Origin of the sequence: Vibrio sp. SCSIO 43135 (assembly GCF_023716665.1) — a bacterium.
Lineage (GTDB): Bacteria > Pseudomonadota > Gammaproteobacteria > Enterobacterales > Vibrionaceae > Vibrio > Vibrio paucivorans.
This window is the reverse complement of record NZ_CP071860.1, coordinates 1,210,942-1,268,612: the sequence shown is the minus strand read 5'-3', so window position 1 is coordinate 1,268,612 and position 57,671 is coordinate 1,210,942. Positions and strand designations below refer to the sequence as shown.

Sequence of the window (57,671 nt, the reverse complement as noted above, 5' to 3'; positions counted from 1 at the left end):
GGTGTGGTTTCGGCATTGAAAATAGCCAATCGATTGGTGGACCAAGAGTTGGCTGGGTGTGTGACCATAGTGCCGACTCTGAACCCAACAGGAATTTTGCATCATAGCCGAAACTTTTACCCTGTTGATCCAGATACATCACCATCAAACATGAACCGTTTTTTCCCTGGTAAAGCTGAAGGGAACGAAGTAGAGCGATACATTCATACTCTCTGGTCGAAACTGCTGCTGCCGAATGCGGATTTAGCCATAGACCTTCACACTCAAACTACAGGCACCACTTACCCGCTGTATGTCTTCGCTGATTACCGAGTCAGTGAGGCGAAAGAGATGGCTCGCTTACTTAACCCGGATGCAATTTTAGACGATCCAGGTGAAACTGGGGTGTTAGAAACCACTTGGAACGAACATGGTGTGCCGAGTATTACTGTTGAAGTGGGGGCCGGTCGTTACACAGATGCCGCTTTGATAGCTCGTACAGTTGATGGTGTGATGAATATTCTCACCGCGCACCATGTCATTAGCGGAGAACCGAGCAATTTAAAACCTTGTGTAGAAGGTCGAGATATTGTCAGTGTTAAAGCGACTCAAGGTGGGTTTGTGGAAGCGCATGTCGAGTTGCTGCAAACCGTTCGTCAGGGCGATCTCTTAGCAACTCAGTTAGACAGTTTCGGCGATAGGGTAGAAGAGTACTTTGCGCCTTGTGATGCCACGGTCCTTAGCCACAATGTTGAAGCGCTTCGAGCGCCGGGCTCTTTGATCGTGAGACTAATTAAGTAGCCATTCGCGTCATAGCCAACAAAAAGCCGAGACATAGTCTCGGCTTTTTGTTGGTAGGTGCTTGCTGAGGCTCTTAGCTATGGGCGCTCACCAGCGAGTAGGCGTTTTTCGATGTCCTTAAGAACTTGCGGTAAATCGGCAATGGTGTCGATAAGGTAATGTGGTGTCGACTTCGACAACTTAGCGTGCGCTTTTTCACGAGCAGCGTCGAGAGTGGCTTTGTCTGCTGCTTGGTACTGTTCAAAAGTAAGACCTGCTTCATTGCCTGAAAGCAGTAGACCAACTGTCCACATTCCTGCGTTGTGTCCTTCGTCGATACCAGGAGCAGCATCGTCGACCTTAATACAAGCATTAACATCGGTGACGGCTAAGTCGATAACATTTTTCAGCGCCATATAAGGAGCTGGGCGACCGCCTTGAGGTAGGTCGTCTGTAGCGACCACACAATCTGGGCGATAGCCGTAATCTGCTGCAACCGGCATTAAAACATCCATCACTTCACGTGGATAACCTGAGCACGAACCGATCTTAATGCCTTGCTGCTTAAGGTCGTTAACAACTTCAATGGCATTTAGGATTGGTTCTGCGTGGTCGGCAACCTTAGCTTTTTGTAACGGCATGAATGCCGCGTAAATGGTGTCGATGTCTTCACTGGTCATCGAACGGCCAAATTGGTTGTTCCATCGCGCATCGACGCTAGGTAGACGGCCAACCGCCTGAATGTGATCCCATTTACCCAGCCCCATTGGTTCACGCGCTTCATCTAGCGTGATGCTGAAGTCAAAACCCTGCTTAAACGCTTCAACGAAGATGCTGGTTGGCGCAAATGAACCAAAGTCGACAATAGTGCCGGCCCAATCAAAGATAACAGCTTGAATAGGTGTAGTAGTCGTTTGAGTCATGATGTTGTCCTAGTAATTAAATGCTTGAGATACGTGGGCGATTGCTTGCTCAAAAATCGTGAGCGCGCGAGTCAATTCTTCGCGTGTAATGATCAGTGGTGGGCTAAGCTGAATGACGTTTCCTTGAGAAACTTTAAAGCTCAATCCGTTGTTTAGACATTGGTAGAGCACGGCTTCCGCTTCTTCAAATGCGCGAGTCTTGCTAATCGGGTCGGTGACGAGTTCTACTCCCCATAGCAAACCGATGCCACGTACATCCCCAATTAACGGGTACTTTTCCTTCATAGCGAGCAAACTTGTGCGTACAAACTCGCTGTCTTGCCGCACTTTATCGAGCAAGTTATCGCGTTCGATTACTTCCATAGTTGCCAGTGCTGCAGCGCAGCCAATCGGGCTTTTTTCATGGGTGTAGTGTCCCAGAGATACGTTGGCCGCCGTGTTGTACTTATCTTTTGTGACCATGGCAGCCAGTGGTACTAAGCCACCACCAAAGCCTTTGCCGATACAAAGAATATCTGGCTCAATGTCGTAAGCTTGATGAGTGAACCATTCGCCGCTGCGGCCCATTCCATTTGGAATGTCATCAATAATCAGCATGACATTGTGTTTGTCGCAGATTTCTCGGATTCGTTTCCAGTACGCCTTACTTGGTACTTGAACATCGGTGTTGCGTACGGCTTCAGCGATAAAGGCTCCGACCCCACCTTCTTTCTCAATCACATACTCTAGGTAATCGGCGTAATGAACATCGCTGGCACCTTCAGACGCTTGGTTATGTAATGGGAAAGCACCGCGATAGCTGACCGCGGGTGGAATACGTTCAACGCCAGCCATCAAAGGCCCCATCCCTTCACGGAAACAGGCTTCTCCGCCAACCGAAATAGCATCAAGGGATGCCCCATGGAAAGAGTCCCATAAAGAGACGACCTTAAAGTTGCCAGTGACGTGACGAGCCAGTTTCAGTGCCATACCAACGACGGACGTGCCGCCGGGAGCAAACAACACTCGGTTTAACTCACCGCCGCAGATATCAGTCAGTTTCTCAGCACATTTCACCGCGGTTTCATTGGTGAATCGGCGAGGGGAGAAGGGTAAAGATGCCATCTGCTCCGCGACTTTTGCCACAACATCTGGATGCCCATAACCGAGCTGATGGACGTTATTACCATGAAAGTCCATGTAGCGTTTACCGGTGCTGTCTTGAATGAAAATCCCTTCAGCATGCTCCAGCGTATCCAAACAAGGTGTCGACATGGCTTGATGCAAGAACACGTCGCTGTCGCGCTTAAGTAGAGCCTGAGTTCGTTGGTCTTGCAGTGATTCATTCCATTTCTGGCGTGCGGGCGTAGTGTTAATGTCGCCTTCGCTGCGGAAATGGGTCGGATTTAAAGTATCAGTCATGATTCCGGCCTTATTGAACGTTCCAGTACATGGCCTTTTCGACCGCTACGATTAACAACGCGATATCTTCAGGATAAACGTCGCCGATGTTACCAATACGGAAGCAATCAGCATTAGAGACTTTACCCGGATAAATCACAAAACCTTGTTGCTTCAGGCGCTCATAGAACTCTTTAAACTGGTAGTCGCTGTGAGTAGGAGAATAAAACGAAGTGATGATTGGGGAGTGCAATTCATCGCTTAACAGTGGTTCAAACCCAAGTGAGCGCATTCCCTGTACAAGGGTCGTTTGATTGGTGCGATAGCGTTGGTGTCGCGCTTCGATGCCTCCTTCCTGCTCCAGTTCAATTAAGGCTTGGTAAAAAGCGCGCACAGTATGGGTTGGTGAGGTGAAGCGCCATTTGCCCTGATTGACTTCCATGCAGTGCCATTGGTCGTAGAGGTCTAGGCTAAGAGAGCGAGCCTGTCCTTGGCATTTTTCCAGCTCACTTCGTTTCGCGATAACAAAACCAAAGCCTGGTACACCTTGAATACATTTGTTCGCAGAGCTGATCATGAAGTCGATCCCTAAGTCCGCGATATCCATTGGGATGCCACCAAAGCTCGACATAGCATCTAGGATTACGGTCTTATTGTATTGCTTGGCAAGAGTAGCAACCGGTTCGATTGGGTTTAGCATACCCGTCGTTGTCTCGCAGTGCACAATGGCGACATGGCTTATCGCAGGATCCGATGCCAATGCGGCTTCAACTTCGTTCAAGTTAGGCTGTGATGTTTCTCCTGGTGAAACCACATGGCACGGAATGTTGAGGTATTGTGCTGTTTGGGCGATGCGTGCCCCGTAAGCGCCATTATCTACTACCAGCAACTTACCTTCTTGACCGATAGCGCTGCCAATCGTCGCTTCAACAGATGCGGTGCCACTGCCTTGCATTAGCACACAAGAGTATTGTGACGAAGTTGTCGCTAAAGCAACCAGCTTAGCTCTTATGACTTCAACAATCTCTTTGTTGTAGTCATCGTCCCAAGTACACCAGTCTTTCAACATAGCTTCACGTACAGTTTCAGTGGTAGATAGTGGGCCAGGTGTCAGTAGTAGATATTCGTTTTTCATCTCAGTTCTCGATAATTGGACTATACCAAAAGTTGAGGTTACCTTAGCAAGCGGATTTAGAGCCCGTAAATAGCAAGATTACCAATTTCATAAAACTTTAATATGGCTCTGATGAATCGATCTTAACCGAACATTTTGCGGTTTATATTTCTCAAAACTGCCATTTTTTGTTCATTTAAACGTCATAAACAAAAATTAGGGTGTATATCGTCAACTGGTACAGACCAATTGATAGCGCAAAAGCGAATTAGATTGAATTTGAACAGACTGTTTTATACCCAAACAACGCCATAATTGGAGAAAATGATGAAAAACCGTTTGATGAAAGGATCACTGGCTGCACTTGTATCACTGTTGGCCACAAATGCATATGCAGCGCAGGAAGTGACGGTTTACACTGCTTTTGAAACCGATATTCTTGCGAAATATAAATCGGCATTCGAAAAAGAAAACCCAGACGTTAAGATCAAATGGGTGCGTGATTCAACGGGAATCATGACGGCTAAATTGCTGGCAGAGAAAAATAACCCTCGTGCTGAAGTCGTATGGGGTCTAGCGGGATCGTCAATGGCGTTGCTAAAAGAAGAAGGCATTTTGCAACCATACACACCGCAAGGTCTAGATATGCTGAAGAGTGACCTAAACGATCCTCAATCAGCTCAAGCTTGGTTTGGTAACGATGCTTTCTTCAACGCGGTTTGTTTCAACGAAGCGGTTGCGAAACAGCTAGATTTACCAAAACCAACGTCGTGGGAAGACTTAACGAAACCTGTCTATAAAGGCCACATTGCGATGCCTAACCCTGCGTCTTCTGGTACAGGTTATATGCAAGTATCGGCTTGGTTGCAAAACATGGGCGAAGATCAAGCCTGGAACTACATGAAGAAACTTGATAACAACATTGCTCACTACACACACTCTGGTTCCAAGCCTTGTGTTCAGGCTGGCATGGGTGAAGTTGCTATCGGTATTTCCATGGCAAGCCGTGGTGCGAAGCTGAAAACTCAAGGCGCTCCACTTGCTGTGATTACACCAAAAGGGATTGGCTGGGAATCAGAAGCGGTTGGCTTAGTCAAAGAGTCAGAAGCAGCGAAACGCGTTGTGGATTGGTCGATTTCAAAAGCCGCTAACGAATTGTACGTTGAAATGTACCCAGTCGTTGCTCATAAAGAAGTGACGGCAACGGTTTCTAACTTCCCTGATGTTGAAGCATCAATGGCGAAAATGGACTTCGCGAAAATGGGTAGTGACCGCTCGAAAGTGCTAGCAAAGTGGTCTGAGAAATTCGACGGAAAGTCAGAGCCAAAATCTTAGCCTAAAACTAAGGCGGTATTGGGAGAGCTTCGGCTCTCCTTTGTTGTTTCTAAAATGCGTTTTTCGAGCTAGCTTCAATCTATATTGAAACTGCAATACAAGTGTCATCTTCTCTCTATAAATTCGTCATTGAATTGAAATAAACCAGAACTAAGGTTGGTGTATACCAATTGGAGAGTATCTGATGATGACCAACCAACCTTACTTAACCATTGAAAATGTTGTGAAGCAATTCGGTCAGTTCACAGCATTAAAACAGATTTCACTTGCGATAGAGCAGGGTGAGTTTGTGTGCTTTCTTGGACCATCAGGCTGCGGTAAAACGACATTATTGCGCGCGATTGCAGGCCTAGATTTGCCGACTTCTGGATCTATTTATCAAAACGGTCAAGACACCACTTTTCTTCCTCCAGAGAAACGCGACTTCGGCATTGTGTTTCAATCTTACGCTTTATTCCCAAACCTTACTGTGCAAGAGAACATTGCCATTGGCCTTAAAAACCAAGGTATGTCGACCAAAGATGCATTGGAAAAAGTCGATGGTTGGCTAGAGACCATCGGACTGCCGACATCGGCTCAAAAATACCCGAACCAACTTTCCGGAGGTCAGCAGCAGCGTGTCGCGCTTGCTCGTGCTCTGGCGCTGTCGCCGGGGTTACTGTTGCTGGACGAACCTTTATCGGCACTGGACGCGAAAGTTCGTACTCACCTGCGTGACGAGATTTGTCAGTTACAGCGAAAGTTAGGCATTACCACCATTATGGTCACGCACGACCAAGATGAAGCGTTGACAATGGCCGATCGTATCGTGGTTATGAACCACGGGGTGATTGAACAGGTAGGGACGCCTCAAGAGATTTACCAACAGCCGGCAACTCGATTTGTGGCGGAATTTGTTGGCAGTATGAACTTCATTCAATCCTCGGTGGCGACAGACACCAAACTGCGCATTGCAGAATCGCTGATCCCACTCCCTGTGATAGAAAATATGCCGATTGCCCGTGGTGACAGCTTCGAGCTTGCGGTGCGCCCTGAAAGTATCAAGTTTACGTCGAGCTTTAATGATGGCTTACCTGTACGAGTGACGGATGTTGAGTTCCTAGGGGCTTTCTATCGAGCGGAGTGCCAGTTGCAGCATGACAGCCAAGCTAAGCCAATTTTGGTGGACATCCCAGTAGAGTGGGTAACAGAAAACAAGCTACGCCGAGGCGACATTCGCTACATTACGTTTGCACAAAGTGGGTTAAGAGCGTATTCAAAGCGCTCAGTCACTTCTCACAAGTCACTGGCTGCTTAAGGGTAAATAAATGGATTTTGATACCATGACGACCAACTCTTCGAACAGCCGTAAGCCGTCGATGTTGGACTCGATGGCTGCTCGTGTGAGCAAAGATAACATCGTGCTGTTCGCCATTTTACTGACTCTATCAACCTTGATGGTATTGTTCATCGTGATGCCGCTGTGGGCGATGTTGACCAAAAGCGTGCAAAACAGTGATGGGGAATATGTTGGCTTTGAGAACTTTGCGACCTATTTCGCTTCATCAAGTCTTTGGCACTCTCTGGGCAATACGTTCACTGTTGGCCTCATTGTGACTTCAGTGGTTGGGGTTCTCGCTTTTGGTTACGCTTATGCTTTAACACGCTCATGTATGCCAATGAAAGGGCTGTTCCAAATATTAGGTACGGCACCCATTCTTGCTCCTTCTTTGCTACCTGCGATCAGTTTGATCTTCTTGTTTGGTAATCAAGGAATCGCGAAAGAAGTATTAGCCGGAAATTCCGTTTACGGCCTGATTGGTATTTCTTTGGGCCTGATTTTTTGGACGTTTCCTCATGCTTTAATGATACTGACGACTTCTTTACGTACTTCCGATGCGCGCTTGTATGAAGCTGCGCGAGCCCTAAAAACGTCTCCAATCAAAACCTTTTTTGTCGTTACTTTACCTGCGGCGAAGTTCGGCTTGATAAGTACATTGATAGTGGTGTTTACCCTAGTGATTACCGACTTCGGTGTACCAAAAGTCATCGGGGGGAGTTATAACGTTCTGGCAACCGATATCTTTAAGCAAGTTGTAGGGCAACAGAATTTTTCGATGGGTGCAGTAACCAGTTTGATTCTGTTATTGCCTGCTTTACTTGCGTTCGTTGCTGACAGATGGGTGCAGAAAAAACAGAAAAGTATGTTCGACACTCGTTCGGTACCGTATCAGCCAGAACCTAATAGGCTTAGAGATGGATTGTGTTTGGTTTACTGTTCGCTTATTTCGATTGCCGTACTGGTTGTATTGGGCATGGCTGTGTATGGGTCTTTGGTGACATTCTGGCCTTGGAATAAAGCACTAACGCTGAACAACTATAATTTTGCTGAAATGAGCACCTATGGCTGGAGCCCGTATTTTAACTCACTCACTCTTGCAGGTTGGACAGCGGTAATTGGTACAGCGGTGATCTTTGTGGGTGCCTACTGTATTGAGAAAGGTCGCTCATTTGCCCCGATTCGCCAAGTGATGCAAATGCTGAGTGTGGTACCAATGGCGGTTCCTGGTATGGTGCTGGGCTTGGGGTATATATTCTACTTTAATGATGCCAATAACCCGCTAAGCATCCTCTACGGAACGATGGCATTTCTGGTCATTAATACCGTAGTGCATTACTACACTGTTGGTCATATGACAGCGTTAACTGCTTTAAAGCAACTACCCGATGAAATCGAAGCCACGGCGGCATCGGTTAAGCTACCGCAGTACAAATTGTTCTTTAAAGTAACCTTGCCAGTTTGTTTGCCGGCTATTTTGGATATTGCTACCTATCTGTTTATTAATGCATTAACCACCACTTCTGCGGTAGTATTCTTATATTCGACCGACACTATTCCAGCTTCTGTATCTGTATTGAATATGGATGATGCAGGACAAACTGGTGCAGCCGCCGCGATGGCTGTGATGATAATGATTTCAGCCGCACTCGCCAAACTCGTTCACATGACAGTTGGTAAAGCGTTAGAAAATAAAACCCAAGCTTGGCGTAAGAGATAAGGACAATTTGTGCAGTACGTAAAAATTAAGGATGCCATCGTAGAGCAGATCGATTCGGGCATGTTAGCACCTCGTCAAAAGCTCCCAGCAGAGCGTAAGCTAGCCGAATCGTTTGATACCACGAGAGTCACACTGCGCGAAGCGCTTTCGCTGCTAGAAGCTGAGGGGAAAATCTACCGAGAAGACCGTCGAGGTTGGTTTATTTCACCTGCACCGCTGCGCTACGATCCTACTCAAACGTTGAACTTCACCAACATGGCGCTAGGGCAAAACAGACAGCCAAGAACAGAGTTGGTGGCGGCAAAAGGCATTCTTGCTAATAAACAAGCGGCCAGCTTACTCGATCTTCAGCCTTTCTCGGATGTGTACCGAGTCGATAGAGTTCGTTATTTAGAAGACCGACCGGTGGTGTATGTCACTAACTATATTCGCCCGGAGCTATTCCCTAACTTGCTGGACTTCGACTTGTCTAACTCGCTGACGGATATCTACCGTGAGCACTTTGGCGTTGTATATCAAAAAATACGCTACCGTATCAGCACCAGCTCTTTACTTGGAGAAACCGCTCAGGCTTTAAGAGCGACGTCGGGCACTCCAGCGATGGTGGTTGAGCGAATCAATTACAACCAAAGCGGTGAGTTGATTGATTGCGATATTGAGTATTGGCGCCACGATGCGATCAGCATAGAGTCATTGGCTCAGCTCGAACGTTAACTCATCCTATAATTAGCTCCTACGGCATCCGCTGCAGGAGCTTTTCTTTAAATGGCTTTATTCAAGGAACTAGTATGACTCTTTTCGCGGTTGCGTTAGTCGTCTTTTCTGCGCTTCTTCATGCCGGTTGGAATATTCTAGGGAAAAGTAATCAGGTCTCTGGTGCTGCGTTTTTTTTAGCAACCAGTAGCGCCGCAGCTACTTTGCTCACCCCCTATTTGATTTGGTATTTGAACACCATCGGCCTTGAGTCGTTACCGCCAGTTTTCTGGAAACTTTTGTTAGTGAGCGGAATAAGCCAAATGGTATATCTGCTGGGTTTAGGCCTAGCCTATAAGCATGCGGATATAGGCGTAGTTTACCCAATGGCAAGAGCCTTACCTGTGCTCATGGTTGGTGTGGGCACTGTGGTGCTTGGGCATCAACTGGAGCCACTGCACTGGTTTGGTTTTGCTCTCATTACATTGGGTTGTTTAGTTGTTCCTCTCGACAGTTTTAAGCAGCTCAACTTTTCCTCTTACCTCAACCTCGGGGTACTTTGGGCATTGGTTGCTGCGGTGGGTACAACTGGGTATTCCATCATTGACAAAGAAGCGTTGCTTTTGATTAATCAATCGGTGGGTGAGCTTATTGCCGATCAATACTCCTCTGTGTTTTACCTCGGTATTCAGTTCTGGGCGATTGCAATGCCAATCAGTGTGTATTTGCTGGCGACCAAGCAAAGAGAGCAATTCGGTGTAGCATGGAAAATTCGCAGTTCAGCGCTTGTTGCGGGGAGTATGATGGCAGCAACGTACGGACTGGTTCTGTTTGCGATGACAATGACAGAAAACGTCAGCTTTGTGGTCGCGTTGCGTCAAATCAGCATTGTATTCGGACTTATCATGGGGGTAATTTTCTTGAAAGAAAAATGGTACCTCACCCGTGGAGTAGGGGTTCTGCTGATTTTAATCGGGCTGGTTTTATCCCTTAGCTAGAGCGCCTTTATGACCTTTTCGTGCGGCATATTGCCAAACATTCTAAAAAATGGCGTGTTAATTTGAGCCTTATTTTAAGTGTTGAAGCAATAACTGCCTGTATTCATTGAAACTAATTGAATTAGCATTTTTAGCGCCAATTATTAACTGCGAGCTTTCGTGGAAAATAATTATGAATGGGTGAAATTTTTAATGAAATATATCTGATCTGCTGTGGGTCTTTATCGGTACTTAACAAGAACTCGAGAGCAAACATCGAGTTCACTTTTAGGTAAGAAAAGGAGTCAGTTATGATCAAGGTAATCGGTTTAACAACAATTCTAATGTTCAGCGTAAGTGCTATGGCGGGTTTGAGTGGTGCTTACAATTCTAAAGTGAGTTCAGAGCGCATCAACGGTGATGCCGTCGCGTCTAAAGAAGCGGCGATTGAGCAAGGCAAAACAATGCTTATGGATCTCAGCAACATGTCATCAACAGAGTTGCACCAAACTCTTCGCCACTCAGGTAATGAGTTAGTCGACGTGAAATCATTTTCGGTCACCAACTCAAACGTTACTGTGCATGAGTTGATCACCGAGCAAGGTATGGCGTATCAACCTATTGTGAATGTCAGCTACGAGTATCGTGCACGTGATCGTGATTAATTAGGTTAAGCATTAATCTAAAGTGTGATTATTAAGTTTTTGCTAGCACTAAAACTTAAAATAACAATGAGCCCCGCGTTATGCGGGGCTTTTCTTTTTAAGAGAGAGTAAATGATGGGCGACAACGTACTGCTGGCGTCACCATTCCTAACGGTTGACGTTAGATAATCTAGCTCGTGCACTTTGCTTTGACCACATAGAGTAATGACAACGGAAATCATTAAAAAGGTCAGCTATGAACCATCCTTCATTTTGGTTTAAACAAGCGTTAGAACGCGAACAAGATACACAGCCCCAAACACTCGAACAGCACATCGACGCTGATGTGGTCATTGTTGGTGGGGGCTATACTGGGCTTTGGACTGGAATTATGCTCAAACAGCAGCAACCGAACCACAAAGTCGTCATTATCGAGAAAGGGTTGTGTGGAAGTGGCGCTTCAGGTGCTAACGGCGGTTGTATGCTGACGTGGTCGACCAAGTTCCCTACACTACAACGTTTGTTTGGACAAGAACAAGCAAAATGGTTGGTTGCTCAGTCTGAGCAAGCGGTTTATGACATCGAAGCGTTCTGTAATCAGCACAATATTGATGCAGAGTTATACCGAAAGGGGACTTACTACACCGCGACGAATAGCGCCCAGCAAGGAAGCATGGAGCCAGTGGTGGATGCGCTGGATTCGCTGGGGATCAACAGTTGGCAAAAATGTGACGACCAATTGGCCAAAAAAGCAGGCTCCCATCGACATATTGATGGATTCTACTCTCCTGCTGCGGCCAGTGTTCAACCTGCGTTATTGGTGAGAGGGCTACGCCGAGTAGCGTTAGAGCTGGGCATCGAGATTTATGAAAACAGCCCAATGAATACGCTCGATTTTGGTCAGCCTGCACGTGTCAACACGCCTAATGGCAGCGTGACTGCGAATAAAGTGGTGTTGGCTCTTAATGCATGGATGGTGAAGCACTTTCGCCAGTTTAAGCGCAGCATCGTCGTGGTGTCGTCGGATATGGTGGTGACCCACCCGATTAGCGACAAGTTGCGCCAGCATGGCCCAGAACAAGGAGCCACAGTGGTCGACTCAAGAATCTTCGTCCACTACTACCGAGATACCAAGGACGGCAGGTTAATGCTGGGTAAAGGAGGCAACCAATTCTCCTTTGCAAATAGAGTCGATGAAATGTTTAACCGCCCGACCAAGTATCAACCGCTGTTGAAACGCTCATTCCAGAATTTGTTTCCTCAATTAGAGCAGTCGGATTTTGCGTATAGTTGGACTGGCGGATCAGATCGCTCAGTGACAGGGTTACCGTTTTTCGGCAGCTTAGAGGGACAAAGCAATATTTATTATGGCTTTGGCTACTCCGGCAGTGGTGTGGTGCAAACTCATCTTGGCGGTAAAATCTTATCGTCTTTGGTGCTAGGACTAGACAATGATTGGAGTCGATGTGGTTTGGCAAAGGGGCCTCTCGGTCAGTTTCCACCGGAACCAGTGCGCTGGCTTGGTGCGATGATGGTTCGCAATGCGGTGAGGCGCAAGGAAGACGCGGAAGACAATGAGTTGAAACCAAAGCCTTGGGATGTCTGGCTATCCAAGCTGGCGGGGGCTGCGGGTAAAACAGATAAAGTCTAACGTCATCGAACTGTCATTTTAGCTGGTCAAAATGACAGTTTTGCTATTGATGATCGATTGTTATGCGTTATTTGCCGCCGCTGAATGGGCTAAGAGCATTTGAAGCAGCCGCGCGCCATCAAAGCCTCACTAAGGCGGCGGAAGAGCTGAATGTCACACGAGCGGCTGTGAGCCAACAAGTTAAGCAGCTAGAGCTTTATTTAGATGCACAGCTATTTGAGCGTCATGGTGCCAAATTAACCCTAACCGAAGATGCTGAGTATTACTTACCGGTACTCAGCGAAATGTTTGAATCACTGTCGGTGTCGACACATCACCTGTTCGAACGTAAAAAGTCCCATCAACTTACGTTACACGTCGCACAAAGTTTTTGTTATCAATGGTTAATGCCTCGTTTAGCCGACTTTAAGCGTCGTTTCCCAAAGGTGAAAATCAAGGTGTCGACGACGTCGAATGCCTATCCGAATGGCAGTAAGGTAGCCGACCTTGAGATTATTAATGGCTATGGAAACTGGCTAGACAAATCGGCAGTGCCACTCACTCAAGAAAATTGGATAGTAGTCGCCAGCCCTGAGTTGACGAAAAGCTACTCACTACACGAGATTGAAGGGATTTCATCAGCTCCGAAAATTGCGACGTTTGGTTATCGAGAAGGATGGGGCGACTGGTTCAAGTCGGCTGCGCCTAATTGCGATGGACACGTTAATGCGCAAGCAGAATGGCAATTTGAACATTCACTCCTATCGATTGAAGCGGCCGAGAATGGGTTAGGGGTGTTGCTGGTCAGGGATTTGCTGGTGGAGGAGCAATTAACACAAGGGACGTTAGTAAAAGTCTCCGATCATGAAATGCCGAGCCAAAGTGGGCACTACTTGATTTCAAACAACCAAAGCAATCTGTACTCGAAACATTTTACTCACTGGCTAAAGGAGTCGCTCCGTTAGCCAGTGTGTTGGGTGTTACTTGATTTGTGACTATTCGCAAGGCGGAGCAAGGTGAATGGTTGCTAGGCCACCGAGTGACGTCTCACGGTATTTCTTGTTCATGTCTTTACCCGTTTGGTACATGGTTTCGATAACCTTATCTAACGAGATCAAACACTTACTGGTACGTTTTAGTGCCATACGAGAGGCGTTAATGGCTTTCATTGCGCCCATTGCATTTCGCTCGATACAAGGAACTTGAACCAATCCGCCGATTGGGTCACAGGTCATTCCAAGAGAGTGCTCCATTGCAATTTCAGCGGCCATACAAATTTGTTCGTTGCTACCACCACGAAGCGCTGTTAACCCAGCCGCAGCCATAGAAGACGATACACCGACTTCGCCTTGGCAACCCACTTCTGCGCCGCTTATCGAGGCGTTAGTCTTGTACAAAATGCCAATGGCACCGGAGACAGCCAAAAAGTCTTTTAACTGGCGAGTATCGAGCTCTTTGATGAATTTGTGGTAATACATCAACACAGCAGGAATGACCCCAGCAGCGCCGTTTGTCGGAGAGGTAACAACTTGGCCACCTGCCGCATTTTCTTCACTGACAGCAAAGGCGAACAAGTTGATCCAATCCATGATTTCCATTGGATCGTTTTCAACGGCTGCATTCGCTTCCAGTTTCTTTAAAAGGTTGGGTGCACGGCGGGTAACATTTAAGCCACCCTCTAAGATGCCTTCTGTTTCGAAGCCGCGCTCCATGCACAAAGACATCACTTTCCAAATCTGTTCAGCCTTTTGGTCGATAGCGTCACTTGATTGGAAAGCCAGTTCATTACGAAGAATCATGCCACCTAGGCTGTAGCCATGTTTCTCTGCTTGTAGCAGCATTTCGTCGGCTGAAGTGAATGGGTACTCAACTTGGGTTTCCGCTTCATCACTGCCATTTTCTAGCTCTTTGGCTGTCGCAATAAAGCCACCACCGATTGAATAATAGGTTTCAAAAGCCAGTTGAGACCCTAGAGAATCGTACGCAGTGATGGTCATGCCATTTTCATGCAATGGCAGATTATCGCTATGGAAAAGAATGTCTGATTCGTAACTAAAGCTAACCGTGTGAGCGTCGGCTAATTGCAGCTTGCCTTCATCAATAGCGGTTTTCATTGCTTGATTGGCGCTGCTTACTTTAATCGTGTCGGGCTTGTTACCGAGCAACCCCAGAATTACGGCTCTGTCGGTATGGTGGCCTTTACCTGTTAGCGATAGTGAGCCGTATAAATCGACTTGAACGCGGCTGACTTTACTAATATGCGACGCAACTAAGCGAGTAAAATGGTGGCCAGCGATCATTGGGCCATTGGTATGTGAGCTAGAAGGCCCGACCCCGATTTTGTAGATATCAAAGATAGATAGCATAAGTACTTCCTGTGATACTTGAGGTTTGATAAAACAAACTCTTATATAAATATAGTTGAGTTGCCCTAGGCTGCTTAAAGGGCATTAACTTAATGTTAACAACTGCAAAGTAACGGCTTAGCACAGAGTTGTACAGATCTTCGTCCTCATAGGCGAATAAAATGAGACATGAGCAAAAGATGAGCATTCGTAAGGTAGTTATCTTACTAGGCAAAAGATTGGTCGGTGACCGATTGACTGAGGAAGGGCACTCTCGGGTCGTTGGGTTGGTGAAGGCGCTGCCAAACCTGAAGCAACGAGAAACTGTGCTACTGTTTTGCGGTGGGGTTACTGCTGGGAATACATGCTCGGAAGCGGAGGCGATGTTCCAAGCGTTTATCTCCATGATGAAGCAGAGCAATCTTACCTTTCCTACAGATCAAATATTGCTGGAAAACCGCTCGGTAAGCACAGTCGAGAACATTCAAAACGCTTCGCAAGAGCTGCTTAATAGTGGCTTGATTAGCAAAGGAGATGAACTTGAGGTGGCGTTTGTATCTAACGACTACCACCTACAGCGCATTTTCGAAATCCAGCAGTTAATGGATGAGCAGGGGCTACTCAAAGTGCTGCGTGACAAAACGGTGCAGCAAGGTATCAAGCTTGCGATTAGCTATCAGATCGATGACCACATAGCTGTGCCATATCCGCATACTTCGTTGCGGAGCCAGTTGTTCCTATTGATGGATGTTCTCACCACGTATCGCGTATTCTTGGAAGGAGTGGTGAGCGGGGCTTTCAAGCGGGACATAGAATCTGTCCAATGTTTGCCACTGCGTTTGGCAGAGCAGGCCATTCACGATGCGAAGTTGTTGTCAGAAAAGGCACTGGTTAGTGGACAGGTTTTCACCATGCTTGATGAGCGATTACCTCAACTCGAGAAAGTAGTCAGAGAAACAAAGGATCTCTCAAGCGTCGCGAATATTGAAAGCGGGTTGGAAGAGTTTCACCGTCATTTAACTGCGCTTAATCGCCATCTCGACCCTGAATCCTTATCTCCTAAACCATTGTAGTGGCGAGAAACAGAAACTAAAAAAGGAGCGGTATTCGCTCCTTTTTCGATATCACTGATTCAAAGTTGAATCTTCGCAATTAGCTCTCTTTGTTTTTCTCTTGAGAGTTACGGTAATACTCCCACTGCTCAACGCGTTCTTCTTCAGAAAGTACACAGTAGGTAACACGCTTGTTGTTTTCAGTGACAGTTTCTAGCTCACCGTCTTGCTGCACACAGTAAACAGCCGCTGGGTTAGCCACTGAAGTGTATTCTTTTACTTCGTATTCATCCGGCTCACTTGCACAGCCAGCTAGTACCGTTACCGCGGCTACGCTTGCAAATAGATAGGACTTTTTCATTACTTTCTCCAATAAACTCAATGAGTAGCATAAAAGCGATTATAGAAGATGTTCGAAAAAACATTGTCTTAAGTTTGTTAAAAGATCGATGATGTCTAAAATTATAACAAAAGTTAATTTATTGATAGTATCGATAATAACAACACATACCGAACAAGATGCTTAAAATCATAAGGAATTGGATATGTCACACAGTAAATACCGCCTTGTTACCCGCAGCGATTTTGATGGACTTGTTTGTGCGGTATTGTTGAAGCACCTAGATTTAATCGATGAAATAAAGTTCGTTCACCCTAAAGATATGCAAGATGGCATTGTGACGATTACCGAGAACGATATTGTCACCAACTTACCTTATGTTGCCGAAGCGCATTTGGTATTCGACCATCATTTATCTGAAAAGCTGCGAAATCCTGGCCATCACCCGAATCACATTATCGAGCCTGATACCCCTTCTGCTGCGCGCGTAGTATGGGACTATTATGGAGGGCTAGACAAATTCCCAGCGTCTTGGACCGATATGATGGACGCCGTAGACAAAGGCGACTCAGCGCAATTTAATCGTGATGAGGTATTGGATTCTACTGGTTGGAACTTGCTCAATTTCTTAATGGATGCAAGGACTGGGCTAGGGCGCTTTAGAGAGTTTCGAATTTCCAACTACAACTTGATGATGGATTTGATTGATTACTGTGAAAATCACACCATCGAAGAAATTTTGGCATTGCCTGACGTGCAAGAACGTGTTGCACTATACCGAGAGCATGAGAATATGTTCAAAGAGCAGATCCAGCGCTGTGCGAGCATTCATGACAACCTTGTGCTGTTAGATCTTACCGGTGAAGACGTCATCTATGCAGGTAATCGCTTCATTATTTATGCCTTGTTTCCGCAGTGCAATATCTCGATCCACAAAATGTGGGGCTTTCAAAAGCAAAACATCGTGTTTGCTACCGGGAAGTCTATTTTTGACCGAAGCTCAAAAACCAATGTCGGTGAGTTGATGCTAAAGCATGGCGGTGGCGGGCACAAAGCCGCAGGTACTTGCCAGATAGCAATAGAAAAAGCGGATGCGGTGCAGCAAGAGCTGATCAATGAAATTGTCGCTGATGGTTAGGCAGATAACCGAGGTTAAATCAGACCCTAGAATCGTATTCAAAGAAAAGGCCAGTACAAATGTATTGGCCTTTTCTGTTTAGTATGCAATTTGAGTTTCGTGTATCGCTACTGCATTCGCTTAAATAGGCATCACACGGTTACGGCCTAATTGTTTGGCTTCGTATAGCAACTTGTCGGCTTTCTCTATCAGAGCTTCGGGTGTATCACCTTCTATAAACTCTGCTACACCGAATGAGGCGGTAATGTTGCCCACTTGCTTGCCAGAGCGTCGGTCTTTAATGGACAGCTTTTCAATCGCTCTGCGTACCGTTTCCGCAAACTGACGGGCAATACGGAGCTGCTTATTAGGTACAATCAAAGCGAACTCTTCACCACCGAAACGATAGGCCGTAATGCCTTCACGGCAGCTCGTTTGTAGCCTTTTCGCTAGGCCACGGATGACGGTATCGCCAAATAAGTGGCCATAGTTATCGTTAAATGATTTGAAATGGTCGATATCCAGCAGGATAAGCGACATTGGTTGAGAAGCGGCGCACAGCGCTTGTAAATCTCTGTCGAACGACTTGCGGTTATACAGGCTTGATAAGCTGTCAAATAGAGCGTCTTGTTGCACTTCTGCCAACTGGCTTTTTAGGCGAGAGATTTCTTCACTTGCGGTGCTGAGCTGACTATTTAGAAACTGAGTCGAATGACGGATTTCACGTGATTCTGTGACGAGTTGGCGAATCACTCCCATGACTTCTTCAATCGACAGGCCTTCATCTTCAACGCGAGCTAAGTCACTAAAACTTTTATCGATTAACTTGGAAAAGTCACTGGTATCAGAAAGGGTGTCAGTCATTGAGCTGGCAACCTCAGTCACCAACACTTCCATGCTGGTTCTTAGCTCATTGACATTGGTCTCCGCTTTCGAGGCGACGTAGCTGTTATACAGCTGCTCTGCAGAAGCGGGTGGGCATAGACCAAAGTTTTCCAGCACCATATCCATTTCTTGGTTGAGCTGAGGGATGGCGTTATCGACGTAGGTGTACCACAAAGCGTAATTCGCGGGCGTCGCGGCAACATGATTTTTCATCATGAGTGGTACAGCTTTCTTTAGATTGAGAGTCGATTTTTTAAAGTCGTCACTTGTCATTATTATGTGCGCTGCCAAAAGCTTAATCTGTACATATACCGATAAGATTAGCGGATTTTGTTTGAGTTTTCCTCAATAAAATCATCGAATACCAATGATTCGCTCAACTTCTATTTATTACTGATAAATTCCTTCAGTAAATGGTTAAACTCTCACCACTACTGCGCGTAAATAGGCTAGCGAGATCAGTTGGCTAGATTGACAGGTTAAGTCACACACAAAGAAAAAGCCCAAGAAACCGGGGGAGTTTGCTTGGGCTCATGTTTAAAACGTTCGTGTTTTAAATCAATTTGCGCAGCTTAGCTGGTTGTTGCAGGCTGGGCTGGCTTATTTTGTCTTAATGCCAGTATTGCTTGTGGTAGCAGCGACATAACAATCATGCCAATCATGAGCGAGTACTGGAATACGGTGAAGCTCTCGCCCATCAATAGCAAACCACTCACGATGCCAGCAACAGGGTTAGCAATGCCACCGAATGTGAAATCGACGACCGACATACGTTGTAGCAACCATACGTACATGCCATAACCCAATGCTGTATTTAAGCCGATTACCCAAGCAAGGCCAGCGAAGTTGCGTGCATCAAAGTTGTTGTACACATTTAAGTAAGGTGCCGGATCGGAAACTGCATGCACGGTGGCTGCAATAGACAAGATCACACCGCCTAAGATCAGCTGCCAAGTAAGCACCGTCCACCAGTGCATTTTGCTACCCAAAGATTTAGTTAAACTACTGCCTACTACAATACACATGATTGCGGCAAGCATAGCGCCAAGGCCAATAGGATTAAGGTTGATAGAACCAGGATCGAACAGGAACCACGCTAATACAACCAACACGGCGCCGCAGCTGGCTTGAATCACGTTAGGTACACGTTTACTCACCAACCAGTGGTATAGCATCGCGAATACCGGGACCGACACCATCCCTACGCCCGAAATCGCTGATGGCAGTGTTAATGCCATAACGAAGATCAAACCAAAGAAGGTCGCAATGTTAATCAGGCCTAAGCTGAACAGAATTTGCCATTCGCCTTTCTTTGGCAAGCTTGGTCGAACAAGCAGCAGAAGTAAGCCTGCAGGCAGTGCACGCATTGCACCAAGCAGTAGTGGTGGCCACTCTGCTAGTGTGAATTGCGTGACCGCGTATGTAGTGCCCCAAAAGAAGGCTGGGACCATTGCCAGTAATATGTTCATTTAAAATATCTTTACGTCGAGATAATTTTTGGTAAATGTACGTGTAAAATCACTATTTGTAAAGTATCTTTATGTTAAGATATTTAGGCAGTTAACTATTCTAATGGAGATAGGCAGACAATGGATGCGGTAGATCGTGTTGTAGATCAATGGGCTAAGGAGAAGCCCGAGCTAGAAACACAACCAATGGCAATGATGGGAAGAATTCTTCGTATCGCCAAATATATGGAGGCTCAAGTAGCAGACCTTCATAAACAGTATGACCTTAAAATGGGTGAGTTTGATGTATTGGCGACGTTAAGACGTAGCGGTAAGCCTCATAAACTCACGCCGTCGGAATTGATTGAATCGATGATGCTTACATCGGGTGCGATGACTAACCGATTAGACAAGCTTGAGTCAAAAGGCCTTATCGTGCGTGCGCACAGTAAGGAAGATCGCAGAAGTGTGACAGTCCAACTCACCCAAGTTGGGTTAGTATTGATTGAAGAGTTGATCACCAAGCACGTCGATATTCAAAAGCACTTAGTTCGCTCTCTTTCGACAGCCCAGCAAAAACAAGTGAATCAACTACTGAAAACTTGGCTAAATCAATTTGAATAAACACTGAGTGCATTCATAGGGTGGTAGCCAAGCAATGTTGAAGCTAACTGAATTGGTGTGAAAGGAATGAACCCTGAGAACAACCATACCCATCAAAGTTTGGAGCGTCGCCTAAACGAGTTTGTTGCGGCTGAAACCGATTTTCCATTCGGCCCTGAAGTGTTGGTCTACAAAGTTAAAGGTAAGATGTTTGCTTTACTGTCTGAGCGCGAAGGCAGACAGTACATTAACCTTAAATGCCAGCCAGAAGATGGGGAAGTGCTCACTGCGCAGTTTGATGCCATTACACCTGGCTATCACATGAACAAGCGCCACTGGGTCACCGTGTATTTAGATGGCGATGTAGAGAAAGGCATGTTGGACGATCTATGCGAACAATCGTATCGGCTGGTGGTCAAAACGCTGCGAAAAGCAGATAGAGAAACGCTGAGCTTATAGCTCAGCGTTTTTTTATTCTCGGCAATAGTCTTCAAATCAACCTCAATCATCGGCCGATGTGATTGAAGCTGAATGATCAAACCTTCCTTTTTGTAGATAGTAAACGACTTGGTGGATGGCCTCAGGGTCGTCACGTAACCTCATGTGATTGATCGGCAATTCGATGAAATCTTGCATATTACTTAATTTGGCTGACTCGACACTGACAAGCCCATCATTAGGTTTTTGGAACAGTGAATCAGTAGTCTTAAAAGGCTTGATTCCTGCGATGATTGCAAATTCGTAATTTGGCTCGTTCAATGACTGTGCAAACCCTTTCTTGCTTGTTACGAGAGAGATTGGCACTTCGCCAAACCAGTTCGCCCAAAACCTTGTTGAGTAGTGGTCTGCCACTTCACTGCCATGATTTGGTGTACCGAGCATTACCACTTTGCCTAATCGATTTTGCACTTGGAGGCTATCGTTGGCTTGAAGGTGATAACGGATCAGTAAGCCACCCAGAGAGTGCCCTACAAGGTGCACCACTTGGGCATTCTCAGTGCATTGGTTCAGTTGGTTGCTCGTTTCGTCGAGCATAGCGTCAATGCTGACTCTGACAGAAGAATAATCGAGGACACAGGTACGATAGCCTGCATCGAGCAGACCTTGGTTGAGTGCACTCATTGAGCGCCCACTTTTGGTTAATCCATGAATGACGACGACAAGCTCTGCGTCGTCATCGTTTGAATACCAAGTGGGTGGTGTGGAACAGGCACTTATTAGTACCACGCAAAGCAGCACTAAACAGCGAAAAAACATCATTGATACTGTCTCACTTGAAAACGATAAATCTGTTGTTCCTATGATACCAATAAAGCAACAAGGAGTGTCGCTTTCAAATGTCTGCCATCAGTGTATTGAAGACGGTTTGGCTAGATGTTCCATCCAGTGCCAATTTGTTCTTTAAACTCCGAACGCAATGAAAACTCCCAATTAGACGGGCTTGTTTCATATGTAATCTATATACATTCAATGGTCGATTAAAGTTGATTTGGTAGTACGAAAAATAATCTATCCGAAGAGTTGAAATTAAATTGTTATGTTATAACATACGCGCCTTCTTGTTTTACAGAACGCTAGTCTCTGTATGTATTGTTTTCTATAAAACTATTTCGGTGGTTTATGAATTGCTTTCGCTTAGCGCCTTTGGGCGTTTTTTTTCTTAGTTTCGGAGCTGCATCGGTTTCAGCCAATGATGAAACCGATGAGGTTATGGTGGTTACGGCCACTTCGTATCAAAAGCGTGTATCTGAAGCTCCGGCAAGTGTCTCTGTTATAACGGAAGAAGAGCTTGCATTGTTGCCCTATAACAACCTAGCAGATGCATTGGTTACTACTTCAGGTGTGAATATCGCCGACTTAGGTCAGGGCAAAAAGGGGATAGAAATCCGGGGTATGGATGTATCACAAAGCTTAATTCTAGTGAATGGTCGCAGATTAAGCGGTGCATCAGACATGATGGGTCACTCTAACTTTGAACTACAAAATATCCCAGTTTCCGACATTGAGCGTATTGAAATAATCAAAGGCCCAATGTCTGCCCTTTATGGTTCAGATGCGTTAGGTGGTGTAGTCAATGTGATCACTAAACCAACGGCTAATGAGTGGTCTGGCAGTGTACGTGGCGGCGGTGCTATGACCGTTGACGAAGATGGCAATGCAACGAACATTGAAGCGCGTGCCTCAGGCGCGTTAATCGATGACAAACTACTGATGAAAATTGCCGCGGGACAAACTCAACAAGATTTGATCGAAAATCGTTATCAAGCAGGTGAAACCGACATTGCCGGTAGTAAAAACAAGTTTGTTGACGTCGAGCTCAAAGGAATCATCGATGATAGACAAGAAGTCGATCTCGGCGTGAAAGTTGGTCAGAGTGAAACTTGGTACGACAGTGTGGATAGAAGTTCAAACGTTGTACGAAGCACAACAACTTACGACACTTTAGACTACTCGTTGGCTCACAATGGCTTTTGGGATTTTGGTGACAGTCAAATTCGAGTGTATGGCACTCGTGTCACTCAGAGTAACGAAAAGAACATCGGTGAACCAAATTCCGGTAATGATGTTGATGAAGATATTGTCGATGGTTATCTGCAATTCTACGCTCATGATGCGCACCATATGACGATCGGGGGTCAGTGGAGCGAGCAGCGCTTGAAGAGTACAGATCTAACATCGGGCGGTGATTCCATCGATCAAACGGCGTTGTTTATCCAGGACGATATTGAACTGCGTAACGACCTTTCGTTATTGCTGGGCCTCCGTCATGACGACCATTCCGAGTTCGGTGGCCATACGTCTCCACGTGCGTACTTAGTGTATACGCCGACTAAAAACTGGACGCTTAAAGGGGGCTACGGTGAAGGTTTTAAAGCCCCAACCATAAAAGAGCTCGCTCCTGATTACTACAATACAGTACCGGGCAGAAGTTTTGATATTCGCGGTAATGCGGATCTAAAACCGGAAGTGAATAAATCTTATGAGCTGTCTGCTCAGTATATGTCTGACCGTTGGGACACAACGATTACTTTATTTGACAACAATGTCGAAAACCTTATTGACCTAGCCTATGCAGATACAGTGGATGGCAGAGAAGTTCGAGAGTATGTCAACGTTGATGAAGCGCGGATTAAAGGCCTAGAGTGGTCGGGTAATGTGACACTGTCTCCAGCTTGGTTCGTGAACATGAATCTGACACTACTTGATACTGAAGACAAATCGACAGGTAAGGCACTAGAGAATAAACCTGAGTCTCAGGCTTATGTTGCATTGAACTGGCAGGCAACAGACGCTTTGATTACCAAAGTGAGTATGCGTCATGTAGGTGAACAGAGCTACGAATCAAGAGGGACATCTTACGATTTACCGTCTTACCAAACCTATGACTTAGCGGCTAACTACAAGATGAAAAGCTTCGATATTTCAATGGGCGTATCGAACCTATTTGACCTCTACCTAGAAGATGAGTCAGAGAACTTCAGTTATGCGATATTGCCGCGTCAAGTATACCTAAATGGCACATATAGGTTTTAATTGATGCGTCGACTAATGAGAAGAGCAGCCAAAATCTGTGGCTGCTTTTTATTGATATTACCATTGCAGGTAATGGCGACGACAGTCGCCATTATTCATACTGATTTTGTTCCTCAAACCAAGATTGAGCGACTTAAAGGATATGCGAAAAAGCAGCACGTAGAATTGCTTAGTTATACGCCCTCACAGTTTAGCCCTTCGATACTAAAAGGCGTAGACTTTGTCGTAGCGGATACGCCACGAATGCCCGATCGCCAGAGACTGGCTGATATTATCGAAACGATTCCTGAAGAACTCGATTGGGTTATGTTAGGAGGAGGCCCACCAAGCGCAAGTAATCAGGTTGAACCTCACTTTCACCGTTTGCTCATGGGTTACTTTCTCAATGGAACGGTGAATAACTACCATGCCTTTTTTAAAGCCATTGACCTGAAAAACAAGGGGCGTTCATTAAGTGAATTGCCTCGTCCGGAAAAGGTACCCAGTCACGGCATTTATTATAATGAAGAGGCTGGTATCGGCCTTAATGCATACTTAAGCGCTATTGAGCATAACCAGAACGAACCCGTTTTGGGGTTTGTAATTGCTCGCAACCAGATCATTAATCAAGAGTTTGAACCATTAGAACATCTGATAGCCGCTTCTAAATCGGCTGGTGTTACGCCAGTGGTTTATTATTTGGATGATGAACATGGTTTGGATTGGCCATGGGGTGATATACAACCGACCGCTCTTGTTAACATGACTCACCTCCAGCAAGGTGAAAAACGTAAAAGTGAATTGAAGCGTTTGAATGTGCCAATGATACAAGCTATCCACTATCGTGAAGGGGATATTGATCACTGGCGAGCAAGTGAAGTTGGCATTGAACAGCGCAGCGCGTCTGTCACATTGGCGACGACAGAAACTTGGGGACTAACCGATCCGCTAATCATCTCTGCTGATGTCGATGAGCAGAAAACCTATATTCCAGAGCAACTTGAACTGCTGTTTGGTCGAGCACATTCATATCATCGTTTAAAAACTAAGCCGACGGATGAGAAGACGCTGGCTGTCATGTTTTGGAATGCCCCTGCAGGGGCGGAAAATATTTCTGCATCTAACCTCAATGTGCCACGAAGTATCGCCAGCATCGCTGATGGGCTGCGTAACCAAGGTTACGACATTCCTGAGGTGGACGAAGACAACATGATCACTGATGCAAAAGAGCTTCTCTCTGGATACTATCAACCTCAAACGCTACAAACGTTGTTGGATAATGGTTACGCCGTTTCTCTATCTTTACGTGACTATATGCGTTGGTACCGTCATGTACCGATGGAAACGCGCCATTTTATCAATCGCTGGTGGGGCCACCCATTGCGTTATAACGGTTTGTTGCAAGTGAATGGTGAGCCTGCTTTTGTGTTTCCTTTATTGAAAAAAGGGAACCTATGGCTTCTCCCACAGCCGCCAAGATCTGGCAAAGTCGGGGATGCCATCCATGCCGTGAAAGAGCCACCAAATCACCTTTATTTGGCAGCATACCTATGGCTACAAAATCAACACCAGAGCAATCAACTTGATGCACTCGTTCATCTTGGTACACACGGCTCTCAAGAGTGGACGCCAGGCAAAGCGCGTGGGCTTTCGAGCCCTGACTTCCCATATCTAACATTAGGTGATATGCCAGTTTATTATCCATACATTCAGGACAATATCGCCGAAGCTATTCAAGCGAAACGTCGTGGTCGCGCTACGATCATCAGTCATCAAACGCCGACTTTTGGCCCAGCGGGGCTTTATGGTGAATATGTGGAGTTGAATGGATTGTTAGGTGATTACCAGTCTGCTTTACCCGGTTCAGTAAAAGATGAACTCAAGGCTGCTTTAATCCAGAAAATACAAGCACTCAATGTACTCGAAGACATGGGGCTTCAGGCATCTCAGTTAGAAGTCGATTTTGATGGGGTGCTAGAAGCGCTCGAAGAGCATATCGATCGTCTTGCTGCTTCATCCGTGCCTTTGGGCTTACACGTATTCGGTAAAGCAAAATCTCAAAACGAGATTATCTACACCATTTTGCAGCAACAGGGTGATGAACTCATTGAGCATTTTGTTTCAAATCCAACCAGTTTTTGGAAACAGTTTGAAGGCAACATAGAGTCACTCGAAAGCACAGAGCCGTATCAATGGGTTGCGTCTGTATTGGAAGGCTCATCGAAGGTAGAACCTGAACTGGAATCTATCGCGGAAGCAGTAAAGTTGGCATACAAATCGCTGTCGCAACCGAATGAGATCGAAGCGCTCATCAATGGAATGAACGGCGGTTTTATTCAAGCGGGGAGTGGGGGAGATCCTTTACGCAGCCCTTCAACCACGAGTGGCACTAATTTATATGGTTTTGACCCTGCTAAAGTTCCAAGTGCTGCGGCTTACAACGCTGCCGAGCAAGAGTTACAAAACCTTTTGGATGCGCACTTTTCAGAACACGGGGAATACCCAGAGAAAATAGCTTTTTCACTGTGGGCCGGTGAAACCCAGCGTCATTTTGGGATGTTGGAAGCGCAAGTGCTCCGTGCTTTGGGGTTACAACCTGTTTGGGATAGAGGCGGTAACTTAGTGTCTCTAGAAATTATTCCTGAGATAGAGTTAGGCCGTCCGCGCATCGATGTAGTGATTCAAGCAACATCGGTGTACCGAGACCAGTTTGATGGCTTTATGCTAAAACTTAGCGCGGCAATCGAAGCTTTGAGCCAGCTCGATGATGGTAACGTTATTGCGGAAAATAGCCAGAGTCTTAGCGATGAGCTAAGAGAGCTAGGCTACAGCAGCGAACGAGCAAGTATGTTAGCCGTTTTGCGTATTTTTAGTAACGAACCGGGTGACTACGGAAGTGGTGTTAATGATCTTGCCGTTCAGTCCCAAGACTGGGAAGACGACGGCGCGTTAGGTGCTCAGTTTACCAACCGACTTCAGTATGCCTATGGCACGCAAGTTTGGGGAGAGAAACTAGGTGATACCAACTTGTTCGAATCTCAGCTTTCCTCGGTCGATGCCGCTGTGATGACTCGCACTAGTCGACTGCATGGGCTTCTATCCACTGATCATCCATTTGAGTATCTAGGTGGTCTTGCGGCGGCGGTTAGAAGGGCATCTGGCAGTGATCCTTCTTTGTATGTGAATGACTTAAGAGAGTCGAAGAGTCGAACGGTTTCTGCTGGTAAATTTATCGCGGAGGAACTGAACTCCCGCTATATGAACCCTGTTTGGATCACTGCGATGCAAGATGAAGGGTACGCAGGGGCACTCAATATGCTCGACATTACTAACAACCTATTTGGCTGGCAAGTGACTGCACCAGAGACGGTGAGTGACTATCAATGGGAGGCATTGAGTGAAGTCTACATTGATGATAAGCATGACTTAGGCATTAATGAATGGTTCGAACGCCATCAGCCAGCGGCACAAATGCAGATCATCGAGCGTATGCTGGAAGCGGTGCGCAAAGGGTACTGGGAAGCCGATGAAGTAAGGCTTCAGGCACTGTTGGAGCGTCATGAAGAGCTGAAGCCGATGGTGGAGTATCACCAAACACATGACGTTACAGAGCAATTTATCGAACACACCGCTGCTGGCTTTGGTTTAGCAGGTAATGCAGGCCAAGCAGCAAATCCCCCGACAATTTCTGGCAATGTGATGCAAGAAATTCCCGCTTATGAAGAGCCATCTGTTAGCGATAAACAAATGATGTTCCTCATTGTTTTAATTTTGATTTGTATCGCCGTAGGTGCGATACGACAACACCTTATCTATCGAGAAGTAACCCCATGAATCAACTAGAAACTTTAATTTATCAATTTGCGACATTGTTTATGCAACCAGTCATGGCATTGGTAGTAATCACCGTTGTTTATTCACTTTATGCGCTAGGCCGATTCGGGATGGAACTCGTGCAAAGGCAAGGGAAAAGTCATGTTCCTGTACTGCACCGTTACGCCAAGGAAAAAAATGTGTATCAGAGTGATCAGTTGGAGCTGTGGATCATTAAGCAGTTGGAGCCGCTACGCATTGTGAGTCGTTCAGGTCCAATGCTTGGCTTGGTCACGACAATGATCGCTATCGGCCCTGCTTTAGTAGCAATGGGAGAAGGTGAGATTGATAAAGTCGCTCAAGAGATGATCGTTGCTTTTTCTGCCTCCATTCTCGCTCTTATCGCCGCTAGTATTACTTTCAGTATAATGACAGTACGTCGTCGCTGGATGCTTGAAGACATGTGCGTAATTGAAGTTAAGGAGCCTCAATAATGCGCTTTCTAGAATCTGATGAACTTGATGATCCAATTCTATCGGTCGTCAATATGGTGGACTTGTTTGCGGTGGTGATGGCTTTCTTGATGATTCTGAATGTGACGGGAAGTCAATTGCCAAAAGATTCGGTCCTCATCGAAAATCCGGGACAAGAAAACATGAAGATTACTATTAAAGATGGCGAGAAGATGACGCGTTACGAAACTTCTGATGAGATTGGAGAGGGCACAGGAAGTTTAGCTGGTCAAACTTATATGCTTGATGATGGCCGACTTATTTACGTACCTGCTGAAAAATAATCCGCTGAAGTCTAGATAGAAAAACGCTGAGCTTATCGCTCAGCGTTTTTGTTTTTATTTTTTGGGAGAGGGGGGGGCTGCGAGTGTATTAAGCCGCTTCTTTTGCTTTCTCTACTGACTTGGCACCTTTCAACATTGCCTCAACCAATTCCCCTGCGTTGAACTTTTCAAGGGCATCTTGCGCGCCAACTTGATGAGCACGGTCGACTGAAATTTCACTCGATAGGGAGGTATGCAAAATCGTGTAGGCTTTGCTGAGTTCTGGGGTATTTTGAACTTCAAATGCAAGCTCGTACCCATCTAAGCCTGGCATCTCAATGTCACTGACTAACAAATCGATCGCCCGGCCTTCTGCGGCTTCTGATTTCATCAGTTCCAATGCATCCATTCCGTTTTTGCAGATTTGGTATGGAATATTGATGCGATCTAGCGCATCAGAAAGTTGCTTACGGGCAATTGATGAGTCATCAACTAATAGAATATTCATTACTTTCAAACGTTCACGCTCAACATCAGTCAGAATTGGAATATTGGCTGACTCGTACTGCGGGTATATTTTGGATAGCAATAGCTCAACATCTAGCATTTGAACGATTTGATCGTCGAAGTGGGTAATACCCGTAACGAATACATTCTTACCTGCCGTTTCAGGAGACGGCTCAATCGAGCGCCAATCACATTCAATGATCTTCTCAATCGAACGCACCATAAACGCCACAATCGTGCGTAAACAGTCAGTCACAATAAGGTAGCAGCTCTCGTATTCTTCTGGCTGAATCGGCCTAAAGCCAATTGCGGCCGCCATATCAATCACAGGAACAGTGAGGTCACGAATAGTCACCGTGCCCACCACATGGTGGTGAGAGTATGGGATCTGAGTCGTTGGCATGTAAGGAACGATTTCCCTTACTTTAAGCGTACCGATCGCAAAAAGTTGTTGCTGCGTATTGAGGGTGAACATCAACATGCCTTGCGATTGATTCGCTTTACTGATTGTCTTTGCCATAACTTGTCTCAAACTTGGAACATCTGCGCGTATAGTACCCCATCTAAATATAACAACAATGGGTACGGTAAAAATTTATAAATACTTACTTCATTATTAGCCATAAACTGAAGCGAAGGTTTGATGAATATCGTATTTCGTTACGGTAGAATAGCGCGGATTTTAAGAACCGTATCAGCAGAGACAGACCATGGCGAATACCGCAGCAGCGCTTCACATTCTTGTTAAGCACAAAGAACAAGCAGAAGACATCATTAAACAGCTTAAGAAAGGCGCTAAGTTTCAAACGCTTGCAAAAAAATACTCGACTTGTCCATCAGGTAAAAAAGGTGGCGATTTAGGTGAATTCCGCCGAGGCCAAATGGTTCCTCAATTCGACAAAGTGTGCTTTAGCGGAGAAACACTTGTCCCTCACTTAGTGAAAACTAAGTTTGGCTGGCATGTTGTGAAAGTGCTGTACCGCACTTAATTGCTCCAATACCTGAATTGATGGCAAGTACGAAGTGTGCTGAATCACTTCGTACTTGCCTAATTTAGTCAGTTTTACTCTCTATAGACTTACATTGCGTCTCTTAACTGTTGTGCAAAATGTTCTAGCCCAGCCTTAGGGTTTCCTAAATGCTTGTAGGTTTTGTCCGAAACAAAATGCTCATTTAAACCCGCGCAAACGTCCCATATACGCTCAATAAACATTGCTTCTTCTGAAGGTAAGCCGAGTTGCTGTACAGCATCTAATGGCATCTGGTTTACTGTTACGTCTGGATTATAGTGTTCAAAGAACTGTTCCGCTGCTTCTTGAAAGGTTAACCCCTTGCTGCCTTGTACTGAATATTTTTGGTTATAGGCTACGGGGTTGCTGATTGCCTGAAAAACATACTCAGCTAGCTGGTGACTATTGGTGAAATACACAGGGTTAGGTAGTTCACCAAATAAGTAGACAGCATTGTTGTCGACAAACCGTACAAACGAGTCAGCAAAAAAAAGAGCAGTAAAAGAATGTATAAGGGATGCCGGAATCCTCAATGAACTTCATTCCTGCTTCCCGAATTCTGCGTGTTTCAATAGTGCCGTTATGAAACAGTTCTTCATGGAGTGATTCTAAGCCTGCTATTTGGAGAATGTGCTTTACGTTATTGAGTTTTGCTGCTTCAACAATATTTTGAATACCTTCTCGCTCGGTGTAGAAAGGTAAGCTCAGGTCAGTTGTTTCTGTGTTTAGGTGAATATATAACGTTTCTGTTCCCTTTAATGCCTTAGTTAAACTCTGTGGATCACTCACATCTCCTTTGACGATCTCTACATTACTTGGAAGGGTTTTCCTCGCATTTTCTGGATTTCGAGCGATGACTCGTATCGAAACTCCGTTGCTCGATAGCTGTTGGGTGATTGTAGTTGATAGAAAACCAGTGGCTCCGATGATGGTCAGTTCTTTATTGGTCATGTGTTTCTCCCTAGATATGACAAGTTACGAACTGATGATAAACTGTTGGGTATACCCTACAGTCAAGAGAGATTTTTAATAAGATGAAAATTAGCGAACTTTGTAAGCAAACAGGGCTAAGTAAGGATGGAATTCGTCACTATGAACAGCTTGGTTTAATTTACTCAGAACGTAAACCGGCAGGCTCTCGTTACTACCAAGATTACGCGGATAGTTCATTGTTGCGTATCGATATGATTCAGTGTGGTAAGTCGTGTGGGTTCACCTTGAAAGAGATTAAAACGATTTTTGATAGCGCGGCTTCGGACGAGCTATCTATCGCAGAGTTACGGCCGTTCTTGATTCAAAAGCTAGAAGAGCTGGATCATAAAGCTCAAGAAATCGAAAAAATGAAGGGGATGATAAAGCTCAATTTAGCGGGATTGGGGTGTGAGTAACGGCTTTTAGCGTTGCTACGTGGCGACTTAGAGTTCCAATAAGATTACTCAATACGGTAAAGACTAGGAACCTATAAATGCCCACTACTATGAACCGCGATGTACTGTGGGAAAGGAAGACTCACCAAGTTTTTGGTGAGTTTCTTATTTAGTTATAGTTTGAGCATTTGCGCGCTGCGAGCGGGTAAATTAAAGGTGTGGTAACGAGAAGTGATCACCTGCTTTGTATCGCTTAACACATCTTTGTACTCCACGTACCAATTAAATTCATGTTGATAGGTGTCGACAGTAATACTGCGTGCTTCACCACACTTGTTAATGCCCACAATACCATCTTTTGCCCGCTTAAAGAGCAGCGTACATTGGTTGCTGGCCAGTATCGTCATTGGTTTGCCTTGCATTGCATTGTGGAAAGCCAGCATATTCTTCATCAACGTACTATTCCAAACGTTTGCCCAGCGACCATTATCCTTATCTTCATCATCAGGCAATTCGTCGCTGTATATGAGAGGGGTTCCACCGTCTTTCCCAAGGATATAAGCATATGCTAGCTGCTCGTCTTTTGGGTCCATGATTTGATAGCGGAAGCCTTCATTGGTCGGAATATCATGGGTGATGGTAAAGGTTATTGAACGCGAATCATCAAGGGCCTGCCCATATGCTTTAGGGTCGTGTAGTTGACTTAGGCTACCGCTCATTGAAAATGCAGAACGAATCGAAGCAAATAACGGGAAGTCATAGGCTGCATGGTTAGTGTTATTTAAGTAAGGCGCTAAAAATGCTTCGTAACCGCTGTCTCCGGCGCCACCGCTGGTGATGACTTCACCGAAGATATGCATATTTCTGGTAATTTCGGCAGTAAATATTTGCTCGATTTGATACTGACTCATGTGCTTAACTGCATCGATACGAAAGCCTTTTACTCCCATGTCTTTCAATGCTTGCAAATACGACCGCTGCTGCGATACCACCCAGTTGTTTGGATCAAGATCTGGTAAACCAGAGTCACCGTTACCGCCACATAAACGCCAATATTGTACGTGGCCTGGGTTGTTCCAGTCGTAAATACATCCAGCAGGGTGGAAGTCGTTAGCGGAGAAAAGACCTTGTTGAAGGCTGCCAAATAAGGTTTGGTTGGCGTAATAAGAAGAACGCTCGGCGTAATCGGCCAGAACCTCATCACCAGGGTAATTAAGGTCACTGCGTTTCCAACTCTCATTTGCCATGTGATTCAACACGACATCAGCATAAACATCGATACCTACGTTGCTTAGAGCGGCGATCATACTCGCTAAGTCTTGCTTGTTTCCTAAGGGTGAATCAATCACACGCAAGTCTTGTGGCTGGTAACGTGCCCACCATTGGGTACCGCTCGACTTCATTGCCGGTGAGATGAGTACCTTTTTATAGCCAGCTTGAGCAATGTCGTTTGCGTGGGTTGTGACATCGGCATACTTCCAATTAAAGGCGTGCAAAATGGTGTCGGCATTAGCTGTAGTACTTAGTGTGCATGCAGCAGCTATGGAAATGAGTACAGGTGTTATTGGTTTGATGTTCATGAGGTGCCCCTACTATTATTTATTTTTGTGGATTATATGTAGGGCTTCGTTGATTTTGTTTTGAAATATTTCTAGTTCATCTCGAGATCACTTTCTGTTGGGGTGGATTTTATAAAATTGAGTGGATGCAAACAGTTTGTGCGGAACATAACTCTCTACACCGAGTGTGAATGTATGCTTTGCGAGGCCAAATTGTGCATGTGTATTTTTATGTATTAACGACCTCTAAGTTCAAGTCTTTTATCAATTGTTCTAGTGTTTTACGCCCACTGCTGAATGAATGGTGCTCGAACTTAAACACACAAAATAGATCGTTTTGATGATAATGGTAATCTTGAAAGCACTCTTCGTCCGACTTTGAGCATGGGTTCACCTCAGACAAATTTACACCTGGTAGGCTCGCTACTCTGAGCGCTTCCCAGCCTAACGAAGCATCTACAACTAACCCCAAATTGTAGTGCCCCTCTTGAAACACTTCGATGACATAGGCTTTCGACCGGTGGAGCAGAGACTCCAAGATAAGTTGTTCTTTTAACAGCTGTTCTGGCATTGGCGGTTAGTGTCTTTTAGGTGAATTTTCTCGTTCGTTTTGTACCGTAATATGTGTCAATTTAATTACCATTTTGCGCCATATTTCCAGCTTGTTTTACTCTGTGCTAAATTGAAAAAATTAAATTCATAAATAACAAATAGTTAGAGGAAAAGGTGATTCTCAAAATGATAATTTTGTAGAGAGTGTGATCCATTGTGTCGGTGACGCGTAAAACACAAGTGATTATTGCTTTTACTACTAAAGCATTATGAGAAATCCGTACGTACGCAGATTTATTTTGAAAACTTCAAGACGTTGTCTTGGTGGGTTTAATGGAAATTGATCCTAAGGTTTAGGAATATCATTATGTGTATGAAGAAAACTCTTTCCGTCGCAACGCTGGCTCTTGCAATTACGGCTTGTGGAAGTGACGACTCTAACTCCTCTCTACAAGCTGTTCACTCTTCAGTGGACGCACCTCTAGCTAATGTTTGGATAAACGGTGACGCAACGCTGACTGGCGTCGATTTTGGCGTGGCTTCTGGGTATCTCAGTGTCCCGACTGGCAACAATACGGTTGAGGTTGAAGTACAGCTACCAGGTGGCGCGACAACGACAGTGATTCCAGAGACGACCTTATTTTTAGCAGAGGCACTTAAGTATACCGTTATGGTAGTCGGGGAGGCTGACTCTAGCAGCTCAAACAGTGTAGAAGCATTGGTTCTAAGCCGTCCTGCGAACGGTAGTGCCAACGCCAGCACTTTTGATGTTCAAGTTGTGCATGCAGCGGCCGGCGTGCCTGATGTTGACCTGTATGTGACCGAGCCAGGAGCCGATATTAACAGTGCAAGTGCTGTCGATACACTCGCTTATAAAGACGACACCGGAGTGCTAAATCTTGCAGCAGCGACATACCAGATACGCTTAGCGTTGGCGGGTACCAAAACCGTTGCATTCGATTCAGGTAGCGTGACGCTCAATGCAAACTCAGAACTAACCATTGCAGCGATTCCCAATCAAGACAGCGACGGGAGTTCACTCGTTAAGCTTTTAGTGATGGATGGCTCTTCTTACTCCACTCTTTACAATTCATCTGAAAAAGCAGAAATACAAGTCGGCCACTTAGTGGATGATGCACCGCGTGTAGACGTGTCTTTAAATGGTAGTGAGGCTATCTCGGATCTTGATTTCAAGGAAGTTGAAGATTACACCGCGGTTGATGCAGGGACATATGATATTGGGGTTTACCCTGACAACACTCCGGGAAGTTTGGTCATCGACGCTCAAGATGTGGAGCTGAATGCGGGTATGGATTACGGTATTTTCGCTATTGATGAGTTGGCAACTATTGAAGCTCTAGTGGTTGAAACCGACAGACGAAGTGTGGCGACTAGTGCTAAGTTGAGTTTGATTCATGCAGCTCCGAGCGCTTCTACTGTGGATGTATATCTGACTGCTAGCACGGATTTCGCCTCAAGTTCTCCAGCGATTGAAGGGTTTGAATACAAAGCGGATGTTCAGGGGATTTATGTCGCAGCAGGTGACTACTACGTCACGGTAACGCCTACTGGTACCACAACTGCTGCAATTGGACCTGCGATGGTAACGCTTGATGACGGTGTGGTTTATCAAGCTATCGCGATAGATGATGGTACTGGCTTCGATCTCATTGTTGATGCCATCACCGATTAAACCGTCGTGAAGAATAAAGCCCTCTAGATGAGGGCTTTTTTAGTATGAAGATACTTCAATGTGGAAGTGGCATGATTAGCTCAGTAACTCATTAATTAGTCGCTTATTACTTTTCGAACTGATCACTTTGCAGAACATACACTTAGTAGCTTAGTTCGAGCGAAACACCCGAGTAAGCGCTGTAACCTTTGAGCATGACGTGATAGGTCGTGCCCGGCACGGCTGAAACTGTGCACTGCTCGTTATTGCCATAGCGATATGGGCGACAATCCCAAGAGCTCGTGGTTGGTTTGCTTCCCGCTTTTAGATAAAGGTCGACATCACCCGTTCCGCCTGAGATAGAGACGTTCGCGGTAGCAGCGCGATCAACCGTAAAGGTATAGAAGTCTTCTGCTAAGCGATTGCCTGTTAGCTGAGTAATCGGAGTGTTGTTTTGCAGTTCACCATCCGTAGGCGGTTGAGTGACACAGTCTGCGTTGACTCCCACTTGGCTAAAGGCATCCACAACGTCTGCGACTGAGTAGTTCATATCTTGCGCGGCTTTGGCTACACCACAGGCGCCCGCATCAAAGGTACTGTTTGCCGTCCAGTAAAGTTGGTTTGCTAGAGTGAATACTTCGAACCCTTTACGTACATCCCAACCCGATTTGTTCGCCAATAGATAGTAGGCTCGATTAAATACGCCACTTGAGTAATGGACGTTAAGACCGTCGTAGTACTGGGACGCATGGTCGATTGACTTGCCATCTTTCGAAGGTTGGTCGAAGTAGCGCAAACCTCCATTTCCTTTGAAGATGTCAGCACCGACAATCCAGTCTACGCTGCCTTTCATGTAGTATTCAGCCGCTTCGCCCGCAATATCTGAATAGGCCTCGTTCATACCGCCAGACATGTTTTTGTATACCAAGCCAGAGTTTTGCTCAGTGAAGCCGTGGCTGACTTCGTGCGCACTGACATTGATGTCTACCAGTGGGTAGAACGTGTTTTGGCCATCACCAAATGTCATGGCTGAGCCATCCCAAAAAGCGTTTTCGTAATTACTGCTGTAGTGCACGCGCATCGTCAACTGGAAAGTCAAAGGAGCTGTGTTCATCCAGTCTTGGAACATGTCGAATACGACACCGCCAAAATAGTGCGCGTCGTTAAGAGGGGAGTATGCGCCGTTGACCGTTTTATGGTCATTGTAATTGCTGCTGTCGTTACAGGTGTAACTGAATGCGGTGGTTCCCGTCGTGCCGTGATTAAGGTTAACGGTTTTTACCGCTGCATTGTTCATCGTACAGGTATTGCCCACTTTCTCGACGGAAAACGACGGGTAGTCAGATCCATAGTGATACTGACCGGTTTTTATGTTGCCGCCAGGGCCTGTACCCGAAGCGCTGGCGTGGTTTAGTCCATCCCAACTTGATAGAACTTCACCTGTGTTGGCATCGATGAAAAAGAACGGACGAGCTGGGTCGGATTCTGCTACGAAAAAGCTCACTAAGTAGACGACTTGCGCTTGGCTGTTTTCATCCAGCCTCACCATCAGCTTCGCGCTAATGTTCTCGGATTTAAACGCTTGCCCAGCAAAGGATTGAGACTGAAAGGTTTGCTTTGCGATGTCAATTGCCTGCTTGTCAGCTAAGCGCGGAGTGATTGTCGGTATATCATCACTGATCCCTTGTGCCATAAAGCCCTGAACCTCGGAGACGGTCTGCTGTACTTGAGTGGCAACCACCGCGGTGTCGAATACCGGGAGCCCTTGGTACGTTTGTTGGTAGCGGACTTTGATCTTACCGTTTGGCAAACGTACTTCTTTCACTGCTTCAAAGCCATTTTCTACGGGTGCGACGCTGAATCTTTGCATGGTAAGAGCGTTTTGAATCAGTGATGCATCGGTGACAGGAACCATCTCTGCAGCGGTGACTGGTAAAGAAGCTGCTACTGCAAGTGCGAGTAGGGTGTAAGTCTGACGTTGTCTTATTTTCATTGTTCTATCCCAATGGTGTTATTTGTAATTTCCTTTGCTAACTGGGGAGAATGGGGCGATTTAGCGTGCCAACCTCTCGTTATAGCTTGAATACCATGGGTGGGTTTTATTCGTCTCGCAAATGAGATGTGAAATTAATTTTTACTGAATGGCAACTGAGAATGACAGTAAAAATCAGTTCGATTTGTTACTGATTTTTATGTCGATATTTATTGATTTCAAAATCATAACCTTATGAATACTTGATATTTTTATGTGCTACAAACTTGGCATAAGACTATCAATAATCGGCTCGAGAGGCTGCTCACAAATACTAATGCCGATGTTGCTTAACTTGCAGGAACGAAAAAGCCCTCGAATGAGGGCTTAGAAAGAGTATGTGAACATATTTAATGGTGAGCGGTTAGGCGACCATTTCATCGCTGAACAATTGGGCATGGCCAATGCCATTAAGAGCGCAGCTTTCGTCGACATCCGAGACATCACCGCTGACGCCAACGGCACCTAGCACTGTGTTTTCCGAATCTCGTATCAGTAGCCCTCCTGGAACTGGAACCATATTACCGTGAGCGAGTACGTTCACTGCGGAGATAAACGCAGGTCGATTGTCTGCATCCTGTGCGAGTTTGCGTGATGAACACCCTAGTGCCAATGCACCCCAAGCTTTTGCGACCGCGATGTCTGGTCGCATCATGCTGGAGCCATCTTGTCTCTGTAGAGAGATGAGTTTCCCTCCACTGTCGAGCACGGCCACTGTGAGTGGAGCACTGTTGGTTTTCTGTCCCGCCTGAAAAGTACCATCGATGATGGTTAACGCCTGTTGTAGTGTCAAACTTCCCATGTTATCTCCTAATCTTTGAGTTGACCTATGCTTTGGCTGCTCCCTTTAGCAACTCATAGCTTGGTAAGGTCAGGAAGTTGGCAAAGGTGTCTGCCGTAGATAGCTCATAAAAAAGGTCAGCAGTTTCTTTAAAGCGACCTGCGGCATAACGAGTATCGCCAACTTCCTGTTGGATAGTGTCTAGCTCTTGATAGAGCCATTTATGAAATAGTTCTGCGGTAAAGTTCTGACCATCATCGAGCGATACGCCATGGTGAATCCACTGCCAAATGTTGGCTCGTGAGATTTCCGCTGTCGCCGCGTCTTCCATTAGGCCGTAGATTGGCACACAGCCATAACCACGAATCCAAGCTTCGATGTAGTACAGAGCAATACGAATATTTTTACGCACACCCGCTTCATCTCGTGTTCCGCTACATGGTTTTAGTAGCAAAGAAGCGTCGATGGTGTGAGTCGGGCTTTCAAAGTCCATTTGGTTTGGCTTACCGCCAAGGTTCTTGTCGAAGATAGACATCGCCAGATCAACCAGTGCCGGGTGCGCTACCCAAGTACCGTCGTGACCATTGCGTGACTCACGTTCTTTATCTTCAATTACTTTCGCTGTCACGCGCTCCATCTCTGCTGGGTCTTTGGCAGGAATGAATGCCGACATACCACCCATCGCTAACGCGCCGCGCTCATGGCAAGTGCGCACTAATAGTTGGCTGTAAGCGTTAAGGAACTCTTTATCCATGCCGATGCCATGGCGATCTGGCAGAATGCGATCTTTGTGATTTTTGAGTGTTTTAATGTAGCTAAAGATGTAGTCCCAGCGTCCACAGTTCATTGCAACGATGTGGTCACGCATTGCATACAACATTTCTTCCATCTGGAATACAGCTGGCAGGGTTTCAATCAGCACTGTCGCACGGATTGTGCCGCGCTCTACGCCAAAATGATCTTCAGTGAAACTAAAGATATCGTCCCACCATTGTGCTTCTTCCATGCTTTCTAGTTTAGGGATGTAGTAGTACACACCTAATCCTTGCTTAGCGCGGGCTTGGTAGTTGTGGAAGAAATACAGTGCGAAGTCCATCAGACAACCTGCAATAGGTTGGCCATTGAATTGGATAGATTGCTCTGGCAGGTGCAGGCCTCGTGGTCGAGCAATCAAAAGTGCAGGATCGGAATTCAGCTTGTAGTGCTTATCTTTTTTATCATCGTAGTAGCTGATGGTTCCAAGGTTTGCGTCACGTAGGTTAATCTGGCCCTCCACCATATTTTCCCACGTTGGTGACGACGCATCTTCAAAACAGCACATGAATACTTTTGCGCCAGAGTTAAGAGCGTTAATCACCATTTTACGGTCGACTGGACCTGTGATTTCAACACGACGGTCAAGCAGCTCTTTTGGCGGCGTTGCGACTTTCCATGACTTATCATCACGGATCGCTTTTGTATCCGCGCGGAAATCCGGTAGGGCTCCCGCATCAAATTGAGCTTGCTTTTCATCGCGCGTTTGAAGCAACGCATCACGGCGTGCACCAAACTTATTTACTAGGGTTTCTAAGAAGGCTAATGCCTCTTTGGAAAGGATTTGATCGTACTCGGCATTCGCAGTGTCACCGAGTACCTGCATACAGGCATTTTGGCCAGCGTCTGCTTCTCTGTCCGTAACATCGTTCAAAATCATTGCTCGTCTCCTTTAAACAATACCTTTCGATTTTGTATACAAAAAATAAGTTACAGGAATACTTATATTGGAAATTGTGTAAACAATCAAAGGGTATTTAACATTTATTTTTCATTCGTAAAATTTCAAAATTATTTTTACGTAAAGATATTTTATGTAAAGCCAATGTGGCTAGGTTTTATGGGGTTAGTAAGCACTTAGGGTTAATGCTCTATGTTGTAAAAATGTTGATTTTGGGGTTGCGTAATTGCCGATATGCTTTCATAGTACACAAAACAAGTTTGAATTGTATACAATCGAAACTGGAGGTTCGAATGGCAAGAATGAAAGCAATCGAAGCAGCGGTTGAAGTACTAAAGCGTGAAGGAGTAGATATCGCTTTTGGTGTTCCAGGTGCAGCAATTAACCCTATGTACGCAGCAATGAAAAAACTGGGTGGCATCGACCACGTCCTTGCGCGTCACGTAGAAGGTGCATCGCATATGGCGGAAGGCTATACACGTACTAATGATGGAAACATCGGCGTATGTATAGGTACTTCGGGCCCAGCGGGTACAGATATGATTACTGGTCTTTACTCTGCGTCGGCGGACTCGATTCCAATCCTTTGTATCACAGGTCAGGCGCCGCGTGCTCGACTACATAAAGAAGATTTCCAAGCCGTAGATATTGAGTCTATTGCAAAACCAGTGACTAAGTGGGCAACCACTGTACTAGAGCCAGCTCAGGTGCCACGTGCTTTCCAAAAAGCATTCCACCTAATGCGTTCTGGTCGCCCTGGTCCTGTGCTAATTGATTTGCCATTGGATGTTCAGTTAACTGAAATCGAATTCGACATCGATACGTATCAACCGCTTGAACCATACAAGCCAACGGCGAGCCGTGAGCAAGTAGAAAAAGCAATGCAAATGATGTGTGAGTCTGCAAACCCAGTCATCGTTGCTGGTGGTGGTGTCATCAACGCAGGTGCGCCAGAGTTACTGCAGCAATTTGCTGAAATTACCGGAGTACCTGTTATTCCAACGCTTATGGGCTGGGGTTCTATCCCAGACGACCACGAGCTAATGGCAGGTATGGTTGGTCTGCAAACTGCACACCGTTACGGTAACGAAACCCTATTGAATTCGGATTTCGTATTCGGTGTTGGTAACCGATTTGCAAACCGCCACACAGGTTCGCTAGATGTATATACCAAGGGCCGCAAGTTTGTTCATGTAGACATCGAGCCAACACAGATTGGTCGAGTGTTCTGTCCAGATTTAGGCATAGTGTCGGATGCTAAAGCGGCCCTTGAACTTATGGTTGAAGTTGCGCGTGAGTGGCGCGATGCAGGCAAGCTTCCTAATCGCAGCGAGTGGGTAGGTGAGTGTCAGCAACGCAAGGCAACCATGCTACGTAAGACGCACTTCACGGAAGCACCAATTAAGCCAATGCGTGTTTATGAAGAAATGAACAAAGCCTTTGGCCGAGAGACGTGTTACGTAAGTACGATTGGTCTATCGCAAATTGCTGCGGCTCAGTTCCTACATGTGTACAAGCCACGTCACTGGATTAACTGTGGTCAGGCGGGCCCATTAGGTTGGACAACGCCAGCTGCTCTAGGTGTGAAAGCTGCTGATCCAAGCCGTGACGTTTGCAATCTCGGGTGACTACGACTTCCAATTCATGATCGAAGAATTGGCGGTAGGTGCGCAGTTTAACCTGCCATACATCCACGTATTGGTGAACAACTCTTTACCTAGGCCTAATCCGTCAAGCGCAGCGCCAGTTCGATATTGATTACTGTGTACAACTTGCGTTTGAAAACCAAAACGCGCCAGAGCTAAATGGCTACGGTGTTGACCACGTAACAGTTGTTGAAGGCCTTGGTTGTAAAGCGATTCGTGTAACCGACCCAGAGCAGATGCAAGAAGCTTTCGCCCAAGCGCGTGAGCTAATGAACAAGCACAAGGTTCCAGTTGTTGTAGAGGTGATCCTAGAGCGAGTAACCAACATAGCAATGGGTGTGGAGATTAATGCGATCAACGAATTCGAGCCGCTTGCCGAGAGTGGCGATGATGCACCGACAGCCTTGTCGAACCAATCCTAGTGTTGCTGGATTTCGTGGCTCACCCAGCGTGAGCCACCAATTCTCAGCAATTCACTGCACGGAACAGGCTGACTCTACTAAGCAACATGAAGAACAGCCAAAAAGAACCAACAAGACTCTATTAAAGAGCCTCAAAAGAAAGGACAAAAACATGCCGAAATTTGCTGCAAATTTGTCGATGTTATTTACCGAAGTGGACTTCTTAGACCGCTTTGATGCTGCCGCTGATGCTGGGTTCCAAGGGGTAGAGTACCTTTTCCCATACGCGTTTAGCGCACAAGAGATTAAACAAAAGCTGGAACAAAACAACTTAGAGCAAGTGTTGTTTAACCTACCAGCTGGTGATTGGGATGCTGGTGATCGCGGAATCGCTGTCGACCCAAACCGTATTGAAGAGTTTCAAGCAGGCGTGCCTAAAGCGATTGAATACGCAAAAGCGCTAGGTTGCTCTCAAGTGAACTGTTTGGCGGGTATCGTGCCAGATGGTGTGACAGAACAAGATGCGCACAACGCGTTTGTGATTAACCTGCGCTTTGCGGCTCAAGCCCTAAAAGCGGAAGGCATTGCACTTGTGATTGAAGCAATCAACACACGCGATATTCCAGGCTTCTTCCTTAACACAACCGAGCAAGCGAAAGCGGTTATCAAGGAAGTAGGCAGCGACAACATTTCTGTTCAGTACGATATCTACCACATGCAGATCATGGAAGGCGATTTAGCCCCAACTATGAGCGCAAACATTGGTCAAATCGCACACGTTCAGTTAGCGGATAACCCAGGACGCCACGAGCCGGGTACCGGTGAAATTAACTACCCGTTTGTGCTTAAGCACCTAGACGATCTTGGTTACCAAGGTTGGGTGGGGTGTGAGTACAAACCAAAGACAACAACGTCAGAAGGCCTTGGCTGGCTTACTCAGTACCGCTAATTGCGGTGGCATTAGCTGCATCAATACAGCTAAACATCATGTTATGGAGAACTTAAAATGAAAATTGCATTTATCGGTACAGGTATCATGGGTAAGCCTATGGCGGCGAACCTACAAAAAGCGGGTCACCAACTAGTATTCACAGACCACTTTAACCCGCCACCAGCAGATCTTGTTGCTGCAGGCGCAATCGTGACTCACTCACCTAAAGAAGCGACAGAACTGGCAGATGTGACCATTCTAATGGTACCGAACACACCGCAAGTTGAAGACGTACTATTTGGTGAAAACGGTGTTGAGCAAGGTCTAGGTTCAAACCCAGCAAGCAAACTCATCATCGATATGAGCTCAATCTCGCCTATCGCGACAAAAGCGATTGCGGCACGTGTGAAAGAAAGCGGCGCTCAATACCTAGATGCACCAGTATCAGGCGGTGAAGTGGGCGCAGTTAACGCGACATTAAGCATTATGGTAGGTGGCGACCAAGCCGCATTCGACCAAGCTCGTCCACTATTCGAAGTGATGGGTAAAAACATCACACTGGTTGGTGAAAGCGGTGCAGGCCAAACGTGTAAAGTGGCTAACCAAATTATCGTTGCACTGAACATTGAAGCGGTATCGGAAGCGCTAGTATTTGCTTCTAAAGCAGGTGCTGATCCAGCACGTGTTCGTCAAGCACTACTAGGTGGTTTTGCTAGTTCTAAAATTCTTGAAGTGCACGGTGAGCGCATGGTTGAAGGTACGTTCGACCCAGGCTTTAAGATTGCACTACACCAGAAAGATCTTAACTTAGCACTGACTGGTGCAGAGCAACTAGAAGTGGCATTACCAAATACAGCCAATGCACAAGAACTGTTTGAAGATTGTGCAGCAATGGGCGGTGAGAACTGGGACCACTCTGCGCTAATTAAAGCGATTGAGAAACGTTCTGGTCACTCTATTCGCAAGTAGGTTCGCCTACACAAAGCAAGTGTTACAAAGGTAGGGTAAGGCAGAGAAGTTATTCCGTTTCTTTGCCGGTACTTAAACCGCTTAACTAGGTTTTGAGCAGCCTCACCGGGCGGTTTAAGTATCATTTTTTCCTCATAAATCGCGTAGTTTCGTCTCCTTTTATGCGCGTTCCCGTTGTAAAGACAAAAGTTGAAGTCGGGCCTTCCTCCACTTCATTCTTAGCAGGCGCTTTTGTTTTCACATCGGGATTTTTTCTTTCTCTATTCGGAATCTATCAACTAAGGAGTGGCTGATGGACATCGACGCTAAACAGTTTCTACACACCCTTTTTCAAAGCGCAGTCAACCAAGCATTACCTACTGGTCATATCGAGCAGTACCTTCCTGAATCTCTGTTTTACAACTCAGCCAATCATGGTGGCAGAACCGTAGTGATTGGTGCAGGCAAAGCTGCGGCTTCCATGGCTCTGGAGCTAGAACAGGTATGGCAGCGCCGCAAACAGCAAGACTTAGCCATGGGCGAACTGGAAGGGTTAGTAGTGACTCGTTACGGCCATACAGCACCCTGTGAACAAATTGAAGTCATTGAAGCGGCGCACCCAGTTCCTGATGCCATGGGGCTAGAAGTGGGCCAACGCGTGGTTGAGTTGGCAAAAAGCTTGAATGAAGAAGATACGGTTATTTGTCTGATTTCTGGCGGGGGTTCCGCGCTACTGAGCCTACCTGCACCGGGAATTTCATTAGCTGAGAAGCAAGCGATTAACAAAGCCCTGTTGAAGTCGGGTGCTGCGATCGATGAAATGAACTGTGTACGTAAGCATCTTTCTGCGATTAAAGGCGGTCAATTAGCAAAACTCGCGTATCCAGCGCAAGTAATTACGCTTGCCATCTCCGATGTACCGGGCGATGATTTTAGTGTGATTGCGTCTGGACCAACGGTACCAGATAGCACGACACGCTTTGATGCTTTAGCGATTCTAGAGCGTTACGACATTGATATACCTACATCGGCATTTAACTGGCTTAATAGCGAAGAGTCGGAAACGGTGAAACCACAAGATGAATGTTGGTCTCGCTGCGTCAATCACTTAATCGCAACACCACAAATGTCGCTCGATGCGGCGGCTGCAGAATCAGAAGGGCTTGGTGTTCGCGCCTATGTACTGAGTGATTGCATTGAAGGTGAAGCTCGTGAAGTAGCGAAAGTGCACTCTGCCTTGGCTAAGCAAGTCGCGCAACAAGGGCAGCCCTTCGAAAAGCCATGTGTCATTATCTCTGGCGGTGAAACTACGGTAACGGTTAAAGGCAATGGTCGAGGGGGGCGTAACTGTGAGTTCTTGCTTAGCCTATACAATGAGTTAAAAGGCGTCGAAAACATCTACGCACTGGCGGCCGACACGGATGGCATTGATGGCGTCGAAGACAACGCTGGAGCGTGGATTACGCCGCAAACCTGGCAAGATGCACAAAGCAAAAACTTGAAGGCGGAAGACTACTTAGCCGACAACAATAGCTATGATTTTTTTGGCCAGACAAACTCATTAATTTTTACTGGCCCAACGCTTACTAACGTCAATGACTTTAGGGCAATTTTGGTGCTTTAACTAAAGTCCCGTTACATAGATTTTAAAGGCACTTGCACAATGTTGTGCGAGCGCCTTTTTTTATGGATTATTGTCCTGAATAATCCACTTTCAGCATTATATAGTGAGGTGTTTCTAAATAAATTTGAGTACGTAATGTGATTGCGGTCACGTATGGATGTAATTGATAATTGATCTCATTCGTATTTAAGTGCAACATGCGCGCCTTATTGGGATTTTGCATATTTTGGCGCGTTTTATGAAATTGATGAATGGTGTTTGTCTGTCGCTTTCCATGATCGTATTGCCTGTGTTCGCACTGGGTGATTACGATTGGCTTAGGGATGATACCCGCAGTGATGCTCGCGTAAAGCAATTTCTAGTTGAGCAAAATGCTTATGCAAAACAAAACCTTGAACCTGTTCGAGGGCTCTCTGAACAGCTGCTAAAAGAGTGGAGAATTGGCAGCATCACAAAAGCTCGTCGCCCTTGGATTATCAAAGGTCAATTCGAATTCGCAATTCAAAAAGTAAATGGTCCACGAACCTTGTTACAACGCGAGTTATCGACGGGCGCCGAACGTTCATTACTCGACATCGAAGCTAGAGCTACGTTGCACAGTTACTATCAACTTGGGGCATGGAGCCTATCACCTGATAAACGTCTACTTGCTGTGGCGGAAGACATCACAGGCAGTGAATCTTACCGAATCTCGCTCATTAATCTTCAGGACGGCTCGGAAACCACAGTGGCGACAGGCCATGATGCAACGCTGATTTGGGGCTCGGATAGCGCAAGTCTATATAGCGTGGCGTTAACTGGAACTGATGCACGGCCATCACGACTAGTCCAATATCACTTGCCGAGCGGTAAGCACAGTGAGCGACTAATTGAAAAAGATCCCGGTTGGTTATTGTCTGCGTATCAAGCCAGCAATCAAAGCTATGCGGTGGTTCAAGCCAACAATGAGAATACCAGTGAGCAGCGACTACTAAACTTGAGCACTGGTGAACTTTCTTCACCAGTTCGGGCGCGTACAGAAGGTACAGAGTACTACCTAGACGTGACTCAAGACACCCTGTTTGTGAACAGCAATCATCAAGGGACATTTGCACTCTATCGCACCAGATTATATGGGAATGCGCAGCCAAATCAGTTGGATTTGACTGCTGAATGGCGACCGTTTTCTAATTTAGGCGTGCAAGGGGCGTTGAGAAACTTTTACTTGTTTGATGGCGGCGTAGTACAGGTTATCCAAAATCTAGGACGTGAAACACTTGTCATTTCTGGGTTTGACGGGAAGGTGAAAAATCATGTTGAACTTGTGGAGTCAGGACGCGTTGGTTGGGTAGGGCAAGTCGGAGACTTTAGCAGCAATACTCTTTACATTCGCAGTATGTCAATGATAGAGCCACCTACATGGCGCAAGCTTGACGTTGTAACTGGGGTTGTTTCTTTGACAAGCCAAGACCTTTACCCAAACTACAGCCAGCTCGATTATCGCACTCAACAGATCACGGTTCGCTCCGGAGAGGTAGATATTCCAGTTACATTAGCTTATAAGCCATCAGCGCTTAGCAAAAAATCTGGGGTACTTATCTACGGTTATGGGGCGTACGGTTTCACGATGAAACCTTATTTTATGCGCCAGACAATTTCACTGTTGGATAAAGGGGTAATCTATGCCGTAGCCCACGTTCGTGGTGGCGGCTATTTGGGCTCTCAATGGCATGAATCGGGAGTGGGGATTCATAAGCAAAATGGAATCTCAGATTATCTTGCTGTGGCTAGAGCGCTGACACAATTTAAAGGTGGGATGCGCCCAATCGCTGCGGTGGGGTCGAGTGCGGGTGGAACCATGATTGCGGCGGCGATTAACCAATCTCCAGAAGTGTTTACTACGGCGGTACTCAATGTTCCGTTCGTTGATGTGGTTGCCAGTATGTCTGACGCATCATTGCCACTGACGGCGCAGCAATACCGGGAATGGGGAAACCCAAATGAACCTAGTCAGCGCCAAGCAATGTTAGCTTACGATCCAATCCACAACGTAAAGCCACAAGCTTACCCGTCTCTTTTGGTTCGTATTGGCTGGAACGATAAGCGAGTCCCTTACTGGGAAGGCGCTAAGTACCTTTCGTTAGTCAAAGACGCAACGACGACCAGTCGTACTCAATTGCTGGTTACCAATTTTAACAGTGGTCATAGAACGGATTCTCGGCACGCTCTAGAGCAACAGGCTATGGATTACGCCTTCTTAATCAAACAAATACAACAAGCTGACTAATCGGAGTCATTAATGAAACTCTCTCTCGTGAATGCTGCTGTGCTGACTGCACTGGCGGCAGGCCAAGTGCATGCTGAATCTGACGTAATTACTTTTGAAGAAGTGGTCGTTACAGCCAACAAATATGAAGAATCGCTATCTGAAACGGCAGGGTCTGTGGCTGTGATTGAAGGTAAAACCTTGCAAAAAGAAGGTGCGACGGAGCTTTATGATTCATTAGACAAAGAACCAGGCGTGAGTGTAACGGGAGGAGCAGGTAGGCCACAGAACATTACTATTCGTGGTATGACGGGCAACCGAATTGTCATCGTAAAAGATGGTATCTCGTTGTCAGATGGTTTCGGAGCAAGCGATCTCAATGACAGCGCCGGAAGAAATTCTTTCGATGTGTCATCTTTGAAGCAAATTCAGGTCGTCAAGGGAGCAAGCTCAACCAGCTACGGTTCAGGCGCAATCGGTGGGGTAGTGATTTTACAATCCAATACACCTGAAGATTTACTTGATGGAGAAAACTTCTATGCAGACGTGAACGGTACCTATACGGGGATTAGCAACAAATACCGTGGCAGTTCTAATCTTGCATTCCGTTCCGGCAACACTAGTAGCCTACTGAGCGCGGCATACTGGATTGGGGAAGAAACCCGCAATTATCAGCAAGATTTGTACAACCGAGAAGTAGACGGTGTTAGCGCAGAATACGCGATTCATCACCAAGTAACTGATCAGTGGTTGATGAAAGCCAAGGCAGAGATGTACTCAGAAGCGATGGAAAGAGTAGAGGGAACGGCTTCTATTCAACCAGACGGTATTTGGAGCATCCAGGACTTCTATCAAGAAAATACCACAGAGTCTTACCTGTTTTGGCTAGGTGCTGAGTATCAAGCGGAACACGCATGGATGGACAAGCTTGATAGCAAAATCTATTACCGCAGCACTGAGTTTGAAGAATACAACAATCGCCTCATGTCACGAGAGAACCTAGGTATCACGGAGCAACGACGAGAACAGCAAAATCGTTCATTCCGAGATGAACTGATTGGTTGGTCTGCCGATTTTGATAAAGAGATCGATGCTGGTGATATCTACCACACCTTGGTTTACGGAGCGGTGATTGAAACCGCTTTTCATGAAAGACCCGTTAATAAGACCGTGTCGGATTGGAATGGTACATCTGAAGCGAACTCCTATCCATTTGCACCAGCGCGTACGTACTCAATGGGTATGTTTGTTCAAGATGCCATGACCATTCAAAACTGGACGGTGATGCTAGGGCTTCGGTTTGATGCTCACCAACTGACTGCGGATAAAGAAGACGCAATTGGCGTTGATGGGCTAGAAGACAACAGCAGCACTGAACTGTCTCCAAGTGCATCAATTGCGTATCAGTTCACACCTAATTTCAATAGCTACCTGAGCTACAAGCACGGTTACCGTGCGCCTGAATACGACAAAGTGTATGGCTATGCGAATCACGACTTTGTGCCAATTACTCCGTTCGTTGTTTTGCCTAACTATCAGTTAGAAGCGGAAACCAGCGACAGCTTTGAACTTGGCGCGAAATACGACGATGGCTCATTGCGGGTGTATGGCGCTGTGTTCTACAACATGTTCGAGAACTTCATCGATGTCGTCGATACTGGGTTTAACCAATCAACTGGGCTATTTGAAAAACGTTACGAAAACCTAAGTGATGTGGAATCGTATGGTGCAGAGGCGACCATTGAATACCTAATTGCTCGTGATTGGACCGTGTCGAGCAAAGTTGGCTGGGTAGATGGTAAAGATGCAAATGATGAGTATATCCGCTCCATCACACCACTAGAAGGGAACGTGGGTTTGGATTACGACGACAGTAAGTTCAATGGCTACCTGCGCCTGAACTGGGCTGATGCGATGGACCGTACGCCAAGCTGTGCCGATACCTTAGGAATTCAAACGGATTGTGCGCAAACTGCGGGTTGGGCGACGGTTGATCTCGGCATCGGTTACGACTTCAGTAAGGACTTCTATGTTAACGCGAATCTAATCAATGTGTTCGACAAAGAATATGTGCGTTATCAGGATGTTGCTGGTCTCATTGATTCGCAAACTCGCTTCTCGACCGAGCCTGGTCGCTATTTCACAGTGAATGCACATTATGCATTCTAAGGTCATGAGTATGAGTAAACTATGCTCTGCAATAGCGCTTAGTATTTTCTCTCTTTCTGCTCTTAGCGGTGAGTGGGATTATCCAGCAGGCAATGAAACCGTTTCTGATAGCGCAGCAGCAGAAAACTACGTTGAGAGCCATTATCCAGAGCTAGAGGGAGTGTCTCATCGTTACACGACTGATAGTCACTTAGGCTTTCAGTATAACTTCGATATTACAGACGATGGAGAGTACAAACACCAACGCACCATTGTCGTACATACCGATAAATCGGGGCTGGTACAGCGAGTTTATAAAAGTTTCGCCGACACAATTCTCATTAATGGCGAGCCTTCCACATCCGCTGAGCTGGAAGCGCCGAGAAGGTTAAAAGCAGAAGAACCACCAGAGCTGTCTTCTGGAACTTTGGTGACTGCGACCGTAAATATCGTAGACCCAGACTTGCGCACCATGGATAAGATGGATGCGCCTGATTCGCCATGGACAGACGTATCTGACTACCCCAATGCCGCGCAATTTAATGATGCTGAAGTAGAGGTGCTAAGCAGTGGAGGGAAGTTCTATCTGTCCAATAGTCGAGTCACTCAAGTTGATGCTGAATATTTGGAAGAACAGGATCCAGATACAGGTTTATGGTCGCAAAGTGGCAGTGCTTCTTTTCTTGCTCAAGAGGGGATAGCGGAGTTTGACCAACTGTCAGACCTAAACAACTTGACCTTTGCAAGCGAAGATTTCACCCAAGTCATGGCCTTTTACCATCTAGACCAATCGATTAGGTATCTTGAGTCGTTAGGATACAACTTGTTCTTTGAACCCGTGGTATTCGATGCGAGAGGGCTAGCGAACGATAACTCCAGTTACTTTTATGGCCCAAGTGCAGCCATGTTTGGTATTGGAGGCTCTCCCGATGCTATCGATGCCGATATTGTTATCCATGAGTTGGCACATGGTATCCATTACCAAATCGTACCTGACTGGGGCTACGGACACACGGGTGCCATGGGAGAAGGGTTTGCCGACTATTGGGCTGGATCGTATAGCTACCGAAAACTCTATGAAGAGGGCAGTGAGTTTGAAATAGATACCGTCTTTAACTGGGATGGCTATTTCGGCACACGCATCTCAACACGAAGTTTGTGGAATCAAAGAGCAAGGTATTTCGAAGGCAGTGAGTATCGCGCCCATGTCAGCGTGGCCGGAGAACTTGGCGATGAGCTTTGGTCTACTCCCCTGTTCCAAACCCTAAAGCAAGCCGTGGAACTATACGGTGAACCTGCATTCGCTGAAATCGATACCCTAGTGCTTGAATCGATGTATGGCCTTGGCCGTGGTATGAAAATGCACGACTTAGTTGAAAGCATGTTGTATACCGCGAATGCGCTTTACCCAAGCAGAGACTATCAAGCTTTACTCAAACAGAATTTTGCTGTTCATGGGCTAGTTAAAGAACCATTTAAAGTTGAATTGGACTCACGATTTGTAGACCAAGATACAGAGCCACAGATTCGTATTTTGGCTAATGGTCGACAAGCTAAAATAGATGGCGCAGTGACTGCCATGAGTGGTAGCAGAAGCAGCGTGACTTCTGAGAAGTTTGATGCCATTAGCCGCAGTGTATCTATTCCCACATCAGCTACGTGTGGAGAGTCGTTTTCAGTTAACACGGACTTAAATTATCAGTACGAAGACGATCTACAGACTTTGAACTGGGTGAATGAATCACAGTTTGTTTATGGGGTGCCGCAGCTTAACCAATCACCTATCGAGCAAAACTCGTTGATTCCTGATGCGCAAGTCTCGAATTCAGGTGGCGTGAACTATGGCTTCAAAAGCTTCAATTTCATTATCAATGATGACAGTGCAGTCATCGATGGTGACCTTGGTGTGGTGGTGAGCTTCGAACATTCCGAGCTATCTGATCTTCAGGTGGTACTGGTGAGCCCAACAGGCACACGTGTCACTTTGCTTGCCAACGAAACATACTCGCAAACTCATCGCGAGCTTACGTGGGTTTCATCTCACGACGAGGTTATTGAACCTTTTAATGGCGAAACGATGCAAGGGACATGGAGACTAGAGGTAACAGACTATACACCAGACGATACTGGGACACTGCAAGAGTGGACGATCGGCCGAGTGGAAAGCTACAGCTGTACTCAAAGCAAAGACAACAACACTAATAACAATGACTCAGGAACAGGTGGTGGAGCGATATCTTTGCTTAGCCTGTGTTTAGCTGGGCTACTTTTCTGGCGTCGTGAGCGCAACGCAAAACATAATCATTAAAAGTGAAGATCATGAAATACCAACTATCCATAATCGCAGCAGCGCTTTTGCTGGCTGGGTGTAATGGCTCCGGGTCTGACAGTTCTGCAGATACCAGTGCACCAACGTACTCTGTGTCCGGCACGATAACGGCTCTCTCTGCACAAGGTGATGAAAAAGTCTGTGCTGATTTGAACGGCGACTTTGCTTGTTCATCGGACGAGCCTTCGACTACGGCAAACAATGGCGAATACACCATCACCAGTACCAATAAGTCGATACTGCAGTCACCGATTGTTGCTGAGTTAGCGTCGGGCTCAGCAACGGCTTCACGCAATGTAAGTAGCTACAGCAGCGTTTCGGATTCACTCCTAGTTGCACCTGCTCAGAACCAAGAAACGGGTAACGACATCAATGTAATCACTACGTTGGTTGCGAGCCAAGTTGCGGGTGGCGCGAGCATCAGTAGTGCGATTGAAGCGGTCAAAACCCAGCTGCAAGCAATAGGGCTTCCGGCCACTGACGATCTAATGTCTGAAGGTGGTGACAACGACTACCTAACGCTAGAAAAAAACCTGCTGACAATTATTGGCGCAATGGACAAAGCCAACACTGATTTGTCATTGGTCACTATCGCTAGCAACCTTTCCGAGTATCAAGCAACACTGCTTAGCGATACGTTAACCGATGAAATGGTCAGTCTAATGGTCTCGGACATTAACCTTGTGAGTAAAGTTGCGCCTCTAAATGATACCGGTGTGACTCAATACTTCTCAGATAGCGGAGACAGTAATGACTCGCCAGCGGATTATCCTGGCCAAGATGCCGAGTTTGGTTTCGATAATACTGATGGGGGCTTTAAGTTTGTAAAACTTGATAGCCAAGGAGAAGCGTTAGCGGATGATGCAACAGAATGGTCATGTGTGAAAGATGAGCGTTCAGGGTTGGTTTGGGAAACCAAAGTCGATGACGCCGACTCACCTCAGTACAAAGATCGTTTATTCGTGTATCAAGTTTCTGGCAAATTCGAACCTTATAGCGAAGATATCGATGCGCTTAATTGCAAATCAGGGGATGGTATCTGTAGCACTGAGGAATACGTTGAATACGTGAATACACAGCAAGTGTGTGGTGTTACCTCGTGGAGATTGCCGACATTTAGTGAGTTCTACAACCTTATCGATTTCGGTGAAACGGAGAAAGATGAAGACGATCGAGTCTATGGCTTAAATCGTACTTACTTCCCACGACAAACCGTCGTGAGCGATTTCGCGGAAGGCGAAGTGTGGACATCGACAGAGTTCTTTACTGAGTACGAAGAGTACAAAACTGATGGGGCGATGTACGTCGAAGTGATTCAAACCAGAGGTACGACAAGGGGCACGACTTACGCTGTTGAGATATACAGCGACCAAGTCGAAGCCGATTGGGGAACCTCCTACCAACTGCCAATTCGTTTAGTCGCTAACATGGAGTCAAACTAATGAAAACGTTATTTGTAAGCTGCCTACTTCTACTATTGCCGACTGTAGCGATGGCTGCTGTTCAAGAGTGCTCCATCGACATGGCAAAAACAGCGCCAAATGTGCGTTACGATTTTAATGACAATGGCACCATTACAGACCGTAAAACAGGTTTAACTTGGATGCGCTGCCCAATTGGTAAAACGTGGAGCAGCACCAACCAAACCTGTGAAGGAGACGGTACGGGCATGTTTTGGCAATCGGCTCTAAACGAAGTGCAGTCTATTAACCAAAGCACCAGCCATAATCTGTACCAATTTGCAGGTAAATCAACGTGGCGACTGCCGAATATCAAAGAGCTCGTGTCGCTGGCTGAACATAGCTGCCGTAAACCAGCGCTGAATGGCAAAGCGTTCAACGAGGCATTCCCGTATCAAACGACTGATGGCGATGTTCGCGCCTATGTGTGGAGTAACACGCTAGTGGCTGAAGCATCGGAGATTTTGGTGTTTGATGTACGAAATGCAGAGGTGGGCTCGTATGGGGTAAGCGCCCTTGAAGCCAGTGTATTGTTAGTAAGTGAAGACTAATCGACTCACTGTAGTCATCACTTAACCAATAAAAAAACCAGCCTTTATCGGCTGGTTTTTTATTGGGTGTCTTCAATAGGAAGCGACCAACAAACGTGAAGTTAAGTATGCTAGGGCAGGTTGGTGCCAGTAGAAAGATTATATCCCTCTGTGGCTTTATCCATCTGGGGTTTGCTGTTTACTGATAAAACTTTGGATCTTTTTAGGCGGTCTTTTTCGCGCTGGATGTTAAAAATTAATAACAATTAAATTGCATATTGCTACGTGTGCTTAAACGTAGTTAGGGTGAACTCATGCCTAAAGAAAATCCGGCTGAATGGTGGCAAAGAAGTGCTACCGAGCAATCTGCGCAGGAAAATGTTAGATACTATCAGGCGACAACAGATATGGAGGTCACGGAGCCTGTTGCGGGGCCAAGTGCTGTTCCTGCTGAGGAGTCTTTACCGCGATTGGTCCCCCAAAGTTTTTCCCAAGCGCCAAGTTATGATCCATTCGTCAATCTAACTGAAGATGAACTGAACTTCTTAGACAGCCTTGTTGACGATATGGATACCACTGAAAACAATGTAGCTGCCGCCCCTGTGCCAGAAGACGCCGACTTTATGTTTAGCGAAGCGGATATGGAAGTGCTGGCGAATGTAGCTGATGAGCTGCTAGCGGCCATATCACCTGATGTAGAGGTCGTCGAAGAGGTCGTCAATGTGCTGTCGTTTTCTGAAGCGGACATGATTGCGCACAGAAATAAATACTTTCCTTCAGCTCCGAATACCGCCGCAAGTTATTCTCAAGACAGTAGCAGTCTACCAACACTGCCTATGGGAAGAGGGCTTGCCGACTGTGGTCAGCACGCATCAGGAAGCAATGGCGGCGCTTACTTTGTGGGAACGGTCGCGCTCGATAACAGTGTTTCACCATTAAACTGCGTGTCACCAAGAGCGTTCCAACGAACATTCGCCCTAACTAGAGATCAATTTGTTGCCAGCATTACTCCGGCTAGAGCACAAGGCATTGCTTTCCTCATAGAAGCAACGGGTGCGTTTCACTACGGCAGGCTTAACCCGGATGGTAGCGTGTCTCAAACCGATGCTAACTTTTTTGGTCTGCTGAACAGTGAGCGAGAAGGTATCCAGCGAAGCACAATGGATGTCGTCACGCTTGAAAATAAAAAAGCCTTTGCGCTGTATTGCGACATGATTTATGGTGAAGCTGGCGTGTATTTCTATGTCTACTTCAATTAAACCGGTTTAACTGGCGTGTATTTCTCTATTGGTCACCTCTGCCATGTAAAGCATTTAAGGTGCTTGTGGCACATAAATGAGGCCTAGGCTGAATTTACAGCTATCTGCTTTTTATATATCTGTATTTAAATGTTATTTTAAGGGTTATGGATAATGGAATAAGTCTTTAGGGAAAGCGGTATGTCTAGGATCAGACAAAAGAATCAGGACTTAATTATTGAAGTGGCTTGTGAACAATTTGCTACTCACGGTTATGCGGCCACTAAAATGGTCGATATCGCCAAAGCAGCAGATATTCCCAAACCAAACGTGTTTTACTATTTCAGCACCAAAGACAAACTGTACTATGCGGTGCTGGAAACGGTCACAGAGCCGTTATTGGAAGCGTCAAAGCCAATTGAGCAGCTAGACGACCCAGTTGAAGCGTTGACTCAATATATTCAAACCAAACTGACCATTTCGCGTGATCACCCACACGCATCGAAAGTGTTTGCCAACGAAGTGATGTCGGGCTGTAAAGCCCTGCCGGATGATATTGGTCGAGAGCTGAAACAGCAGTCTCAGATGATTATCGACAAGTTCGCAACCTGGTCTGAGCAAGGCTTGATGGACAGTGTTCCACCACATCATTTGATGTTTACGATTTGGGCGGCGACCCAAACCTACGCTGACTTTAGCTGGCAGATCTGTAGCGTGATGAACAAAGAAAAACTTGATGAACAAGACTACGAACAAGCAGCGAGGTTCTTAGTTCAATTGGTGATCAAAGGGTGTGGCGTCAAGAGTTAACGACTCAGAGCTATTAGCATAAAAACACGGCCTATCGACATTTCGATAGGCCGTGTTTTTTTCTATTTTAAGGAACGGTGCTTTTTGTATTAACGAGGGCAGTCAAAGTTAAACTTTCTTGGAGCAATTATCTTTCTGAAGCTACGAGGTGACTGACTTCACAATTGTGTAAATCAGTTAATTCTTTCTTTTCAAACAGTTCGCATGGATTCGCTCGTAGCCCCCGTCAATACTCGGTTGATACTGATAATTTGGTCTATAGTGTAATGAGGCGGGGAGAAGCGAAATAGTCAACGACTTCGCTGATCTAGATACAAACTGCGAGCTGTAGCAATACAGTGGCGCAATTGAAATTAGGATGCATAGCATGAAGCGATGTAATTCCTACACAAGGAAGAAGAGCCAGCGTGGATTAACATTAGTGCTAATGACAATGAGCATGATGTTGCTCGTTGGTATTTCTGCGTTGTCGATCGATGTGTCACACATGGTCGTGAACAAAACACGCTTGCAAAATGCAGTGGATACCATTGCTCTGGCAGGTGCCACTATTGCCAATAGAACGTTTGAAGCATCGGACACAGAAACCGTTATCGTTGATGCTTATAACAAGATTCTTGCCTCACCGGGCAACGATGAAATCAAACTCGAAGCGTCGGAAGATGGCAGCGGTTTTAATCTTCTCGATATTGAATATTCTGACACTCCAAACAGTGGTTTTTCAACCACGTTCCCTTCAACTGCAGATAGAGTGTATGTGCGCGTACAAGTTAGCGGAGTCGATCTCAATGAGTTTTTCATACAGGCTTTCGGTTTGTCGAAAAACGTCTCTGCCAGTGCAGTCGCGGGGCCTGTCTTTGTTGACGGAACAACCAACATTCTGCCGATAGGCATGTGTGAGGGTGATGACCTAGGGCCATCAGGTTATGAGGTCGGTAAAGTGTATGAGATCAAAACAGGCAGCCAATCGGACGACCCAGATGGATTGGGGGCAGGTAATTTCCACTTGCTCGATGTGGGTAGTGGTAAATCGGCTGTAAGTGATGCGTTGGTTGGGAAAAATACGGTTGTGGTGTCGATTGGTGAAGAGATCGATTCTGAAACGGGTAATGCTGTTGGAGCAACGAGCAGTATCGATAGTCGTTTTGATGGTGCAACCGTCGATGGAGTCTACTACCCGCCAGATCTCATCACGACGGAGCCAAGCCCAGAAATCACCACGGATAACATTGAAGATCACAACGACTCTACTGCGCTCGATAAATGGACTTATGACGAGTACGTAATAGATACCAATACCTGTTTGAATGACCCGGACTGTATTTCGGAAAATGGCTCCGCGTGGAGAAGAGTGTTACCAGTACCTATATTGGATTGTGACTCAGCCTCTAAATCGGGCGGTAAAATAGAATTTACCGTAACCAGCATCGGATGCTTCTTTATGAGTCAACGCTATGAATCCTCTACGTCGAAAGGAAAGAAAGGGCAACAAAGTATTTTTGGTGAGTTTATTGAAACTTGTTCGGTTGTGGATGGTGGTGCGTCAGACACGGATACAGGGGTGAGCCGCATCGTACTGTTTAAAGATCCAACCTCTGTCGGAGGTGGGTCGTGATCAGGAAAAAGCAGCAAGGCCTCGCGGCAGTGGAGCTGGTAATTGGATTACCGGCGCTGATGTTGCTATTGGTTGGTGTGGTTGAGATTGCCCGAATTTTTGTTGAAATGAATACCCTCAATAAAGCGGTAAGGGTTGGAGCGCGATACGCTTCTACCGTATCGGATG

At 46.0% G+C, this 57,671-nt stretch carries 48 protein-coding genes and 1 pseudogene (2 of these 49 only partly in view); 33 read left to right on the top strand and 16 right to left on the bottom strand.

Annotation, left to right across the window (positions count from 1 at the left end):
• Positions 1 to 780, top strand: partial view of a succinylglutamate desuccinylase/aspartoacylase family protein gene (locus tag J4N42_RS20150; RefSeq protein ID WP_252031615.1) — the 3' portion only. 210 nt of this gene lie to the left of the window's left edge; the window shows 780 of its 990 coding nt (coding positions 211-990); the start codon falls outside the window, past its left edge; its stop codon occupies positions 778 to 780.
• A 77-nt stretch (positions 781 to 857) separates the two neighbouring features.
• On the opposite strand, the gene phnX is transcribed toward J4N42_RS20150, so the two are convergent.
• Genes phnX through phnW form a run of 3 tightly spaced genes read right to left on the bottom strand, consistent with a single transcriptional unit; the run spans position 858 to position 4,197 of the window.
• Positions 858 to 1,682: a phosphonoacetaldehyde hydrolase gene (gene phnX, locus J4N42_RS20145; protein WP_252031612.1), complete on the bottom strand. Its 825-nt coding sequence runs from the start codon at positions 1,680 to 1,682 to the stop codon at positions 858 to 860.
• 9 nt (positions 1,683 to 1,691) lie between these two features.
• Positions 1,692 to 3,083 (bottom strand): aspartate aminotransferase family protein, encoded by a 1,392-nt coding sequence (locus J4N42_RS20140; protein WP_252031609.1) that lies wholly within the window; start codon positions 3,081 to 3,083, stop codon positions 1,692 to 1,694.
• A 10-nt stretch (positions 3,084 to 3,093) separates the two neighbouring features.
• Entirely contained in the window at positions 3,094 to 4,197 is a 1,104-nt protein-coding gene (gene phnW, locus J4N42_RS20135) for a 2-aminoethylphosphonate--pyruvate transaminase (protein ID WP_252031605.1), read from the bottom strand.
• Between the two features lie 303 nt (positions 4,198 to 4,500).
• Here phnW and J4N42_RS20130 point away from each other — a divergent pair, with 303 nt between their 5' ends.
• The 8 genes from J4N42_RS20130 to J4N42_RS20095 all read left to right on the top strand — a co-directional run bounded on the left by J4N42_RS20130 (position 4,501) and on the right by J4N42_RS20095 (position 13,458).
• Positions 4,501 to 5,511 carry a putative 2-aminoethylphosphonate ABC transporter substrate-binding protein gene (locus tag J4N42_RS20130; RefSeq protein WP_252031602.1) on the top strand — a complete coding sequence of 337 codons (1,011 nt, stop codon included), beginning with the start codon at positions 4,501 to 4,503 and terminating at the stop codon, positions 5,509 to 5,511.
• 187 nt (positions 5,512 to 5,698) lie between these two features.
• Positions 5,699 to 6,808, top strand: a complete 1,110-nt coding sequence (locus J4N42_RS20125) for a putative 2-aminoethylphosphonate ABC transporter ATP-binding protein (RefSeq protein ID WP_252034109.1) — start codon at positions 5,699 to 5,701, stop codon at positions 6,806 to 6,808.
• Between the two features lie 10 nt (positions 6,809 to 6,818).
• Positions 6,819 to 8,549, top strand: a complete 1,731-nt coding sequence (locus J4N42_RS20120) for a putative 2-aminoethylphosphonate ABC transporter permease subunit (RefSeq protein ID WP_252031599.1) — start codon at positions 6,819 to 6,821, stop codon at positions 8,547 to 8,549.
• Between the two features lie 9 nt (positions 8,550 to 8,558).
• Entirely contained in the window at positions 8,559 to 9,263 is a 705-nt protein-coding gene (gene phnR, locus J4N42_RS20115; RefSeq protein WP_252031596.1) for a phosphonate utilization transcriptional regulator PhnR, read from the top strand.
• Between the two features lie 74 nt (positions 9,264 to 9,337).
• A complete protein-coding gene (locus tag J4N42_RS20110; RefSeq protein ID WP_252031593.1) occupies positions 9,338 to 10,240 on the top strand; it encodes an EamA family transporter in 903 nt (300 codons plus the stop codon).
• Positions 10,241 to 10,530: 290 nt separating this feature from the next.
• A complete protein-coding gene (locus tag J4N42_RS20105; RefSeq protein ID WP_252031590.1) occupies positions 10,531 to 10,884 on the top strand; it encodes a DUF3316 domain-containing protein in 354 nt (117 codons plus the stop codon).
• A gap of 235 nt (positions 10,885 to 11,119) precedes the next feature.
• Positions 11,120 to 12,514, top strand: coding sequence for an FAD-dependent oxidoreductase (locus J4N42_RS20100; protein WP_252031587.1), 1,395 nt, complete (start codon positions 11,120 to 11,122; stop codon positions 12,512 to 12,514).
• 62 nt (positions 12,515 to 12,576) lie between these two features.
• Positions 12,577 to 13,458, top strand: coding sequence for a LysR substrate-binding domain-containing protein (locus J4N42_RS20095; protein WP_252031585.1), 882 nt, complete (start codon positions 12,577 to 12,579; stop codon positions 13,456 to 13,458).
• Positions 13,459 to 13,488: 30 nt separating this feature from the next.
• Here the strand turns inward: J4N42_RS20095 and J4N42_RS20090 are convergent, their stop codons facing one another.
• Complete coding sequence (locus tag J4N42_RS20090; protein ID WP_252031582.1) at positions 13,489 to 14,859, bottom strand: L-serine ammonia-lyase; 1,371 nt, start codon at positions 14,857 to 14,859, stop codon at positions 13,489 to 13,491.
• A 179-nt stretch (positions 14,860 to 15,038) separates the two neighbouring features.
• Between J4N42_RS20090 and J4N42_RS20085 the strand changes: the two genes are divergently transcribed.
• Complete coding sequence (locus J4N42_RS20085) at positions 15,039 to 15,911, top strand: YdcF family protein (RefSeq protein WP_252031579.1); 873 nt, start codon at positions 15,039 to 15,041, stop codon at positions 15,909 to 15,911.
• A 79-nt stretch (positions 15,912 to 15,990) separates the two neighbouring features.
• Here the strand turns inward: J4N42_RS20085 and J4N42_RS20080 are convergent, their stop codons facing one another.
• Positions 15,991 to 16,251, bottom strand: coding sequence for a putative hemolysin (locus J4N42_RS20080; RefSeq protein ID WP_252031576.1), 261 nt, complete (start codon positions 16,249 to 16,251; stop codon positions 15,991 to 15,993).
• A gap of 184 nt (positions 16,252 to 16,435) precedes the next feature.
• Here J4N42_RS20080 and J4N42_RS20075 point away from each other — a divergent pair, with 184 nt between their 5' ends.
• Positions 16,436 to 17,368 carry an exopolyphosphatase gene (locus J4N42_RS20075; protein WP_252031574.1) on the top strand — a complete coding sequence of 311 codons (933 nt, stop codon included), beginning with the start codon at positions 16,436 to 16,438 and terminating at the stop codon, positions 17,366 to 17,368.
• A 120-nt stretch (positions 17,369 to 17,488) separates the two neighbouring features.
• Here the strand turns inward: J4N42_RS20075 and J4N42_RS20070 are convergent, their stop codons facing one another.
• Entirely contained in the window at positions 17,489 to 18,505 is a 1,017-nt protein-coding gene (locus J4N42_RS20070; RefSeq protein ID WP_252031571.1) for a GGDEF domain-containing protein, read from the bottom strand.
• A gap of 299 nt (positions 18,506 to 18,804) precedes the next feature.
• Positions 18,805 to 19,701 carry a DMT family transporter gene (locus J4N42_RS20065; protein WP_252031568.1) on the bottom strand — a complete coding sequence of 299 codons (897 nt, stop codon included), beginning with the start codon at positions 19,699 to 19,701 and terminating at the stop codon, positions 18,805 to 18,807.
• A 120-nt stretch (positions 19,702 to 19,821) separates the two neighbouring features.
• Here J4N42_RS20065 and J4N42_RS20060 point away from each other — a divergent pair, with 120 nt between their 5' ends.
• Both J4N42_RS20060 and J4N42_RS20055 read left to right on the top strand, forming a co-directional pair.
• On the top strand, positions 19,822 to 20,304 hold the full coding sequence (locus tag J4N42_RS20060) for a MarR family winged helix-turn-helix transcriptional regulator (protein WP_252031566.1): 483 nt from the start codon (positions 19,822 to 19,824) through the stop codon (positions 20,302 to 20,304).
• A gap of 66 nt (positions 20,305 to 20,370) precedes the next feature.
• A complete protein-coding gene (locus J4N42_RS20055) occupies positions 20,371 to 20,742 on the top strand; it encodes an MmcQ/YjbR family DNA-binding protein (RefSeq protein ID WP_252031563.1) in 372 nt (123 codons plus the stop codon).
• A 42-nt stretch (positions 20,743 to 20,784) separates the two neighbouring features.
• On the opposite strand, the gene J4N42_RS20050 is transcribed toward J4N42_RS20055, so the two are convergent.
• Entirely contained in the window at positions 20,785 to 21,543 is a 759-nt protein-coding gene (locus J4N42_RS20050; protein ID WP_252031560.1) for an esterase/lipase family protein, read from the bottom strand.
• A 360-nt stretch (positions 21,544 to 21,903) separates the two neighbouring features.
• Here J4N42_RS20050 and J4N42_RS20045 point away from each other — a divergent pair, with 360 nt between their 5' ends.
• From J4N42_RS20045 to J4N42_RS20030, 4 genes are read left to right on the top strand one after another with little or no spacing between them, the layout of a single operon-like run.
• Positions 21,904 to 23,817: a TonB-dependent receptor domain-containing protein gene (locus J4N42_RS20045; RefSeq protein WP_252031557.1), complete on the top strand. Its 1,914-nt coding sequence runs from the start codon at positions 21,904 to 21,906 to the stop codon at positions 23,815 to 23,817.
• A gap of 3 nt (positions 23,818 to 23,820) precedes the next feature.
• On the top strand, positions 23,821 to 27,630 hold the full coding sequence (cobN, locus tag J4N42_RS20040; RefSeq protein WP_252031555.1) for a cobaltochelatase subunit CobN: 3,810 nt from the start codon (positions 23,821 to 23,823) through the stop codon (positions 27,628 to 27,630).
• On the top strand, positions 27,627 to 28,103 hold the full coding sequence (locus tag J4N42_RS20035) for a MotA/TolQ/ExbB proton channel family protein (protein WP_252031552.1): 477 nt from the start codon (positions 27,627 to 27,629) through the stop codon (positions 28,101 to 28,103). The genes cobN and J4N42_RS20035 overlap by 4 nt, the downstream gene beginning before the upstream one ends.
• Positions 28,103 to 28,405: a DUF2149 domain-containing protein gene (locus J4N42_RS20030; protein ID WP_252031549.1), complete on the top strand. Its 303-nt coding sequence runs from the start codon at positions 28,103 to 28,105 to the stop codon at positions 28,403 to 28,405. The genes J4N42_RS20035 and J4N42_RS20030 overlap by 1 nt, the downstream gene beginning before the upstream one ends.
• Before the next feature lie 88 nt (positions 28,406 to 28,493).
• Here J4N42_RS20030 and J4N42_RS20025 read toward each other — a convergent pair whose 3' ends face one another.
• The gene (locus tag J4N42_RS20025; protein WP_252031546.1) at positions 28,494 to 29,411 is read right to left on the bottom strand and encodes a chemotaxis protein; all 918 of its coding nucleotides are present in this window, start codon (positions 29,409 to 29,411) and stop codon (positions 28,494 to 28,496) included.
• Between the two features lie 190 nt (positions 29,412 to 29,601).
• Here J4N42_RS20025 and ppiC point away from each other — a divergent pair, with 190 nt between their 5' ends.
• Entirely contained in the window at positions 29,602 to 29,880 is a 279-nt protein-coding gene (gene ppiC, locus J4N42_RS20020; protein WP_005472248.1) for a peptidylprolyl isomerase PpiC, read from the top strand.
• A gap of 89 nt (positions 29,881 to 29,969) precedes the next feature.
• Here the strand turns inward: ppiC and J4N42_RS20015 are convergent, their stop codons facing one another.
• Positions 29,970 to 30,320, bottom strand: coding sequence for a hypothetical protein (locus J4N42_RS20015; protein WP_252031543.1), 351 nt, complete (start codon positions 30,318 to 30,320; stop codon positions 29,970 to 29,972).
• A 61-nt stretch (positions 30,321 to 30,381) separates the two neighbouring features.
• Positions 30,382 to 30,852, bottom strand: coding sequence for an SDR family oxidoreductase (locus J4N42_RS20010; protein WP_252031540.1), 471 nt, complete (start codon positions 30,850 to 30,852; stop codon positions 30,382 to 30,384).
• Positions 30,853 to 30,935: 83 nt separating this feature from the next.
• On the opposite strand from J4N42_RS20010, the gene J4N42_RS20005 reads away from it, so the two are divergent.
• Positions 30,936 to 31,289 carry a MerR family transcriptional regulator gene (locus J4N42_RS20005; RefSeq protein ID WP_252031537.1) on the top strand — a complete coding sequence of 118 codons (354 nt, stop codon included), beginning with the start codon at positions 30,936 to 30,938 and terminating at the stop codon, positions 31,287 to 31,289.
• 152 nt (positions 31,290 to 31,441) lie between these two features.
• Here J4N42_RS20005 and J4N42_RS20000 read toward each other — a convergent pair whose 3' ends face one another.
• Together J4N42_RS20000 and J4N42_RS19995 are read right to left on the bottom strand one after the other, a co-directional pair.
• Positions 31,442 to 32,842 (bottom strand): alpha-amylase family protein, encoded by a 1,401-nt coding sequence (locus J4N42_RS20000; protein ID WP_252034108.1) that lies wholly within the window; start codon positions 32,840 to 32,842, stop codon positions 31,442 to 31,444.
• A 214-nt stretch (positions 32,843 to 33,056) separates the two neighbouring features.
• A complete protein-coding gene (locus J4N42_RS19995) occupies positions 33,057 to 33,398 on the bottom strand; it encodes a hypothetical protein (protein WP_252031534.1) in 342 nt (113 codons plus the stop codon).
• Positions 33,399 to 33,743: 345 nt separating this feature from the next.
• On the opposite strand from J4N42_RS19995, the gene J4N42_RS19990 reads away from it, so the two are divergent.
• A complete protein-coding gene (locus J4N42_RS19990) occupies positions 33,744 to 35,072 on the top strand; it encodes a DUF4397 domain-containing protein (protein WP_503035462.1) in 1,329 nt (442 codons plus the stop codon).
• A gap of 142 nt (positions 35,073 to 35,214) precedes the next feature.
• Here the strand turns inward: J4N42_RS19990 and J4N42_RS19985 are convergent, their stop codons facing one another.
• From J4N42_RS19985 to aceB, 3 genes are all read right to left on the bottom strand, one after another.
• Complete coding sequence (locus J4N42_RS19985; RefSeq protein WP_252031529.1) at positions 35,215 to 37,044, bottom strand: M4 family metallopeptidase; 1,830 nt, start codon at positions 37,042 to 37,044, stop codon at positions 35,215 to 35,217.
• 403 nt (positions 37,045 to 37,447) lie between these two features.
• Positions 37,448 to 37,885 carry a GlcG/HbpS family heme-binding protein gene (locus J4N42_RS19980; RefSeq protein WP_252031526.1) on the bottom strand — a complete coding sequence of 146 codons (438 nt, stop codon included), beginning with the start codon at positions 37,883 to 37,885 and terminating at the stop codon, positions 37,448 to 37,450.
• Positions 37,886 to 37,910: 25 nt separating this feature from the next.
• Positions 37,911 to 39,554, bottom strand: a complete 1,644-nt coding sequence (aceB, locus tag J4N42_RS19975; RefSeq protein ID WP_252034107.1) for a malate synthase A — start codon at positions 39,552 to 39,554, stop codon at positions 37,911 to 37,913.
• Between the two features lie 317 nt (positions 39,555 to 39,871).
• Here aceB and gcl point away from each other — a divergent pair.
• The 13 genes and pseudogenes from gcl to J4N42_RS19910 all read left to right on the top strand — a co-directional run.
• Positions 39,872 to 41,646 (top strand): annotated as a pseudogene (gene gcl, locus J4N42_RS19970) (glyoxylate carboligase).
• A gap of 151 nt (positions 41,647 to 41,797) precedes the next feature.
• Complete coding sequence (gene hyi, locus J4N42_RS19965) at positions 41,798 to 42,574, top strand: hydroxypyruvate isomerase (protein WP_252031523.1); 777 nt, start codon at positions 41,798 to 41,800, stop codon at positions 42,572 to 42,574.
• 57 nt (positions 42,575 to 42,631) lie between these two features.
• Positions 42,632 to 43,525: a 2-hydroxy-3-oxopropionate reductase gene (locus tag J4N42_RS19960; RefSeq protein WP_252031520.1), complete on the top strand. Its 894-nt coding sequence runs from the start codon at positions 42,632 to 42,634 to the stop codon at positions 43,523 to 43,525.
• A gap of 292 nt (positions 43,526 to 43,817) precedes the next feature.
• Positions 43,818 to 45,128 (top strand): glycerate kinase type-2 family protein, encoded by a 1,311-nt coding sequence (locus J4N42_RS19955; protein WP_252031517.1) that lies wholly within the window; start codon positions 43,818 to 43,820, stop codon positions 45,126 to 45,128.
• A gap of 238 nt (positions 45,129 to 45,366) precedes the next feature.
• The gene (locus J4N42_RS19950) at positions 45,367 to 47,394 is read left to right on the top strand and encodes a prolyl oligopeptidase family serine peptidase (protein WP_252031514.1); all 2,028 of its coding nucleotides are present in this window, start codon (positions 45,367 to 45,369) and stop codon (positions 47,392 to 47,394) included.
• 12 nt (positions 47,395 to 47,406) lie between these two features.
• A complete protein-coding gene (locus J4N42_RS19945; protein WP_252031511.1) occupies positions 47,407 to 49,542 on the top strand; it encodes a TonB-dependent hemoglobin/transferrin/lactoferrin family receptor in 2,136 nt (711 codons plus the stop codon).
• Between the two features lie 10 nt (positions 49,543 to 49,552).
• Complete coding sequence (locus J4N42_RS19940; protein ID WP_252031508.1) at positions 49,553 to 51,829, top strand: proprotein convertase P-domain-containing protein; 2,277 nt, start codon at positions 49,553 to 49,555, stop codon at positions 51,827 to 51,829.
• 11 nt (positions 51,830 to 51,840) lie between these two features.
• On the top strand, positions 51,841 to 53,292 hold the full coding sequence (locus tag J4N42_RS19935) for an Lcl domain-containing protein (RefSeq protein ID WP_252031506.1): 1,452 nt from the start codon (positions 51,841 to 51,843) through the stop codon (positions 53,290 to 53,292).
• A complete protein-coding gene (locus J4N42_RS19930; RefSeq protein ID WP_252031503.1) occupies positions 53,292 to 53,861 on the top strand; it encodes an Lcl C-terminal domain-containing protein in 570 nt (189 codons plus the stop codon). Before J4N42_RS19935 ends, J4N42_RS19930 begins: the two co-directional genes overlap by 1 nt.
• Positions 53,862 to 54,154: 293 nt before the next feature.
• Entirely contained in the window at positions 54,155 to 55,099 is a 945-nt protein-coding gene (locus J4N42_RS19925) for a hypothetical protein (RefSeq protein WP_252031499.1), read from the top strand.
• 180 nt (positions 55,100 to 55,279) lie between these two features.
• Positions 55,280 to 55,888 (top strand): TetR/AcrR family transcriptional regulator, encoded by a 609-nt coding sequence (locus J4N42_RS19920; RefSeq protein WP_252031496.1) that lies wholly within the window; start codon positions 55,280 to 55,282, stop codon positions 55,886 to 55,888.
• Between the two features lie 367 nt (positions 55,889 to 56,255).
• A complete protein-coding gene (locus J4N42_RS19915) occupies positions 56,256 to 57,503 on the top strand; it encodes a TadE/TadG family type IV pilus assembly protein (protein WP_252031494.1) in 1,248 nt (415 codons plus the stop codon).
• On the top strand, positions 57,500 to 57,671 hold the 5' end (the start) of the coding sequence (locus tag J4N42_RS19910; protein WP_252031491.1) for a TadE/TadG family type IV pilus assembly protein. It continues 260 nt past the right edge of the window; the window shows 172 of its 432 coding nt (coding positions 1-172); it begins with the start codon at positions 57,500 to 57,502; the stop codon falls past the right edge of the window. The genes J4N42_RS19915 and J4N42_RS19910 overlap by 4 nt, the downstream gene beginning before the upstream one ends.

What these genes read in the sequence shown, in the direction of transcription:
- phnX (WP_252031612.1), bottom strand. Translation starts at nt 1,682, where the DNA reads ATGACTCAAACGACTACTACACCTATTCAAGCTGTTATCTTTGATTGG.
- J4N42_RS20140 (WP_252031609.1), bottom strand. Translation starts at nt 3,083, where the DNA reads ATGACTGATACTTTAAATCCGACCCATTTCCGCAGCGAAGGCGACATT.
- phnW (WP_252031605.1), bottom strand. Translation starts at nt 4,197, where the DNA reads ATGAAAAACGAATATCTACTACTGACACCTGGCCCACTATCTACCACT.
- J4N42_RS20130 (WP_252031602.1), top strand. Translation starts at nt 4,501, where the DNA reads ATGATGAAAAACCGTTTGATGAAAGGATCACTGGCTGCACTTGTATCA.
- J4N42_RS20125 (WP_252034109.1), top strand. Translation starts at nt 5,699, where the DNA reads ATGACCAACCAACCTTACTTAACCATTGAAAATGTTGTGAAGCAATTC.
- J4N42_RS20120 (WP_252031599.1), top strand. Translation starts at nt 6,819, where the DNA reads ATGGATTTTGATACCATGACGACCAACTCTTCGAACAGCCGTAAGCCG.
- J4N42_RS20110 (WP_252031593.1), top strand. Translation starts at nt 9,338, where the DNA reads ATGACTCTTTTCGCGGTTGCGTTAGTCGTCTTTTCTGCGCTTCTTCAT.
- J4N42_RS20105 (WP_252031590.1), top strand. Translation starts at nt 10,531, where the DNA reads ATGATCAAGGTAATCGGTTTAACAACAATTCTAATGTTCAGCGTAAGT.
- J4N42_RS20100 (WP_252031587.1), top strand. Translation starts at nt 11,120, where the DNA reads ATGAACCATCCTTCATTTTGGTTTAAACAAGCGTTAGAACGCGAACAA.
- J4N42_RS20095 (WP_252031585.1), top strand. Translation starts at nt 12,577, where the DNA reads ATGCGTTATTTGCCGCCGCTGAATGGGCTAAGAGCATTTGAAGCAGCC.
- J4N42_RS20090 (WP_252031582.1), bottom strand. Translation starts at nt 14,859, where the DNA reads ATGCTATCTATCTTTGATATCTACAAAATCGGGGTCGGGCCTTCTAGC.
- J4N42_RS20085 (WP_252031579.1), top strand. Translation starts at nt 15,039, where the DNA reads ATGAGCATTCGTAAGGTAGTTATCTTACTAGGCAAAAGATTGGTCGGT.
- J4N42_RS20080 (WP_252031576.1), bottom strand. Translation starts at nt 16,251, where the DNA reads ATGAAAAAGTCCTATCTATTTGCAAGCGTAGCCGCGGTAACGGTACTA.
- J4N42_RS20075 (WP_252031574.1), top strand. Translation starts at nt 16,436, where the DNA reads ATGTCACACAGTAAATACCGCCTTGTTACCCGCAGCGATTTTGATGGA.
- J4N42_RS20070 (WP_252031571.1), bottom strand. Translation starts at nt 18,505, where the DNA reads ATGACAAGTGACGACTTTAAAAAATCGACTCTCAATCTAAAGAAAGCT.
- J4N42_RS20065 (WP_252031568.1), bottom strand. Translation starts at nt 19,701, where the DNA reads ATGAACATATTACTGGCAATGGTCCCAGCCTTCTTTTGGGGCACTACA.
- J4N42_RS20060 (WP_252031566.1), top strand. Translation starts at nt 19,822, where the DNA reads ATGGATGCGGTAGATCGTGTTGTAGATCAATGGGCTAAGGAGAAGCCC.
- J4N42_RS20055 (WP_252031563.1), top strand. Translation starts at nt 20,371, where the DNA reads ATGAACCCTGAGAACAACCATACCCATCAAAGTTTGGAGCGTCGCCTA.
- J4N42_RS20050 (WP_252031560.1), bottom strand. Translation starts at nt 21,543, where the DNA reads ATGATGTTTTTTCGCTGTTTAGTGCTGCTTTGCGTGGTACTAATAAGT.
- J4N42_RS20045 (WP_252031557.1), top strand. Translation starts at nt 21,904, where the DNA reads ATGAATTGCTTTCGCTTAGCGCCTTTGGGCGTTTTTTTTCTTAGTTTC.
- cobN (WP_252031555.1), top strand. Translation starts at nt 23,821, where the DNA reads ATGCGTCGACTAATGAGAAGAGCAGCCAAAATCTGTGGCTGCTTTTTA.
- J4N42_RS20035 (WP_252031552.1), top strand. Translation starts at nt 27,627, where the DNA reads ATGAATCAACTAGAAACTTTAATTTATCAATTTGCGACATTGTTTATG.
- J4N42_RS20030 (WP_252031549.1), top strand. Translation starts at nt 28,103, where the DNA reads ATGCGCTTTCTAGAATCTGATGAACTTGATGATCCAATTCTATCGGTC.
- J4N42_RS20025 (WP_252031546.1), bottom strand. Translation starts at nt 29,411, where the DNA reads ATGGCAAAGACAATCAGTAAAGCGAATCAATCGCAAGGCATGTTGATG.
- ppiC (WP_005472248.1), top strand. Translation starts at nt 29,602, where the DNA reads ATGGCGAATACCGCAGCAGCGCTTCACATTCTTGTTAAGCACAAAGAA.
- J4N42_RS20010 (WP_252031540.1), bottom strand. Translation starts at nt 30,852, where the DNA reads ATGACCAATAAAGAACTGACCATCATCGGAGCCACTGGTTTTCTATCA.
- J4N42_RS20005 (WP_252031537.1), top strand. Translation starts at nt 30,936, where the DNA reads ATGAAAATTAGCGAACTTTGTAAGCAAACAGGGCTAAGTAAGGATGGA.
- J4N42_RS19995 (WP_252031534.1), bottom strand. Translation starts at nt 33,398, where the DNA reads ATGCCAGAACAGCTGTTAAAAGAACAACTTATCTTGGAGTCTCTGCTC.
- J4N42_RS19985 (WP_252031529.1), bottom strand. Translation starts at nt 37,044, where the DNA reads ATGAAAATAAGACAACGTCAGACTTACACCCTACTCGCACTTGCAGTA.
- J4N42_RS19980 (WP_252031526.1), bottom strand. Translation starts at nt 37,885, where the DNA reads ATGGGAAGTTTGACACTACAACAGGCGTTAACCATCATCGATGGTACT.
- hyi (WP_252031523.1), top strand. Translation starts at nt 41,798, where the DNA reads ATGCCGAAATTTGCTGCAAATTTGTCGATGTTATTTACCGAAGTGGAC.
- J4N42_RS19960 (WP_252031520.1), top strand. Translation starts at nt 42,632, where the DNA reads ATGAAAATTGCATTTATCGGTACAGGTATCATGGGTAAGCCTATGGCG.
- J4N42_RS19955 (WP_252031517.1), top strand. Translation starts at nt 43,818, where the DNA reads ATGGACATCGACGCTAAACAGTTTCTACACACCCTTTTTCAAAGCGCA.
- J4N42_RS19950 (WP_252031514.1), top strand. Translation starts at nt 45,367, where the DNA reads ATGAAATTGATGAATGGTGTTTGTCTGTCGCTTTCCATGATCGTATTG.
- J4N42_RS19945 (WP_252031511.1), top strand. Translation starts at nt 47,407, where the DNA reads ATGAAACTCTCTCTCGTGAATGCTGCTGTGCTGACTGCACTGGCGGCA.
- J4N42_RS19940 (WP_252031508.1), top strand. Translation starts at nt 49,553, where the DNA reads ATGAGTAAACTATGCTCTGCAATAGCGCTTAGTATTTTCTCTCTTTCT.
- J4N42_RS19935 (WP_252031506.1), top strand. Translation starts at nt 51,841, where the DNA reads ATGAAATACCAACTATCCATAATCGCAGCAGCGCTTTTGCTGGCTGGG.
- J4N42_RS19930 (WP_252031503.1), top strand. Translation starts at nt 53,292, where the DNA reads ATGAAAACGTTATTTGTAAGCTGCCTACTTCTACTATTGCCGACTGTA.
- J4N42_RS19925 (WP_252031499.1), top strand. Translation starts at nt 54,155, where the DNA reads ATGCCTAAAGAAAATCCGGCTGAATGGTGGCAAAGAAGTGCTACCGAG.
- J4N42_RS19920 (WP_252031496.1), top strand. Translation starts at nt 55,280, where the DNA reads ATGTCTAGGATCAGACAAAAGAATCAGGACTTAATTATTGAAGTGGCT.
- J4N42_RS19915 (WP_252031494.1), top strand. Translation starts at nt 56,256, where the DNA reads ATGAAGCGATGTAATTCCTACACAAGGAAGAAGAGCCAGCGTGGATTA.